The 56519-nt window shown below is 47.5% G+C and carries 46 protein-coding genes; 16 read left to right on the forward strand and 30 right to left on the reverse strand.

What is annotated here, in order from left to right; all coding sequences use genetic code 11:
- The coding region (locus QVP94_RS05575; RefSeq protein WP_288213181.1) for a Na+/H+ antiporter NhaC family protein at positions 1–1125 on the forward strand (1125 nt) is incomplete at its 5' end.
- 151 nt (positions 1126–1276) lie between these two features.
- Here the strand turns inward: QVP94_RS05575 and QVP94_RS05580 are convergent.
- From QVP94_RS05580 to QVP94_RS05630, 11 genes are all read right to left on the reverse strand, one after another.
- The gene (locus QVP94_RS05580; protein WP_009275018.1) at positions 1277–2245 is read right to left on the reverse strand and encodes a hypothetical protein; all 969 of its coding nucleotides are present in this window, start codon (positions 2243–2245) and stop codon (positions 1277–1279) included.
- Positions 2246–2251: 6 nt separating this feature from the next.
- Positions 2252–2794, reverse strand: coding sequence for a ferredoxin domain-containing protein (locus QVP94_RS05585; protein WP_005857789.1), 543 nt, complete (start codon positions 2792–2794; stop codon positions 2252–2254).
- 71 nt (positions 2795–2865) lie between these two features.
- Positions 2866–4980 (reverse strand): KamA family radical SAM protein, encoded by a 2115-nt coding sequence (locus QVP94_RS05590; protein WP_005857791.1) that lies wholly within the window; start codon positions 4978–4980, stop codon positions 2866–2868.
- Between the two features lie 123 nt (positions 4981–5103).
- Positions 5104–5499, reverse strand: coding sequence for a response regulator (locus QVP94_RS05595; protein ID WP_005857793.1), 396 nt, complete (start codon positions 5497–5499; stop codon positions 5104–5106).
- A gap of 131 nt (positions 5500–5630) precedes the next feature.
- Complete coding sequence (locus QVP94_RS05600; RefSeq protein WP_005857795.1) at positions 5631–7502, reverse strand: TonB-dependent receptor plug domain-containing protein; 1872 nt, start codon at positions 7500–7502, stop codon at positions 5631–5633.
- A 92-nt stretch (positions 7503–7594) separates the two neighbouring features.
- Positions 7595–7996 (reverse strand): nickel-responsive transcriptional regulator NikR, encoded by a 402-nt coding sequence (gene nikR / locus QVP94_RS05605; protein ID WP_005857797.1) that lies wholly within the window; start codon positions 7994–7996, stop codon positions 7595–7597.
- A gap of 91 nt (positions 7997–8087) precedes the next feature.
- Complete coding sequence (locus QVP94_RS05610; RefSeq protein WP_005857799.1) at positions 8088–9683, reverse strand: SusD/RagB family nutrient-binding outer membrane lipoprotein; 1596 nt, start codon at positions 9681–9683, stop codon at positions 8088–8090.
- 4 nt (positions 9684–9687) lie between these two features.
- Entirely contained in the window at positions 9688–12993 is a 3306-nt protein-coding gene (locus QVP94_RS05615) for a SusC/RagA family TonB-linked outer membrane protein (RefSeq protein ID WP_022192165.1), read from the reverse strand.
- 166 nt (positions 12994–13159) lie between these two features.
- Positions 13160–14824 (reverse strand): SusD/RagB family nutrient-binding outer membrane lipoprotein, encoded by a 1665-nt coding sequence (locus QVP94_RS05620; protein ID WP_005857803.1) that lies wholly within the window; start codon positions 14822–14824, stop codon positions 13160–13162.
- A gap of 29 nt (positions 14825–14853) precedes the next feature.
- Positions 14854–18036: a SusC/RagA family TonB-linked outer membrane protein gene (locus QVP94_RS05625; RefSeq protein ID WP_005857805.1), complete on the reverse strand. Its 3183-nt coding sequence runs from the start codon at positions 18034–18036 to the stop codon at positions 14854–14856.
- A gap of 165 nt (positions 18037–18201) precedes the next feature.
- On the reverse strand, positions 18202–19221 hold the full coding sequence (locus QVP94_RS05630) for a FecR family protein (RefSeq protein ID WP_005863089.1): 1020 nt from the start codon (positions 19219–19221) through the stop codon (positions 18202–18204).
- Between the two features lie 160 nt (positions 19222–19381).
- On the opposite strand from QVP94_RS05630, the gene QVP94_RS05635 reads away from it, so the two are divergent.
- The 3 genes from QVP94_RS05635 (at position 19382) to QVP94_RS05645 (ending at position 21150) form a co-directional block, all read left to right on the forward strand.
- Positions 19382–19750 carry a DUF488 domain-containing protein gene (locus tag QVP94_RS05635; protein ID WP_005857809.1) on the forward strand — a complete coding sequence of 123 codons (369 nt, stop codon included), beginning with the start codon at positions 19382–19384 and terminating at the stop codon, positions 19748–19750.
- A gap of 14 nt (positions 19751–19764) precedes the next feature.
- The gene (gene gpmA / locus QVP94_RS05640; RefSeq protein ID WP_005863091.1) at positions 19765–20511 is read left to right on the forward strand and encodes a 2,3-diphosphoglycerate-dependent phosphoglycerate mutase; all 747 of its coding nucleotides are present in this window, start codon (positions 19765–19767) and stop codon (positions 20509–20511) included.
- Between the two features lie 66 nt (positions 20512–20577).
- Entirely contained in the window at positions 20578–21150 is a 573-nt protein-coding gene (locus QVP94_RS05645) for an RNA polymerase sigma-70 factor (RefSeq protein WP_005863093.1), read from the forward strand.
- Between the two features lie 50 nt (positions 21151–21200).
- On the opposite strand, the gene QVP94_RS05650 is transcribed toward QVP94_RS05645, so the two are convergent.
- Both QVP94_RS05650 and QVP94_RS05655 read right to left on the reverse strand, forming a co-directional pair.
- Complete coding sequence (locus tag QVP94_RS05650) at positions 21201–22136, reverse strand: sugar phosphate isomerase/epimerase family protein (RefSeq protein ID WP_005857832.1); 936 nt, start codon at positions 22134–22136, stop codon at positions 21201–21203.
- Between the two features lie 118 nt (positions 22137–22254).
- Positions 22255–23688, reverse strand: coding sequence for an aspartate ammonia-lyase (locus tag QVP94_RS05655; protein ID WP_022192166.1), 1434 nt, complete (start codon positions 23686–23688; stop codon positions 22255–22257).
- A 451-nt stretch (positions 23689–24139) separates the two neighbouring features.
- Between QVP94_RS05655 and trpB the strand changes: the two genes are divergently transcribed.
- The 8 genes from trpB to QVP94_RS05695 all read left to right on the forward strand — a co-directional run bounded on the left by trpB (position 24140) and on the right by QVP94_RS05695 (position 31982).
- Complete coding sequence (gene trpB, locus QVP94_RS05660) at positions 24140–25324, forward strand: tryptophan synthase subunit beta (RefSeq protein WP_008772462.1); 1185 nt, start codon at positions 24140–24142, stop codon at positions 25322–25324.
- Positions 25321–26724 carry an anthranilate synthase component I family protein gene (locus tag QVP94_RS05665; RefSeq protein WP_022192167.1) on the forward strand — a complete coding sequence of 468 codons (1404 nt, stop codon included), beginning with the start codon at positions 25321–25323 and terminating at the stop codon, positions 26722–26724. Before trpB ends, QVP94_RS05665 begins: the two co-directional genes overlap by 4 nt.
- 59 nt (positions 26725–26783) lie before the next feature.
- A complete protein-coding gene (locus tag QVP94_RS05670; RefSeq protein ID WP_022192168.1) occupies positions 26784–27350 on the forward strand; it encodes an anthranilate synthase component II in 567 nt (188 codons plus the stop codon).
- 179 nt (positions 27351–27529) lie between these two features.
- Complete coding sequence (trpD, locus tag QVP94_RS05675) at positions 27530–28528, forward strand: anthranilate phosphoribosyltransferase (protein ID WP_022192169.1); 999 nt, start codon at positions 27530–27532, stop codon at positions 28526–28528.
- A gap of 13 nt (positions 28529–28541) precedes the next feature.
- Complete coding sequence (gene trpC, locus QVP94_RS05680; protein ID WP_022192170.1) at positions 28542–29336, forward strand: indole-3-glycerol phosphate synthase TrpC; 795 nt, start codon at positions 28542–28544, stop codon at positions 29334–29336.
- Positions 29333–29998, forward strand: coding sequence for a phosphoribosylanthranilate isomerase (locus QVP94_RS05685; protein ID WP_022192171.1), 666 nt, complete (start codon positions 29333–29335; stop codon positions 29996–29998). The genes trpC and QVP94_RS05685 overlap by 4 nt, the downstream gene beginning before the upstream one ends.
- A gap of 25 nt (positions 29999–30023) precedes the next feature.
- Positions 30024–30797: a tryptophan synthase subunit alpha gene (gene trpA, locus QVP94_RS05690; protein WP_022192172.1), complete on the forward strand. Its 774-nt coding sequence runs from the start codon at positions 30024–30026 to the stop codon at positions 30795–30797.
- Positions 30798–30839: 42 nt separating this feature from the next.
- Positions 30840–31982, forward strand: coding sequence for an iron-containing alcohol dehydrogenase (locus QVP94_RS05695; protein WP_022192173.1), 1143 nt, complete (start codon positions 30840–30842; stop codon positions 31980–31982).
- A gap of 58 nt (positions 31983–32040) precedes the next feature.
- Here the strand turns inward: QVP94_RS05695 and QVP94_RS05700 are convergent, their stop codons facing one another.
- From QVP94_RS05700 to QVP94_RS05780, 17 genes are all read right to left on the reverse strand, one after another.
- Positions 32041–32619, reverse strand: a complete 579-nt coding sequence (locus tag QVP94_RS05700; RefSeq protein WP_022192174.1) for a LutC/YkgG family protein — start codon at positions 32617–32619, stop codon at positions 32041–32043.
- The gene (locus QVP94_RS05705; RefSeq protein WP_022192175.1) at positions 32619–33986 is read right to left on the reverse strand and encodes a lactate utilization protein B; all 1368 of its coding nucleotides are present in this window, start codon (positions 33984–33986) and stop codon (positions 32619–32621) included. Before QVP94_RS05705 ends, QVP94_RS05700 begins: the two co-directional genes overlap by 1 nt.
- Complete coding sequence (locus tag QVP94_RS05710; protein WP_008772470.1) at positions 33983–34723, reverse strand: (Fe-S)-binding protein; 741 nt, start codon at positions 34721–34723, stop codon at positions 33983–33985. Before QVP94_RS05710 ends, QVP94_RS05705 begins: the two co-directional genes overlap by 4 nt.
- A 61-nt stretch (positions 34724–34784) precedes the next feature.
- On the reverse strand, positions 34785–35366 hold the full coding sequence (locus QVP94_RS05715; protein ID WP_008772471.1) for a Crp/Fnr family transcriptional regulator: 582 nt from the start codon (positions 35364–35366) through the stop codon (positions 34785–34787).
- Between the two features lie 72 nt (positions 35367–35438).
- Positions 35439–38666, reverse strand: a complete 3228-nt coding sequence (gene carB, locus QVP94_RS05720) for a carbamoyl-phosphate synthase (glutamine-hydrolyzing) large subunit (protein ID WP_022192176.1) — start codon at positions 38664–38666, stop codon at positions 35439–35441.
- Positions 38667–38784: 118 nt separating this feature from the next.
- A complete protein-coding gene (carA, locus tag QVP94_RS05725) occupies positions 38785–39966 on the reverse strand; it encodes a glutamine-hydrolyzing carbamoyl-phosphate synthase small subunit (RefSeq protein ID WP_022192177.1) in 1182 nt (393 codons plus the stop codon).
- Positions 39963–41849, reverse strand: a complete 1887-nt coding sequence (locus QVP94_RS05730; protein ID WP_022192178.1) for an amidophosphoribosyltransferase — start codon at positions 41847–41849, stop codon at positions 39963–39965. The genes carA and QVP94_RS05730 overlap by 4 nt, the downstream gene beginning before the upstream one ends.
- 203 nt (positions 41850–42052) lie before the next feature.
- Positions 42053–42682: an HNH endonuclease family protein gene (locus tag QVP94_RS05735; RefSeq protein WP_022192179.1), complete on the reverse strand. Its 630-nt coding sequence runs from the start codon at positions 42680–42682 to the stop codon at positions 42053–42055.
- A 17-nt stretch (positions 42683–42699) separates the two neighbouring features.
- Positions 42700–43998, reverse strand: a complete 1299-nt coding sequence (locus tag QVP94_RS05740) for an AAA family ATPase (RefSeq protein WP_022192180.1) — start codon at positions 43996–43998, stop codon at positions 42700–42702.
- A 366-nt stretch (positions 43999–44364) separates the two neighbouring features.
- Positions 44365–45477 carry a glycosyltransferase family 4 protein gene (locus QVP94_RS05745; protein WP_022192181.1) on the reverse strand — a complete coding sequence of 371 codons (1113 nt, stop codon included), beginning with the start codon at positions 45475–45477 and terminating at the stop codon, positions 44365–44367.
- 76 nt (positions 45478–45553) lie between these two features.
- Complete coding sequence (locus QVP94_RS05750; RefSeq protein ID WP_008772478.1) at positions 45554–46309, reverse strand: glycosyltransferase family 32 protein; 756 nt, start codon at positions 46307–46309, stop codon at positions 45554–45556.
- A gap of 94 nt (positions 46310–46403) precedes the next feature.
- Positions 46404–47456: an EpsG family protein gene (locus QVP94_RS05755; protein ID WP_022192183.1), complete on the reverse strand. Its 1053-nt coding sequence runs from the start codon at positions 47454–47456 to the stop codon at positions 46404–46406.
- Positions 47457–47464: 8 nt separating this feature from the next.
- Positions 47465–48421: a glycosyltransferase family 2 protein gene (locus QVP94_RS05760; protein WP_008772480.1), complete on the reverse strand. Its 957-nt coding sequence runs from the start codon at positions 48419–48421 to the stop codon at positions 47465–47467.
- 12 nt (positions 48422–48433) lie between these two features.
- On the reverse strand, positions 48434–49462 hold the full coding sequence (locus QVP94_RS05765) for a polysaccharide pyruvyl transferase family protein (RefSeq protein WP_022192184.1): 1029 nt from the start codon (positions 49460–49462) through the stop codon (positions 48434–48436).
- Entirely contained in the window at positions 49459–50706 is a 1248-nt protein-coding gene (locus QVP94_RS05770) for a Coenzyme F420 hydrogenase/dehydrogenase, beta subunit C-terminal domain (RefSeq protein ID WP_087346466.1), read from the reverse strand. The genes QVP94_RS05765 and QVP94_RS05770 overlap by 4 nt, the downstream gene beginning before the upstream one ends.
- Before the next feature lie 67 nt (positions 50707–50773).
- Positions 50774–52291 (reverse strand): flippase, encoded by a 1518-nt coding sequence (locus QVP94_RS05775; RefSeq protein WP_288213182.1) that lies wholly within the window; start codon positions 52289–52291, stop codon positions 50774–50776.
- A gap of 47 nt (positions 52292–52338) precedes the next feature.
- Positions 52339–52830 (reverse strand): hypothetical protein, encoded by a 492-nt coding sequence (locus tag QVP94_RS05780; RefSeq protein WP_005857907.1) that lies wholly within the window; start codon positions 52828–52830, stop codon positions 52339–52341.
- Between the two features lie 185 nt (positions 52831–53015).
- Here QVP94_RS05780 and QVP94_RS05785 point away from each other — a divergent pair, with 185 nt between their 5' ends.
- The 4 genes from QVP94_RS05785 to QVP94_RS05800 all read left to right on the forward strand — a co-directional run.
- Positions 53016–53585 (forward strand): BT4734/BF3469 family protein, encoded by a 570-nt coding sequence (locus tag QVP94_RS05785; protein WP_005863156.1) that lies wholly within the window; start codon positions 53016–53018, stop codon positions 53583–53585.
- A gap of 61 nt (positions 53586–53646) precedes the next feature.
- Positions 53647–55452 (forward strand): DUF3987 domain-containing protein, encoded by a 1806-nt coding sequence (locus QVP94_RS05790; protein ID WP_022192187.1) that lies wholly within the window; start codon positions 53647–53649, stop codon positions 55450–55452.
- A 118-nt stretch (positions 55453–55570) separates the two neighbouring features.
- Entirely contained in the window at positions 55571–55777 is a 207-nt protein-coding gene (locus QVP94_RS05795; RefSeq protein ID WP_005857913.1) for a DUF4248 domain-containing protein, read from the forward strand.
- A 305-nt stretch (positions 55778–56082) separates the two neighbouring features.
- Positions 56083–56519 (forward strand): HU family DNA-binding protein (locus QVP94_RS05800; protein WP_288213183.1); only part of this gene is annotated, 437 nt, incomplete at its 3' end.

Here is a 56519-nt window from a genome sequence, read left to right on the forward strand (position 1 = left end):
TTAAGCAACCGTATCGAGCAGTTCTGCCGGGGGGCGGCCAACAGCAATATCATGCTGATGGTATTGATCTTCATCCTCGCCGGGGCGTTCGCACAGACCGCCAAGGCGATGGGTGCCGTAGACGCTACAGTGAATCTGGCGATGTCCATCCTGCCCGGTAACCTGTTGGCGGCCGGAATCTTCCTAGCCGCTTGCTTCATATCCATCTCGGTAGGTACGTCGGTGGGCACGATCGTGGCCTTGGCCCCGGTAGCTGTCGGTATAGCGGACAAGACGGGGATGCCGGACGCCCTTATGCTGGGTGTCGTGGTGAGCGGCGCCATGTTCGGCGACAACCTGTCGTTCATATCCGATACGACTATCGTAGCTACCCGCACGCAGGGGTGCCAGATGTCCGATAAGTTCAAGGTGAATATCCGTATCGCCCTCCCGATAGCGATCCTGACCGGATTGATATACGTGCTGGTGGGAAGCGGCGTGGAGAACGCTTACGCCCCGGCCCCGATCGAATGGGTCAAGGTGATCCCTTATCTGGTGGTGTTGGTAACCGCCGTTTGCGGGATCAATGTCATGTTGGTGCTATTCATGGGGATCGCCCTGTCCGGTATAGTAGGTCTGTGGACCGGTAGCTTTGATATTTGGGGCTGGAACGCCTCCATGGGACTAGGTATCACCAATATGGGCGAGCTGATTATCGTGACGCTTCTGGCAGGAGGCATGTTGGAAATGATCCGTTATAACGGGGGTATCGACTGGATCATCCGCAAGCTTACCTCCCGCATCCATTCCTCCAAGGGAGCCGAGATGAGCATAGCGGCCTTGGTGAGCTTCGCCAATCTTTGCACGGCCAACAATACGATCGCCCTCATCATGGCCGGCCCGATCGCCAAGGATATAGCGGACCGGTTCAAGATAGATCCCCGCCGCAGCGCCAGCCTATTGGATATCTTCTCTTGCTTCGTACAGGGAATCATCCCCTACGGCGCCCAGATGTTGATGGCCGCCGGACTCGGGCATGTCTCCCCTATCGAGATCATGCAATATCTTTACTACCCGTATCTATTGGGAGCAGGCGCCTTATTGGCGATCTTATTCAATTATCCGAGGAAATATACACTCGTATAGACTGCCCGTCCTTACGAAAAAACACAATAGTATTCAAAGCAAAAAGACTATTATGTCCGGGATTGAATACTATTGTGTTCGCTGATGAATACTACAGTGTTCAGGTGGGAACACGGTAGTGTTTGGGAGCGATGGGAATACCGCTGTCGGATTAGCCGAACAAATCCAGCGTAAGCTGTTTCTTCGCGGCTTCCAGTTTACGAAGATGCCGCTTGCCTTGAGGGGTGACGATCTCCATCTTATCGAAACGGGTACGTATCACCGTAGTCACGGTATAGCTCACGTTGACCACCTCTCCTAGCTCCGACAGACGGCGAGCGATCTCCAAGACGCAATCGATGCACATACCGCTCGTGAACGAGATCTTGTCCTCGAACATCTGTTTCTTGAAATCCTCATCTTGCATATAGAAATCGATCGTCTCGCCTCCCTTGTTGTAGATACCTTTCCACCGATACTTACTGTCTTTCAGTACCGGCGAGATGATCTCTATCGTGGCCTTATTATCCTTGACCGTAGGCAGATCGTCGCTACGCAAGATAAAATAATCGAACTGGTCCCGCTTCACCTCCAGCGAACCGGAACGGCTACGATCCTTCTCGTTCAACTCACGTACCGAGATTTTCGTCACCTTCGGATACCCTTTCAAAGCCTCGTAGAAATTAGACTTGCACTTGCAGAAACGAGGCGAGGCGTTCAACAGGTCGATCAAGCGGTGTGAAGGCGTAGCCCCCGGAGTCTTCAGCCGTAGTTCACGGCGTAACTTAGACAGCTCACGCTGCATCTCCTCCTCGTCCGCCGGCGTACGATCCATCAGCGGTTGTCCACCCACCGACAAGGAGGGACGGGTCAATATCTGCATCACCAAGTTCAACACGATAGAGATAGAGCGGCTACTCTCCCCGGCCACGCCCAGCTTCTCACGGAAACCACCCTCCTTATCGTAAGGCTCGTTGTAAACCGTCAGCTTCACGTCCAGCATATCCGCCAAGGAACGTATCAGCGTAAGAATCTCCTTCTCACACCGGTGCTTGGTCATGGCATCCATATAATTGGATTTATTATTAAAGGAATAACGTATCTCCAGCTTATTCGCAAATTTTAGAATAGAGTCACTCATTTGTTTCTAGTTTTTCGGTTCTTCTTTCGGTTTACGATCAAAAAACGGGTTCTTCGACGAGGCGCTGACCGGTATCGCCATCACGCATTTACAGTCTTCCAACAGCCCCAATCGCTGGGCCGCCAAGCCGGCGCTGAACATGACACGGGTATCCACACGCAAGTCCGCCGCCGTAGCGCAAGCCGAGCCGATTGCGATACCCAGATCGACGGAATTAATAGCGCACGGAACCAAATCCGGCTTCTCCACGCAGGTATCGAAACCGCAATGGGCGCAGTTCAAGCCTTGTACTTTCTGGGAGGTACCGATAATCACCACGGCGTCGGCACTCTTTATATTCTCGGCGTCACGAAGCAGGAACTTGAATCCGGTCTCGGCCGCTATCCGGATCATCTCATCGGACAGGCGCAAGATATCCCCATCCGTCACCATCGCTATCTCTATGATATCAATACCCTTGCCTTTAGGAGCCGTGCGAGCGGCTGTCATCATGCGGCGTGCGGCCTGTAACACAAGCTCATGCCTGATTTCTCTTTCGTTCTGTATCATATCCTTCTAAATTCAATGAAACAAAATTAAGCAAAATATACGAAACCAAGGCAAACACATGAGGATAGAATTCATAATTCAAGATTAGTCATTCGGTCCGTGGCCTTAAAGGGATAAGCCGGGTATTCATAAATACTGAAACGAGGCTCGGTCTCTCCCTCGCAATAATTCCAGATCGTACGGTACTCATTGACATCCTCGCCTATCTCCTTCAATTGCCTAAGGTAAGCGGCCACGGATTTATTCTCCACGATATAGACCTCACCCATTTGATCGATAATCGGGCTATGCCGACGGCTCCCGTCGTGATCGAACTTAAGAATCCGCTTTCCCTCGGAAGTCAGTCCAATGGTATGGAAAGTCATGCTCTTACCAATAGCGGGCAAGTTCAACACGTTACGATCCGTCCCGGCGAACAGCAACCCGTTCTCCTTCAGGAAACGAACCAAGCACTTGCCTAAAGGACGCTGGTTACGGATCATATCATACAACTCCGCCTGTTTCTCCTCCGGCACCTGCCCGAAGATCTTCTCCTCACGAGCCTCTTGCAACGAGCGGCTATTCGGGGTATAAACCGCATAATTCTCCCGGAATCCCTTCACGGAGAACGTATAATAGCAAACCACCCCAAGGGCGTTTAAGGTCTGCCGTAATTTCGCCGTATGCCCCCTACGGGAAGCCGAGACCGTATAAACCAACTGATTCGTGATCGTCCAGCCCGCCGCCAAGATCGCCTCGATAGCGTGCCTCGCCTCCGGTGTCACCTCCAGTGGAGACTGGAAATGCGTTTGTATATAGAACTGGCTCACACCGATAGCGGAAGCCTTCTCCTTGAACTCCCTCAATATACCGACCAACTCGTCGGTCACACGCAGCGGAAGATAAGCCAGCAACCGGGAACCTAGCCGTACCCGTTGCAGCTCGGCGTACTTCTCGCCCTCCGAACGGCTCTCGTTCGCCTTCCGTTTCCGCACCGCCATCTTATATACCGCCTCCAATATCTTACGCAAGGTAGCGTTCTGGCTCATCAAGGCATCCCCGCCCGTTATCAGGATATCCCGTAGCTGGGCGTCTTCCTCGAAATAACGCATCAGACGACGTAACTTCCGGTCCCAACTCTCCTTAGGCTTCAGGGCCTCGAAATCGAAATTCAACCGCTCGCTCTGGAAATCATACATGCGCTGGCAAGAAGCGCACAATCCACCGCAAGCACGCCCCATCGAATCGGGGATCAAGATCGCCACCTCCGGATACCTCCGGTGTATATTATGTCCCTCCGGCAATAGCCAGCCCGCCGCATTCGGCTCATCGGCGACGACCATGTCTTCCTTTTCCCACGCCTTAATGCTTCCATACGTATCTACCAGCTCGTTCGAGTACATGATGTACGATCGCACCGTAGCGTCATCATACCCCTCATGTTCTATATTTAATAGGGAAAGATAATAAGGAGTCACAAAAAAGGGCATCCCCTTCTTTTTGGCACGGGCCAATAAGCTCATCGTCTCATCCGACAGGGAATATCCCAAAAAGAAGTTCAATTCCGTAGGACTCTTGATCGCCATCGACAAATGGAAACGAGCAGTATTCCACCACTCACGTACCCGAGCCTCTTTCTCCTCATAGGAGATGCCCTCGGCGAACTGAAAACGTGACGAAAGGCTATGGCGTCTTTCTATCTTCTTGATCAAGCAAGCGATGATACGCTCCTTGTTCCTCTCACGGATAGCGATCACCTCCGGGCCGAGTCCGGTCGGCCAACGGTTCATCTGCCTTTTCACCAATGCCCGGTCCGGCAGGATCTCAACCGGATGTTCCAATAAATCAAACTGATGGTATAGGTCGATAAATAAATCAGGAGAGACCTCATTTTCCAAATGGCCGGTCAGGAACTGCCAAAGATAAGTGACCGTCCGCACCGGAAGACGCTCGCCCGTAGACAGCTCGTCCACGAAAGTATCATCATGCTCAATCAAAAGAAGGATACGCATCGCCACCGCCATTCCTACGTTTTCTTGGGTACTTTCCTTTTCCGTGAGCCGGGATAAAATAAGAGAACGCAAAGCATCCTTAAAATACTTTGCGTTCTCGCTTTCTTCCGCTAAGGTCACCAACCAAGGGAAGCTCTGGTTATATACTTTTTTCAGTTTAGAAATGTCGGATACAAGATGTTCTTTTTTTATCATAAGCATGCCATTTTTGTAGATTAGAATACATTTGTAAAGCGTCCTCTTGACGATTTTCTACAAAAATAACAAAAAATACGGCAAAATGCCGTTTATACAAATCTAAAACATCTTAATAAATCCTTACCATACGATTGACGAACAATACTGCGATATCGTATTTTTCAATACCTTTAGATTGATCGGCTTCGTGATAAAACCGGAAGCCCCGGCTTCTTTAGCGGCTTCCATATCAGAGTCGAATACATAAGCTGACTGCATGATTACGGGGATATCTTTCGATAGCTTACGGATTTCTTTCAAGGACTCAATACCCGTCATCTCAGGCATTTTTATATCCATCAAGATCAAGTCCACCTCGTTTTCCTTAAAGAGAGCCAAAGCTTCCAAACCAGTTTTAGCACGGATCAAATTACAATATTTATGTAAAATGGTCTTCAGAAGTAAATAATTACTTTCCTCATCCTCCGCGATTAGCAACGTGGGCTTTCCTCCACCCAAATCATTTTTCACATCCATATATATAACGTTTTATTCTTTTAATCAAAATCAAATAAACTCTGATGAAGCAAAGATAAAACAAATATTAGAAAGTAGACATAAAATTCAAGGAGATATGAGTATTCGAGGAAGTTCTTTTTCTACCCACGCTAGAAAGTAACATCTATACCTCCCATGAATATCGCCTTCGGCATCGGGAATCCTTCGTTGATGGAATAACGGGTAGCCGTTAAATTCTCTCCTTTGACAAATAGATTCAAGCCTTTATCACGTGTACCGAAACGGTAGGCTGCCTTCGCATTCAGAACCGTGTAATCCTCTTTCACCTTGTCCGCCGTATTGATATAAAGGTCGAAAATGGATTGTACGTTCACGTTGAAAGTGAAACGTCCCGGGGCATACATCACGCCAGCGAAAAACTTATGCGCCGGAGCCGCCAGCAGGGCCTTGCTCGTATGCAAATAGCTATAGTTCATATCGAGGCTTAAATTCTTGAGAATCTGGTAGCGGGAATCGAACTCGATACCTTTATTGGTAAAAGTACCCGTATTGACATTCTTAGGGCGTCCGTCTATACGTGTCGTCTCGATCATATCTTGCCCGTCGATAAAAAAGGCGGTCAACTCCGTAAACAAGTTGCCATCCAAGAATGTCTGTCCGATGGATACCTCGTAGTTCATCATGCGCTCCGGTTTCAAATCTGGGTTCTGAGGCGGGAACATGTACATCTCCCGTATATTCGGACTCCGGAAGCCTTTCGACAAAGAAGCCTTTATCACGTTTCCCTCGAACGGACGTACCGTGAAGCCGGCCTGCGGAATCCACTCGCCGCCGAAGATACTGTTATGCTCATAACGAACTCCGGCGTTCAAACTTACCTTGTCAAATAGATCCTGCTGCATGATAACGTATCCGGCTACCTCGTTTACGGTCTTATTCACCAACTCATTCTGGTTGCCATTGATACTATCCTGCCATGCGTTACCACCCCAGTTCTTGTAATCGATACCGACCGTAAAACTATTCCCTTTCACCAAGCGGAAAGACTGATAAAGCAAGAAACCGGCGTTATGATCGTCCGAATAAAACAGATAAGGATTAGGCGTCCCGCCCGGATTATACCCATCATCAATCCTATGATGGCCCCAGTTGTAGAAAGCACGAAGGGCACCACTTGTCTTCCCGTAATTATTTTCTAAAGCGAAGGAGGTAGTACCTCGCAGGATATTCATTATATTATCGATAAGCGGATTTGTTATCTCTCCCGGGTTCTGGTTCTTGAACTTAGCTAAGCTTACGTCTCCCGTCACCTTATAATGATCATCAATCTTATATCCTAACTTAGCGAAACCATTCGTGATATGAAACTTCGAATCCGGACGATGTCCATCCGTGCGGTCATGATTCAATGAGATATAACTACTAAAGTTACCGATATTGTACCCATTATTAATCATATACTTCTGGGTGTTATACGAGCCGTACATGATACGGGCTTGTGTACGTCGTCCCGGCTGATTATGCTGGCGGGTAATGATATTCACGACACCTCCCATAGCGTTCGAACCGTATAATAAGGCACCCGGACCACGGATCACCTCCACCCTTTCCACGTCCGAAGCCACATAGGTATCCGGAAGCGAATGGCCGAATATACCGGCCCATTGAGGCTGTCCGTCGAACAACATCAAGACCTTATTACCCTGTCCGACACCCCGGATATTAACCGTCCCGGCCGCTCCCTCGGAAACGCCGAAACCTGTAATCCCTTTTTCCGTGACAAACAGCCCGGGTACTCGCTCCGACAATACGGGAAGCAACGCCGATTCACTGCTAGCCTCAATCTCCTCCCGTTCGATGACCGAGATAGATAATGGCACACTGTTCCGGTTCACATGGATCTTGTTGGCGGAAACCACCACCCCTTTCAAATTGATCAGACTGTCAATCTCTGCCGGATCTATCGCAAACGCCATGGAGCCTATCAACAGTCCGGAAACTAGTAAAAGTTCTTTTCTCATATACTACTTACATCTATAATATTTATCATTTTAAACATCCCGTAGTGGCACGTTTACCAAAAAACGTGTTACCAAGCCCGCAAAAAAAAGCATTAATCCGCCCGGCTCATCACCAACTTACCATGCTTAATGCCTTTGATTGTCGTCAACTTATCCGACAATTCTGTCAAGCGGTGAGCCGTTCCCATCACCGTCACTATATGCAAGCAAAAATTCTGATTGATATAATACTGGGAAGACGACAAAATCACATCCTTATAATTTTGTTGGATACCCGTGATTTTCAATGAGATCTCTTTCTTGACTTGGTCATACATGATCACGATCGTCCCGGCTACGATATGGTTGCATTGCCATTTACGTTCGGCTACATTCTTCTCTATCAGAAAACGAATCGCCTGCGAACGATTGGCGAAACCATTCTCATTCACATATTGATCCAATGATTCCAACAGATTGTCTTCCAAAGAGACACCAAAACGTTTTAAAGACATAAAACCCTTTTTTTATAATTTTCGATGTCAAAGGTAGTATTTTTTAGGGGAATCTCGGTATTATATTGGCAGGAAGAGGAAAAATTAGTCGTTAATCACGAAAATTCACTCCGGTATCCCACCATAAACGAGTACCTCCGGTATCCGGACCTCCCAGATACTCACACAAGGCGGAATACTGAGCCGGGTTACCGGAAATAATGCTAACCGGGAAATTCAAGCGACGAATCATCGTTCGCGTATCGATCTTTCCATTGCTTTTATTCACCAAAACCGGGAACAAACGAGGATAACCGGTACGCCTCTGCTCCGCCCAAGCCTCACAGCCCTCGGGGTAACAAGCGATCCATTTTTGGGTAATAATCTTCTCCAGCTTGGTCTCCCTAGAGGCTTCTTCATCCCATGCCGGAGACACCAAGCAAAGCGCCTTCGCCGAATACTCGGGAGTAAACGTATCCACGAAATCGGCGGCTACATGATCACTCCGCAAATAAGCATTGGCCTCTCCTACCCTCCATTGGCTGAACGATGATCGTACGCCTTGCTCATAGCAAGTCCCGGCGTCCTCCCCGGACCAGCCCCGCAAGGCTGCCTCCGCACGTAAGAACCAAACTTCCGCGGGCGTCATTAAGATAGCGTCCGTTTTCTGGGTAATCGTGCTTCTCGAATGCTCACTATAGCGGGAATGATTAAATCCTGTCCCTTGCCGGATTCCCCGGTACTCCCCGGAATATCCCTGTCCGGTAGCAGGCTCAAAATAACGAGATAACCGAGGGTCTTTATATCCCTTAAGGATCGATTCCATATTAGCGTTCATAAAAACCTCTCCCCACGCCTTATTGATCTCCCCTAGCGGATTCGAGTAGCCGGTTCCGGCGGTAGAAACTGCGACGACCTCATAAGCCTCCTCCAACAAACCGGCTGGATGTGTCAGCGACTTATGCGCCTCATCCCTCGCCTTATCAGGGTCGGCCATAGCGATACGAATCGCCAAGCGCAAACGTAATGAGTTGGCGAAACGCATCCATTCCCCAAACGTCCTGTAATTCGCCGGCATAATCATATCGAAACGAGAAAAGGTTTCCTCTCCATCATATTCAGACAGCAGGTGAATAGCCTCCCCCAAATCCCGGAAAAAAGCATAATAAGCGTCTTTCTGGGAATCCGGCATTACCCCGGCATCCGACTCCCCGAACTTCGTATACACGATCGGGCCATAATAATCCGAGATCCGATGCATGACCTCTACTTTCAGTATTTTAGCGATCGCATAGAAAGCCGGATATTTATCACGGGAATGATCTTCCGTCTGCTTTATCTCCGTCATGATATATCCATACGTATTATCCCACATCGTGCCATTCCAGCCATCCTGCAAATTATAGACCGTATTTCCCAATCCGGCGTTGAAGGGTTTAAAATCATGCATATAACCGGAAAACATATCCGCATTCAGATTTTGCATCGTCTGGAAATGCCAGTTCTTGCCACTCCCCCAATCATAATTAAAATAAATCCCCATCTGGACTACCTTTAGCCAGACACCGAACGTATTATAATCATACGTTTTCTGCTCATCGGTAAAACCCGTATTATCGGTATTATACTCCTCGAATTTACCCGTACAGGAAAAAAGGAGTAATACGGCCAACAGACCTGCCATCTTATTCAGAAATCTCGTCTTCATACGCTTAGAATGAAAGTTTCACATTAAAGCCGACACTTCTCGTAGTCGGTATCCCGAATATATCGATCCCTTGATTGCTATTGCTCGCCGAAAGGACGGCATCCGGATCAAATGGAGCCTTTTTATAAATAAAGAACAGATTCCGGGCGACAAAAGACAGTTCCGCCTTTTTAACAAATTGTTTCCTTCCCAACAATCTCTTCGGTAGCGTATATCCCAAAGATAACTCCCGCAAACGGATATTGGTAGCATCGTACATATAATATTCAGTCACACCGTTTCGTCCTCCCACCTGCTCATAAAATCCTTTTATGTTATAAATATGATGCCCTTCCAAATCCACATACCCCATCGTACGGGTCTCTCCGGAAACCTTACTCACTCCCGTTTGGTCAAGCACAGCCTGAGTCTGGGCCAGTACATCTCCCCCAAAATGCCCGTCAATCAAGAAATAGAACGAGAAATCCTTATACGTGAAACTATTTCCCCAACCCAATAAGAACGCCGGATTGCAATTCCCCACCTTAGCCGTATTCCCGCTGCCGATCTCTTGGGGCAAGCCGTCCCGACCATACACGATCGCGCCATATTTATCCCGCTCAAAAGCTTTCCCATAGATATCACCAAACGAGCCACCTTCCACCAAACGCATCGTATAGCTAGAGGAGAATCCTTCATCTCCTTGAATAAAGCTAGCCAAATCATCATGTAGTTTCTTTACTTCATTTTTATTCCGGGAAAAGTTGAGTGTCGTATTCCATTTAAACTGATTCGTTAAGATAGGAACCGCACCAAGCGTCAATTCCACTCCCATATTCTGTATATTTCCCGCATTCACAAAATAATACTTGTATGCGGCTCCAGCGGAAGAAGGCAAAGAGAAGAGTTGATTTTTCGTATTGGTCTTATAGAACGTAAGATCCACGTCCATACGATAATCAAAGAATTTCCATTCGGTACCTATCTCAAAAGAGCTGCTCATCTCCGGCTTCAAGGTACCGAACGGAGCCGTATCATTCGGCTGGGGAATCCCGCCCGCGGCGATATGGCCTACCGTATTGCTAACGAATAAGGGTATATCATTACCCACCTTACTCCAAGAAGCCCGTACTTTCCCAAAAGATATCAAGGATGGCATCGAGAAGGATTTAGGGATAATCCAAGAAAGACCGACTGAAGGATAGAAAAAACCTCTTGATTTACGTTCCGTAAACGCAAGGGTAGATGACCAGTCATTACGTGCGGTCACATCTAAGTAAAGGCTTTCCTTATATCCCAACTGCGCCATAGCAAAAAAGGATTGCATTTGCCGGCGCACGTCATCCGACTCCTCAATGTAGGCACTGGACGACATGTTAATATTAGCGATCGTAAAGACATTCGGATAATACAAGGAAGCCGTTTTCGAATCCAGCCTCAACGCACTGGTGCGTGTGTCCGTTATGCTCGTACCGATAGCGGCGTTCAAGGAGAAATCATCCCAGCTTTTATTCAATTTGGCCATCAAGTCCCCATAGAGCAACGTAGTCTGGTAGGTGTAATAAATGTAACGCCCGTTCTCACCGGCGATACCCGGAGAGGTAGAAGCGTATATTTCCTGCTGATACTTATCATTCACATAATCGATATTTCCACGGCCCTGTAACGTAAGCCAATCTGTTACCTTGAAACTAGCGGAAGCCAACGCCAACACACGGGCACGTTTGTCCTCGTTTTCCGTACGGTTGACCAACCAATAAGGATTTTGCTCAAAATCAGTAATCGTAGTATACCAGTTCTGGACGTTCATATTCCGTTTCTCGTTATATACCTCAAAGTTCTCCTTATAAGGCGCCATATCCATCCCTCTAGGAAACGTGTATAAACCTTGTAACGGGTTCATATAAAATCCCCCGGCCGTAGGTTTTCCTTTGATTGTTTGGAGTATCAAGTTTACCTGCCCCTCCAAGATCAAACGATCATCAAAGAAAGAAGAACTTTCACGGAGATTAAAATTATGCTTGCTTAAATTATTCTTAGGAACGATACCCCGTGCGGTCGTATTGGCATACGAGAAATAATTTTGCACATGGCTATTCCCTGCCGTAAATATCAATGAGTTAATAGCGGTAATACCCGTCTGGAAGAAATCGCCGACAGGGTCATAGACCGGAAGAGAAGCCCAGTCTCCCCAACAAGTTTCCGCCCCTTCCATCCGTCCAAACTCATTCTGAAACTTGGGGAGACTGATCGCTTGATCGACAGTCAGCGACGAGGAGAAATGAATATTCCGTACCCCGGCCTTACCTTTTTTCGTTTTGATCAAGATCACACCGTTCGCCGCTTGTCCCCCATACAACGCAGAGGCCGAAGCCCCTTTCAAGACACTCAAACTCTCTATATCATCGGGATTTAGATTAGAGATACCATCTCCCGCATCCCGGTTGCCGGCATCGGCCGTACCTCCGATCGTTGTCAAGGCTTGCTCACTGCTAATGCTCAAGATCGGGACACCGTCTATCACATACAAAGGCTGGTTATTTCCGGACGCGGAACGACTACCTCGAATAATCACCCGGGACGAGCTACCCAGACCGGCGGAAGTCCGGTTAATCTGGAGTCCGGCCATCTTTCCGGAAAGCGTACTCATAAAATTAAAATCCTTGGCCCTTACCAATTCCCCACCTGTGATTAACTGGGTGGCATAAGGCAAGGAAGATTCTTTCTTCTCGATACCAAGAGCCGTAACGACTACCTCGTCCAAAATCTGGGCGTCATCCTCCAACTGCACATTCAATGACAATTGCCCCTCATACTCAATTTCCCGTGAACGATAACCGATATAAGAAAAAACCAAAGTAGCCTCCTCGGGAAGCTCCAAGACAAAGCTGCCATCCATATCCGTAATCGTACCGTTTCTCGTTCCTTTCTCCACCACATTCACGCAAGCAATAGGCTCTCCTTTGTGGTCGGTCACGATACCTTTTACCTTACCATCCAGCTTTTGTTGCATTTGGATTATCGCCTCTTTCTTATTCAAGATGATCTGGTCATTCATGACCGTATAGACGATCTCCGTGTTCTTAAACAATAAATTTAAGATCTCGAAAACCGAACGCCCGGATAAAGGTTTACGCACTTTCTCCGATAAATTGATCACCTGAGCGTCATAAATAAAAGAATAATTGGTTTGGCTCTCGATCTCATCCAAAGCGCCTGCCAAGCTAACCGGAGCGGAGATACGAATATAGGATTCCGAACGTTCCTGTTGGGCGTCCAGCGGGAATATACATAATAATAGTAGAATGAAGATATAAATATATAATTTCATAATTTACACACACAATTTATCATGGGTAAATGTAAGAATTATTATCTAATACTATTCAATTATTACAAAAAATTCTCGTTTGGAGTACTGTTCTTCGCAGATAAGTATCTCCAAACGAGAATAACCATCAACTTCTGTTAAAGCCCAATATAATCAATCTGTCTGTTTATTTAGAAGATGTGCAATAGTTGGAATTCTTATCCCACCAAATCGGGGTCGAAACCACATCACCTTTCCCACCTAACATGGATTTGCCTTTCTCATATTCAGCAGCATTTACCAATTGCTCTTTCATCGGGTATTTCATACGTTTGATGAAATTTTGAGGATTCAAGATATTTGTATCACTATTATTGTATACAGCTTGATCTCGATAAACAGCCACATCCAAACGAGGCAAGTTCAAACGACGCTTGTCATTCCAAGCTTCCTGCGCCAAATCTGGAAGTCCGGCGATATATTTCTGCGTGATGATCTTTTCTAAAGCCGTATTGCCCGCGCCTTGTTGATCGTCATATTTCGCACTGGTACCAGCCTCATTCTTTTCCGTGGAAGCCAAATACTCCTCAACATCACCCGATACACCCCAAGTCTCGAAGGAAGCACGTACACCTGCCTCGTAAGCAGCTTTAGCATCACCGGCGACCAAATTACGGGCGAACAACTCAGCTTTCAAGAAATCAACTTCCTCAGAAAGGAACATGTCATAAGGACGAGATTTATACGGAGCACCATCCTTAATAATAAAGCCCATCTCTGCACATTGCTTAGACTGATAAATACCAGTATTCGCCTCCTCGGCTTTCGCACCGTATACCAAACCCTTCCAATCACCATTCTCAATACCCGGCTGGAACATCTTCGGGGCACGAGGGTCTACCTTAGCGGGATGTACATTCGATACCGCAACTCCGGATGTCTGGTTTACCACGCCGGCAGGCCAATCGATATTACCGATATTAGTCACTAATTTCTCAAATGACTTGGACATACAGATCGGACCGCTCCAAGTAATCTGGAACATCGTATAGTTATAGTCTTGTCCCCAAGAACCATCCGCTTTTGGAGGCATATAAGCGTTATCGGCCTTACTTGAGATCAAGCCACAAGGGGATGTCAAAGCGGCATTTGCCTCAGCGACACATTTCTCTCGATCCACCTCAGATAGACGAACAGCGAAACGAAGACGCAAGGAGTTTCCAAATTTTTTCCAAAGAGAAACGTCATTCTTATAGACCAAGTCGATACCTGCATCCGAGAATATAGGCTCAGCGCTATCGCTGAAGCTATTCAACGCCTCATCCAATTCCGTGAAATATTCATAATAGATATCCTTCACCGATTTATAAGGAGGATTATCTTCTACGGTAGCATAGGCCGGGAAAGGCATCGGACCAAACTTATCCGCAGCCTGGCTATGGATATACACACGCCAGATACGAGCGAAAGCGATCGTATTAGCATATAAGTCCTTATCTTTTTCCATCAAACTACGGATCACGATATTGATAGAGGAAATCTGTGTCAGATACGCTTGCCATGTTAAATTGTTCCACTCGTCATTTTGGATATAATTCTTAGTTGCCCAGCCACCGCCATCGATCAACATTTGAGAGTAGAAATCAATTTGCAAAGGCTTCAAGCGTTGTTCCACATCACCATCGATAATCATCCCACCACGTAGCGTAGAGGCCAATCGAGGTTCGTTCATATTGTAATTTACATCATCTGTCGGCTTATCCGGGTTCTCATTTATACCTGTCAGGTCGCAACTAGTCACACCCAGCATCATAAACGAACAAGCTGCTAATATCTTTATACTACTTTTCATAATAATTCCATTTTTAGATTTATGTTTCATTAAAATGCCAGATTAATATTGAAACCTAAGCTTCTCATAGTAGGCATAGAACCGTACTCGATACCTTGAGCGTTACCAGATGTATAAGCAGCCTCCGGGTCGAATCCCTTTGTCTTACTATAAATCATGAACAAGTTACGAGCCACGAAACTCAAGCGAGCGGAAGTAAATGGAGTTTTCGCCAACATCGTTCTCGGGAAATTATAACCCAAACTCAACTCACGTAAACGGATGTTTGTCGCATCGTACATATAAGCCTCTGTCACGTTATTGCTAGAAAGACCATTCCAATAAGCTTGAGCCGTAATGCTTTTCGTATTGGGAGTACCATCGGCCAATACCCCCGGAACAACCATACCATCACGACCATCCAACGTCATCTCTAAATTACCGGATGAAGCACCCGCACGGATAGATCCCATATACACATCACCGCCATAACGCATATCGAACATGAAGTTCAACACGAAATTCTTATATGACAAGGTATTGCTCCAACCCATCATCCATTTCGGCTGGTTGTTACCCAACAATACCATATCGTCCGTTCTCAAAGGAACACCATCAGCACCGATAATAATGTTGCCGTTATCATCCCGTTGATAAGCGTAACCGTAAATATCTCCATAGGCTCCACCCTCGTGAGCGACGATCTTCAAGAAACTTACTGATGCGTCACTAAGGATCTGCTCTTTCGTATCATCTGTCAATGAAATTACCTTGTTGATATTCTTTGACCAGTTCAACTGAGTATCCCATTGGAAACCACTCTCGGAGATATAAGGAGTAGCGTTAAACGCAACCTCTACACCCTTATTCTCAATATTACCGGCGTTGATCATCTTTTTCTTGAACCCTGTAGCGGAAGGAACATCGATCTTTAAGATCTGGTCTTTGGCGTTCTTTTTATAATACGCTACGTCGACACCAACCCTATTCTCAAACGCCTTCAACTCAAGGCCTAACTCCCAAGAGTTGATCGTCTCATTCTTTAAATTTGGATTTGCCATCCAATCCTCGTTGCTGGCATTAAAAATACCCCCTTTAATATCATAACTGATATTATAATAGTCACGCAGCATATAAGCGTCCGTATCATTACCTACCTGAGCCCAAGACGCACGGATCTTACCGAAAGAAAGAATACCCGTGTTATGCCCCATCTTATTCAACATTTGGGTGAAAATCCAGCTAACACCTACCGATGGGTAGAAATAAGAGTCATTGTCTTTCGGAAGTGTTGAAGACCAGTCATTACGAGCGGTTAAGTCCAAATACAAATAGTCGTCCCAAGACAATGATGCCGTAGCATATAGCGAGTTGATTTGTTTACGGTTGCGAGTATACTCACCACCATGTGTCTTACCGTTGGCGATCGCATGGAAATCGGGAATCACAAACTCACCGGATGATTCCTTGTACCATGTAGAATTACGGTACATCATATTACCACCTACCGTACCTACGATACCGAATCGATCCCAGTTGCCTTTAGCAGTCAATAAGAAATCGGAGTTGATCTCGGTGAATTTCTCCATATTGGCAGTCATGCTACCGTTGTTCTCCCAATACGGGTTACCTGTCGCACGAATCGTCTCATACTGGATGGTGTAATTATCCATACCAGAGCGAAGCTTCAAGCTCAACCAATCCGTAAACGTGAAATCCAAGGCCGCGAATCCGATAAAACGGTCTTTCTTATCCTTGTTCGTATTGCGGTAAGCGGACCAATACGGGTTATTGGCGTTGGCTCCTGTGTCGATCAGATAACCAGCGGGCTTTCCGTCCGCACGTTTCCAATCATTATCTTTATAGGCGTCATAGTCAGAGAAGCCCACACTTCGAGGCATACTTAAATAGTTAAGGAAGATATTATCCGGGTCGCCCGCTAATTTCACACGGTTGTTCGTATGCTGGCTTACATAATTGACCTTCACGTCAGCCGATAACCATTTAGACAGCTTAGCCGTAGAACGCAAATTAATAGACGTACGATCCATTCCGCTATTCGGGACAACCCCCTTATTATCCAAGCGTGTCACACCGGCACGGAAAGTGATATCCTCGGAGCTCTTACTCAAATCCACGCTATTCGTCCAAGTGGTACCAGTGCGCAAAAAGTCCTTGTACAGATTATTATCTCTAGCCGCATAGGGATGAGATCCCATCGCCATATCCTTAGGAGAACCATCCATAACGGCACCCCAACTCGTCGCTTTATTATTATCGAAAGCGCCGTCGATACCTTGTCCGTATACATCTTGGAACTTCGGGGTTTGCATCGGGTTCTCAGCCGTGAAATTCGAGTTGATACTTACGCCCCAACCTTTATTCTGGCTACCTTTCTTAGTCGTGATCATCACGACACCGTTACCTGCACGGCTACCATACAACGCCGCGGCTGCCGGGCCTTTCAATACGGACATACTCTCGATATCATCCGGGGAGATATCAGAGATACCGGAACCTTTATCCACGTTACCGTTACCCCAATAGTCATCCGTACCACCGCTAAAGTTATCGATAGGTACACCGTCCACAACGATCAACGGCTGGTTATTACCAGTAATAGAGTTATTACCACGAATCACGATACGAGAGGAACCACCGACACCGGTACCATTTTGCTTGATCTGCAAACCTGCTACCTTACCAGCCAAAGCGTTGGCCACGTTAGCATCACGGGTTTGCGTCAGGGACTCACCTTTCAATTCAGACATAGAATATCCCAAAGCCTTTTTCTCTCGCTTGATACCCAAAGCGGTTACCACGACTTCATCCAAGGCTTGCGTATCATCAACCAATTGAACCTCGATAGAAGGTTGTCCGGTAAAGACGATCTCTTGCGTATTAAAACCGATATAGGAAACTTGTAAAGTCGCATTGTTAGGAACATCCAACTCGAAACGGCCATCCATATCCGTGATGGTACCGTTGGTAGTTCCTTTGACAATTACGTTAGCACCGATAATAGCCTCGCCCGTTTTGTCCGTAACGACACCGACTGCTTTTCGTGTCTGTTGTTGAGCGTTTAAGACTGTGACTTCATGCGTGTTCTCTGCGAAAACCATGGCCGGTACCAAACAGAATGCGCATACCCCCATGTTAATCATTAACGGAATTTTTCGAAAAAGAGAATAACTATTCCCCCTTAAAGCATTTAAGGTTACAATTTTATTCATATTTTTGTAGTGTTACTATTTATAATAAAGTTATTTGTAGCTGCGCCAACAGCTCTTCTTGACTTTTCGTACGGGAGAATACGCCAATATTCTTCCGTATGTTTTTAATCCTTGTTTATTCTTTCTTCATGGGCAGACGTATTTTAGAAGGTTACACATTATTTCTCATTTTGATATTTCCACGACTGAGGTTCCCGATCCACTGTCCTTAACGGTAGGTTTATGTATCGCATACTGGATTCCCGACGCCAATTTCAGGTATTCCAATACTTGAGGCAATTGCTCGTCCTTGAAACGGGCTGTTATTATGGACTTGAGTATCTCGTTATCTTTTACCTCGAATACTACATGATAATGACGTTCCAGCGTTTTCAATACTTTATCCATCGGATGGTTCCTGAAGATAATCTCCCCGTTCTTCCAAGCCGTGTCATATTCGGTATTCACGCCGAACACCTTGATCTTGCCAGCGCCCTTTTGATACTCGGCTTTCTCGTTTGGCTTCAACATCTGTGTCATTCGCTTTCCTCCGGACACGACGTTCAGCTTTACCGATCCCTCTACCAAGGTGGTCTCTATCATACTCTCGTCTTTGTAAGCGGATACATTGAAAGAAGTTCCCAACACCTCTACCGAGTAATCTTTATCCGCTTTCACAATAAAAGGCTTATGGGCATTCTTCGTCACCTCGAAATATCCTTGTCCGGTTAATTCCACCGTACGGGTATCCGCATTGAAGTCCGAAGGATATCTCAATTCGCTATTGGCATTCAGCCAAACCTTAGAACCGTCAGGTAAATCGAACGCCGAAACCACCCCAGGATTCGTGCGTACGGCTAGCGTACGCACGTTCCCTTGACCCTGCTGTATGAACAAATAAGCGGATAAAAGAAAGACTGGAATGAATAACACGGCCGCAGCCCGTTGAATAACACCTAACACTTGTCTTAAAGCTAATCTTTTCTCTTTCTTATGGATTCTTGATTTAAAACGAGACAACGCCTCGTCCGGGTTCACGGTCCGCATGACTTTTAGGCGACTTGCCACTTGAGTCGTAAAATAGACCTGCTCCAACAGTTTCTCGTTTTCTAGAGAGGCGGCCCGCCAGTTTTTCACCTCCGCAGCTTCCTCCTCGGTCAACATCCCATCGATGTATCGGATCAATATGTCTTCGTTTATTTCCATTTTTTCTTGTTTCTATAATTAATACAGTTGAGACAAAAGATGTACTAAACAAAAAAACGATTTTTTTCAAGAAAATTGAATAATGGCAAAAATACCGTTCCTAAAGAAAGGCTCAACAATATCCCTCTTTCTACTGTTTTACCACAAAATGAGACTTCTTATGGTAAAGATTCTTTTAAAACGGATTTATGAGGAGCCAAGTGAGGCGGATGGTTATCGCATTCTTCTCGACAGGCTATGGCCCAGAGGACTGAAGAAAGAGGATGCGAAGTTTGACGAATGGAGAAAAGACATCACTCCATCTAAGGAGTTACGCCAATGGTTCCACGAGGATAAAGACAGGCATTGGGAAGTATTCCAAGGTCGCTACGGGATGGAGATCAAGCAGAACCCGGATTTCATTCCTTTCTTACGAGAGATCGAGAAGCATCCGGTTGTCACTTTCCTCACGGCAGCGAAGGATGTACAACATAGTCATCTACCTATATTAAAAGAAGTCATCGAGGATTTCGAGAAAAACAAATCATAAAAATAAAAAGACCTATGAAAAGTATCGTATTGCTTCGCCACGGCGAAAGTGTATGGAATAAAGAGAACCGGTTCACCGGTTGGACCGATGTGGATTTGACAGAAAAAGGCGTGGCCGAAGCTTATAGGGCCGGCAACCTATTGAAAGAAAAAGGATATGTGTTCAATAAAGCCTATACCTCTTATTTAAAACGGGCCGTCAAAACCTTGAATTGTGTATTGGATCGCATGGACCAAGACTGGATCCCGGTGGAGAAGAGCTGGAGGCTGAACGAGAAACATTACGGATCGCTACAAGGGTTGAACAAGAGCGAGACCGCCCAAAAGTATGGAGACGAGCAAGTCTTGATCTGGCGTCGCAGTTACGATATAGCCCCGCTTCCCCTATCGGAAGACGACCCTCGTAACCCTCGCTTCGATATCCGCTACAAAGACGTGCCGGATAAAGAGTTGCCCCGTACGGAATCCTTGAAAGATACGGTTGAGCGGATTCTCCCTTATTGGAAAGAGGTTATCTTCCCGACGCTCCGGACCGCCGACCAGATCCTTGTCGCCGCTCACGGAAACAGCTTGCGGGGAATCATCAAATATTTAAAAAACATCTCCGATGAAGAGATCGTTCATCTGAATCTCCCGACAGCCGTTCCATACGTGTTCGAGTTCGATGATGACTTGAAACTCGTGAATGATTATTTCCTTGGTGACCCGGAGGAAATCAAGAAACTCATGGAAGCCGTAGCCAACCAAGGAAAGAAAAAGTAGCGGGATTCATGCCTCTTATCCGGAATTATTCATTAAGTTTGCAACCAAACAAACTTAAACACTATTGTGGACGAGAACGCAGAACGAATTTCACTAGAACTTATCGCAGGAGACGAACAAGCGTTCGACACCGTGTACAAACAATATTACCGGGGATTGTGCGCCTTCGCCTCCCAATATGTAACAGTACCAGAATCAGAGGAGATCGTACAAGACGTGATGATGTGGCTGTGGGAAAACCGAAAATCCCTAGTAGCGGACATGTCCCTGAAATCACTCCTCTTCACGATTGTCCGCAATAAATGCCTCAATACGATCAGCCACATACAGGTTAAGCAACAAGTGCACGAGAGATTGTACGCCAAGTTCCAAGAGCAATTCGAGAATCCTGATTTTTATATAGGAGAACTGATGGCCTTGGCCTCCAAGGCCATCCGGGAGCTCCCGGATGAATACCGTAAGGCATTCGAGATGAACCGTTTCGAGGAAATGACTTACAACGAGATCGCCGAGCGGACAGGCGTATCCCCCAAAACAATCGCATACCGCATCTCTCAAGCGCTCAAGATATTACGGACGGAATTAAAGGACTATATCCCTTTATTGGTATGGCTGCTTTACGAACAAACACGCTCATAACGGAGGAAGCATCCTACCGCCATGAGCGTTTTTTTAATGAGTCAAAAGACTTATTTCACGAACGGTGCTTTCAATAAATAATCCACGCAGCCTTTCACGCCCTCAAACTGGGAACGTCCGTCAGGCATACCCTCCAACTCCACGAAATAATCCTTGATTCCATTTGCGTAAGCTTGCCGGAATATATTCTCGAAATTCATCATCCCGGACTCGCCTAGAATAGCACGATCCTTGATGTGCAATACCTTGATACGGTTCGGATATTTCTTCAACCATTCTATCGGATCTTGTTGTCCCATCACGGCCCAATAAACATCCATCTCGAAAAACACAAGCGAAGGATCAGTATTCTTCAAGAACAACTCATAGATGCAATCTCCTTTCACACGCCTTCCCAGCTTGGCCTCCGTACTGCCCGGATTTACCTTGGCGAACTCCATCTCATGGTTGTGATAGCCGAAAGGAATACCGGCCGCTTTCACGATCTTACCCGCCTCGTTAAAAATCTCGCAGACGAAAGCGGTTTCCTCGGTGCTACGGGTACTCGGTTGCCCGGGCTGGATCAAGTACTTCACGCCTAGTTTGGCATGGTCATCAGCCGTCTTCTTCCAATACTCGGAGATCTGGGAACGATTAGCCTTCGTGTACTCACGTACCGGAGGATTCACGTGGGAACTGGTGATCTTCAATCCGGCATCATCCACCATCTTCTTGAATTCCATCATGTCTACACCGCCGATCTTGCCTTCCTTGTAACCGGCCAATTCCAGATTCGTGTACCCCATTTGCTTGATCTTTTTCAATCCACCGGGTACATCCGCATAAAGTTCCTTGCCTAAAGAATAGATTTGTAAACCAACTGTCTTAGCGGCCATCGTTTCAGAAGTGACAGGTTTAGCCGCATCTGCGCTCCCGACCTTTCCGGCCATCAGGCCACCCAAGGTGAAAAGGGACGCGTTCTTTAAAAAATCTCGTCTATTTATCATGATTATTAGAATTAAGTCAGTCCAAAGATAGAGATTATAATCTAAAAAAAGACCGCATAGGATGGAAAAATCCACCTATACGGTCCACAAATGGTATACATTATATAATAGGACTCGATTAACGGCGAGGCTTGATATCCAATTTCACCGGCTTGATCATATTCTCCGGGCTTAAGATCGTATCCAATTCCTCCTTGGTCAAGATACCATGATCCAGTACCAATTGATAAACGCTAACGCCGGTCTCCAACGCCTCCTTCGCTATCTTGGTCGAGTTCTTATAGCCGATTACCGGGTTCAAGGCCGTCACCACGCCGATGCTATGATGTACCTCCTCACGACAACGATCCTCGTTAGCGATAATACCGTCCACGCAACGGGTACGCAAGGTATCGAAACCATTGATCAGCAAATCCACGGACTCGAAGCAGCATTGTGCCATCACCGGCTCCATAGCGTTCAGCTCCATCTGGGCGGCTTCCCCGGCCATGGTCACACATAATTCATTACCCATTACCTTATAAGCGATCTGGTTCATCACCTCCGGGATCACCGGATTCACCTTACCCGGCATGATAGACGAACCCGGCTGCATAGCAGGCAAGTTAAACTCACCCAAACCGCAACGAGGGCCGCTTGCCAACAAGCGAAGGTCATTACATATCTTATTCATCTTCACGCAAACCCGCTTCATGGCGGAAGCATAGCCTACCAAGCAAGAAGTATCCGAGGTAGCTCCTACCAAATCGGAGGAGAGACGGATATTCCATCCGGTTATCTCACGTAAAGCCGCGATACATTTCTCCGCGTATCCCGGCTCGGCACAAATACCCGTACCGATAGCGGTAGCTCCCATATTAACCACCAAGAAATCGGCGGCGGCCTCATTCAAGTGAGCGATCTCATCCTGCAAGATGCTGGCGAAGCCATTAAAGGTCTGCCCCAACGTCATAGGTACGGCATCCTCCAACTGCGTACGTCCCATCTTGATAATCCGCGAGAACTCCTCCCCTTTCTTACGGAAAGAGGCGATCAATTCCTCCAAATGGGGAAGCAATTGAAGATGCTTAAAATACATACCGATATGGATAGCGGTCGGATATGCGTCGTTCGTGGATTGCGAGCAGTTCACATGGTCGTTCGGTGAGCAGTATTGGTATTCACCTCGCTCATGCCCCATCAGCTCCAAGGCACGGTTGGCGATCACCTCATTCGCGTTCATATTCGTAGTGGTACCCGCTCCGCCTTGGATCATATCCACCGGGAACTGGTCGTGATGCTTGCCATCGATAATCTCCCCGCAAGCGGCGATGATAGCGTCCTTTTGCTCTACGGTAAGCAAGCCTAGTTCAAAGTTAGCCATGGCAGCCGCCATTTTTGTTATAGCTAATCCTTTAATGAATAAAGGATATTCACTCAAACGGAATTTACTGATTGAGAAATTCTCGATTCCTCTCAAGGTTTGAACTCCGTATAATGCTTCGGCGGGGATTTCACGAGCGCCGATCAAATCGCTCTCTATGCGAGTTTTTCCAGTTAATTTAGTATCCATATTAGAAATATTAATCGTTTTTTATTGTTTCCGCAAAGGTAGAAACTATTATTTTGAAAGCAAATTATTCTTCGAAATAATAAAAACAAATACCAAAAACGCCAATACACGTCTACATAAGGCTCAATGAATTACAATTTGTCAATAGAGCAGTTTAAATAGACCTTCTGATCTTTTTTATCTCATTCATAAAAAAAGTACGATTTTATTTGCTGTTTGTCAAAGATTCCATATATTTGCTGCCGTAATAACAAAACAGAGTCATGAGAACATTCGTAGTAAATACATATTGGTGGTGGCGCTCCGTACAACTCAAAAGGTCGTAAGGAACGAAGACTCGTATGTATATATAAACACTACATAAAGATATAAAGAGGTCTGTCGCACTTGCGGCAGGCCTCTTTTCTTTTTATAGCAAATTCAAAAGGAAAATAACTAAAATAGATAAAAGATGAAAACGTATCAAGTTGACAAGAATGGTTACTATGGTGAGTTCGGCGGGGCCTATGTTCCCGAGATCCTTCATCAATGCGTGGAAAATTTACAGAATACCTATCTGCAAGTGTTGGAGAGCGATAGCTTCAAGGAAGAGTTCGATCAGTTATTGCGTGATTATGTAGGCCGCCCCTCCCCTCTTTACTTGGCCAAACGGTTGAGTGAGAAATACGGATGCAAGATCTATTTGAAACGGGAAGACTTGAACCATACCGGAGCACATAAGATCAACAATACGATCGGCCAGATCCTCCTAGCCCGCCGCATGGGGAAGACCCGTATCATCGCCGAGACGGGTGCCGGACAGCATGGAGTGGCTACGGCTACGGTATGTGCCTTGATGAATATGGAATGTATCGTTTATATGGGGAAGACAGACGTGGAACGCCAACATGCCAACGTACAGAAGATGGAAATGCTGGGAGCTACCGTCGTGCCCGTGACCTCGGGAAACATGACCTTGAAAGACGCCACGAACGAGGCGATCCGTGACTGGTGCTGTCATCCTTCGGATACGTATTATATTATCGGTTCTACGGTAGGCCCCCATCCTTATCCGGATATGGTAGCCCGGCTGCAATCCGTTATCAGCGAGGAGATCAAGAAGCAACTGCTGGAGAAGGAAGGAAGGGATCACCCGGATTACCTGATCGCCTGCGTAGGCGGGGGAAGTAACGCCGCCGGTACGATCTATCATTTCGTGGATGACGAGCGGGTGAAGATCGTCTTGGCCGAGGCCGGCGGCAAGGGCATCCACTCCGGCATGAGCGCCGCCACGATCCAATTGGGTAAAGAGGGCATCATCCACGGGGCACGTACCTTGGTCATGCAGAACGAGGACGGACAGATCGAGGAACCTTATTCTGTTTCCGCCGGCTTGGATTACCCGGGCATCGGCCCGATCCACGCGAACCTCTCCGTAAAGCACCGTGCGCAAATCCTAGCGGTAGATGATGACGAGGCGTTGGAGGCCGCTTTCGAGTTGACCCGTCTGGAAGGAATCATCCCGGCCTTGGAAAGCGCCCATGCCTTGGGGGCCTTGGCCAAGGTAAACTTCAAGCCGGAAGAGGTGGTGGTACTGACTGTCTCGGGCCGTGGCGATAAAGATATGGACACTTACATTAATTATAAATTATCATGAATTATTCTTTCAAAACGATAAGCAAGAAGGTGATGGGCGACCTTCACACTCCCGTAAGCATCTATCTGAAAGTGCGGGATATCTACCCGGAATCGGCCCTGTTGGAAAGCTCGGACTTCCACGGAAACGAGAATAGCCTTTCCTTTATAGCGCTCCGTCCCTTGGCGAGCATCGGTATCAACAACGGGGAATGCACGGCGACCTTCCCGGACGAGACCCGTGAGGTTACCCCGCTCACCGAAGACTATAACGTACCCGAGGCGATGAACGCTTTTCTCGGCCGCTTCAAGGTGGAGGGAGCGGACAAGAAGGTCTGCGGATTATTCGGCTACACGGCTTTCGATGCCGTCCGTTATTTCGAGAACATCCCGGTCATGGAAGTTCATCACGAGGAGAACGATGCCCCCGATATGCTATACATATTATATAAGTATATCCTTGTCTTCAATCATTTCAAGAATGAGCTTACTCTGGTGGAGATGGTTCAAGACGGCGAGGATAGCGGGTTGGAAGAGATCCTTACGCTGATCGAGAACCGTAACTTCGCCTCCTACAACTTCCAGACAGCGGGTCCCGAGACCTCCCCGATCACCGGCGAGGAATACAAGGCGATGGTCCGCCAAGGCATCAAGCACTGCCTCAGGGGGGATGTCTTCCAGATCGTATTGAGCCGTCGCTTCGAGCAACCGTTCAAGGGAGACGACTTCAAGGTGTACCGGGCTCTTCGCAGCATCAACCCCTCTCCTTATTTGTTCTATTTCGATTTCGGAGGTTTCCGTATCTTCGGCTCTTCCCCCGAGACGCATTGCAAGGTAACGGGCAGACACGCCAGCATCGACCCGATCGCCGGGACCGCTTTCCGTACCGGTAATATCGAGGTAGACAAGCAGCGTACCGAGGCCCTGCTTGCCGATCCCAAGGAGAACGCCGAGCACGTGATGCTGGTAGACCTCGCCCGCAACGACCTCAGCCGGAACGCCCACGACGTGCAAGTGGATTTCTATAAGGAGGTACAATACTACAGCCACGTCATCCACCTCGTATCCCGTGTGAGCGGCGAGATCAACACCGATAGCGACCCGGTAAAGACCTACGTCGATACCTTCCCCGCCGGCACATTGAGCGGAGCCCCCAAAGTACGGGCCATGCAACTGATCACCGACATCGAGCATCATAACCGGGGTGCTTACGGCGGCTGTATCGGCTTTATCGGTCTGGATGGTGATTTGAACCAAGCGATCACGATCCGTACCTTCGTCAGCCGTGGCAACGTACTTTACTATCAGGCGGGAGCCGGGATCGTAGCTAAAAGCAACGATGAGCGTGAATTACAAGAGGTAAACAATAAGCTGGGAGCCTTGAAGAAGGCGATAGACCTAGCGGAGAAATTAATCAATTGATTATCCGGTTGTAGAGACGGGGCACGCCCCGTCTCTACAACAACAACAATACATATAAAATGAAGATATTATTATTTGATAATTACGATTCCTTCACCTACAATTTGCTACATATATTGAAGGAACTGGGCGCAGACGTAGAGGTACACCGCAACGACAAGATCTCCTTGGAAGAAATAGAGCGTTTCGATAAGATCTTACTATCCCCGGGACCGGGCATCCCCGAGGAAGCCGGCATCCTCCTCCCCTTGATCCGCCGGTACGCCCCGACAAAGAGCATCCTAGGTGTCTGCCTAGGCGAGCAGGCCATCGGCGAGGCATTCGGCGCCACATTGATAAACCTTACCGACGTGCATCACGGCGTTTGCTCCGATATACGGATTGTCGCTAAAGATCCTATCTTCGAGGGACTGGAACCTGGTATACGTGTTGGGCGTTATCATTCTTGGGCGGTCTCCAAGGAAAACTTCCCGGATTGTCTGGAAATTACGGCGGTCGATACGGAAGAAGGACAGATCATGGGCTTGCGCCATCGTGAGTACGATGTACGAGGTATCCAATTCCATCCGGAATCCGTGTTGACACCTAAAGGGAAGACGATTATAGAGAACTGGCTCCGAGGGTAAACGGGTGTAAGCCCGGTTTAAAATTTTAAACCTCACCGCACACCCGATGTAAGCCCGGTTTAAAATTTTAAACCCCACCGCGCATCGGTGCAAGCCCGGTTTAAAATTTTAAACCCCATCGCGCACCCGATGCAAGCCCAAATTTCAAATAAATTTCCTTCTTAAAACAATGATAAAAGATGAAACAGATTTTATACAGATTATTCGAGCACCAATATCTAGGCCGGGAAGAAGCCCGGAATATCCTCCAGAACATAGCGGAGGGACGCTACAACGATTCCCAGATCGCCAGCCTGATCACCGTATTCCTGATGCGCAGTATCTCCGTAGAGGAATTGACCGGATTCCGGGAAGCTTTGCTGGAGATGCGTGTACCGGTAGATCTAAGCGAATACAAGCCGATCGATATCGTAGGTACCGGAGGCGACGGGAAAAACACGTTCAACATCAGTACCTGTTCCTGCTTCGTAGTGGCCGGTGCCGGTTACCATGTCGTAAAGCACGGTAACTACGGGGCTACCTCGGTGAGCGGCGCCAGCAACGTGATGGAGCAACACGGCGTAAAATTCACGAACGATATCGATAAGCTACGTACCTCCATGGATACCTGCCATATCGCCTACCTCCACGCACCCTTGTTCAACCCGGCGCTGAAAGCGGTAGCTCCGGTACGGAAGAGCCTCGGCGTGCGCAGCTTCTTCAATATGCTCGGCCCGCTGGTCAACCCGGTCATGCCTACTTACCAATTGTTAGGCGTATATAACCTCCCGCTACTCCGCCTATATAATTATACGTATCAAGAGAGCGGTACCCGTTTCGCCGTGGTACATAGCTTGGACGGTTACGACGAGATCTCCCTCACGGCCGATTTCAAGGTAGCCATGCCGGAGAAAGAGAAGCTTTATACCCCGGAGATGCTCGGATTCAAACGTTGCACGGAAGCGGACCTCGACGGCGGCGAGACCCCGGAGGAAGCGGCCCGTATCTTCGACGCCGTATTAGGGAACAGGGCTACCGAGGCCCAAAAGAGCTGCGTGATCGCCAACTCCGCTTTCGCCATCCAAGTGATCTGTCCAGAGAAGAAGATCGAGACGTGTATCGCCGAGGCACGTGAATCATTGGAAAGCGGAAAAGCATTGGCTACATTCCGTAAATTTATATCTTTGAACCAAAGATAAAGAAACATATCCTATGAAAAAGGACATCTTACAAGATATTATCGCCAATAAGCGCATCGAGGTAGCCCGGCAAAAACAGGCCGTAAGCTTACAGACCTTATTGGCTCTAGGTAGCGACCGTATGGAGCGTGACACACGTTCCATGCGTGTGGCGTTGGAATCATCCCCCTCCGGTATTATCGCCGAGTTCAAGCGTAAAAGCCCCTCCAAGGGCTGGCTGCATCCGGGAGCGAATATCGCCGACGTGGTGCCCGCTTACGAGGCCGGAGGAGCCTCCGCCTGCTCGATCCTTACGGACGGGGATTTCTTCGGAGGTTCCTTGGGCGACTTGCAAAAGGCCCGCAAGCTGGTGGATCTCCCGTTACTTCGCAAGGACTTCATCATCGATACCTACCAACTCTTCCAAGCCCGGGTGATGGGCGCCGACGCTGTCTTGTTGATCGCCGCCGCCCTTACGGAAGAAGAATGCCGGATACTCGCCGAGACCGCCCATAGCCTGCAATTGGAAGTCTTGCTGGAAGTCCATAGCGAGGACGAGCTCAAATACCTGAACGCGGATATCGATATGCTCGGCGTGAACAACCGTAATCTCGGCACCTTCCATACGGACGTAAACAACTCATTCAAGTTGGTCGATAAGATGCGAGGCTTCTCCCCTCTTTTAGTGTCCGAGAGCGGAATATCCGAGACCGATACCGTACGCCAATTGCGTGAGGCCGGTTTCCGTGGATTCCTGATCGGAGAGACCTTCATGAAAACCGAGAGGCCGGGCGATACCCTAGCCGATTTGATAGGAGGACTGGCATGATCATCAAAGTTTGCGGAATGCGGGAACCTCAGAATATCCGGGAAGTAGCCGCCCTAGCCATCAACTGGATCGGCTTTATCTTCTACGAACGTTCCAAGCGCTTTGTCGAGCGATGCCCGACGGAGCAGCAGGTAACGGACAGTGAACAATTGTCCCCTAAGAAAGTGGGCGTTTTCGTCAACGCTACCATCGAGTCCATGATGGAGAAAGCCTCCGCCTACAAGCTAGACTATCTCCAACTTCATGGTAACGAATCGCCGGAAGATTGCCACACCTTGCAAAAAAGGGGCTATTCCTTGATCAAGGCTTTCCCCATCGCTACGAAAGAGGACTTCGAAAAAACAAGGGAGTATGAGGGCCGGGTGGATTATTTCCTTTTCGATACGAGATGCGAGGGCTATGGAGGCTCAGGCAAACGTTTCGATTGGTCCATCCTAACCGAATATAAAGGAGAGACTCCCTTCTTGCTCAGCGGAGGCATCCGTCCGGAAAACGCAGAGGCGATCCGGAACTTCCGGCATCCCCGTTTCGCAGGTATCGACCTCAACAGTGGCTTCGAGATCGAGCCGGGATTGAAAGACGTCGACAAACTAAAGAATTTCATCCAACAAATTTTACATCCAGCTGTAGAGACAGGGCGTGCCCCGTCTCCCACCGTCTGATAGTATTTTTAAAATAGAATTCAAAATGAATCGCATCACAAACTTATTCCAGACCCAGAAAGACGGAATACTCTCCGTCTATTTCACCGCCGGTTATCCGAACTTAAACGATACGGCAAGCATCTTAAAAGCCTTACAGGCTAAAGGTGTCCACATGGTAGAAGTAGGAATCCCCTTCTCCGACCCGATGGCAGACGGCCCTGTCATCCAAGAGGCCGCTACGCAAGCGTTGCGTAACGGGATGTCACTCCACCTCCTATTCGGGCAATTGAGAGAGATCCGGAGCGAAGTACAGATCCCGATCATCCTGATGGGCTACCTGAATCCTATCATGCAATACGGTTTCGAGAAATTCTGTGCCAGTTGCGTAGAGGCCGGCGTAGACGGAATGATCATCCCCGACCTGCCTTACGCCGATTATATCGCCGACTACAAGGAGATCGCCGATCGCCATGACCTGAAAATGATCATGCTGATCACCCCAGAGACCTCCGAGGAACGAATCCGGCTGATCGATGCCCATACCAGCGGATTTATCTATATGGTATCCAGCGCCGCCACGACCGGAGCCCAACAAGATTTCAACGAACAGAAACAAGCCTATTTCCGTCGTATCAACGCCATGAACCTACAGAATCCCCGCTTGGTAGGTTTCGGTATCAGCAATAAAGCTACTTTCGAGGCGGCAGCGGCCCACTCTTCCGGTGCCATCATCGGTAGCAAGTTCGTCCAGTTACTAAAGAGCGAAGCTACTCCCGCCAAGGCGGTCGATAAGTTACTGGAAGCCCTAAAACAATAGGAACCCTATTCATGTTTACATATAAAAACAGTAAATAGTCCTATGAATAACTTCACTTTTCACAACCCAACCCGTTTATTATTCGGTAAGGGCATGATTGAGAAACTGAGTACGGCCATCCCGATGGTGCATCGCATCATGATCACCTTCGGAGGAGGTAGCGTAAAGCAAAACGGTGTGTACGACCAAGTGATCAAGGCGCTAAAGGATCGTGACTATATCGAGTTCTGGGGCATCGAGCCTAATCCCACCATCGAGACCTTGCGAGAAGCTATCCAGATAGCGAAAGGCAAGCAGGTGGATTTCCTATTGGCGGTAGGCGGCGGCTCCGTCATAGACGGGACGAAGCTAATCTCCGCTGGCATCCAGTACGACGGCGATCCTTGGGAATTGGTACAGAAAGGGTATTACTATCATACCGTGCCCATGGGTACCGTACTGACCCTGCCCGCCACGGGTTCCGAGATGAATAGCGGGGCCGTGATCTCCCGGAAAGAGACGCAAGAGAAATTCCCGTTCTACAGCAATTTCCCCGTGTTCTCGATCTTGGACCCGGAGACGACCTTCAGCCTCCCCCCGTATCAAGTGTCTTGCGGTATCGCCGATACCTTCGTCCACGTGATGGAGCAATATATGACTACGACCGACCAATCCCGCTTGATGGATCATTGGGCGGAAAGTATTTTAAGTACCTTGGTTGAGATCGCCCCGAAGATCAAGGAAGATCCGAGGAATTACGACCTGATGGCAGATTTCATGCTATCCGCCACGATGGGCTTGAACGGCTTTATCGCTATGGGCGTAACGCAGGACTGGGCTACCCATATGATCGGACACGAGCTAACCGCCCTTCACGGATTGACGCATGGAGCGACTCTAGCGATCGTCTTCCCCGGAACCTTACGCACCCTACGCAAGCAGAAAGAGGGCAAGATCCTGCAATACGGCGAACGGGTATGGGGTATCCATAGTGGAACGACAGAGGAACGGGTAAGCCAAGCCATCGAGAAGACTGAGCAATTTTTCCAAAGCCTCGGTTTATCTACCCGCCTCAGCCAAGAGAAGATCGGCAATACGACAATCACCGAGATCGAGAATCGCTTCAATGAACGAAACGCCGCCTTCGGGGAGGCGAAGAATGTAACGGGTAGCGTGGCACGGGAAATATTGGAGAGCTGTAAATAACGTACAACTTGTAGAGACGGGGCGTGCCCCGTCTCATCCCCTCAAAAGGGTATAGATTTTATCTTAACAGGACTACTACTTGGATCGGGCCATGCGCCCCGAATACCAAGGCTTGTTCAATGTCAGCAGTCTTTGAGGGACCGGACATGAAGACTCCGTAATCATAATCCATAGTGGCAGTACGGCGGTAAGCCTCATTCATCGTATGAACCAATTGAGTCTTGTCCAACAAGATCACCAAAGCGTTCGAGATAAAGTACAGACCTTTATAACGTACCTGACGGGGTAACCAGACAGCGGCATTCTCCGCCACGCCGAAACTACCCTCCACCACAGATACGTCCGTCCCGTTCAACTCCCGGGGATCGGTCAGCTCATCCGGGTTAAAGGTAGCGCAAGTAATCTCCTTCAAATTCGAGGCGATACGTTTCGCCTCCGGAAACTCACGGCGGATCACCTCATTCACATCCTCGCCGGGCTTTAACTCGATGGCCTTGCCACCCGCCCCGGCTAGCACTTCCGAGAACGTAGCCAACTTATCCGCATAGGTAATCGCCTCCAACGTAAGCTCAGGCATCTCGTGGCGTGCACCCGTATGACGACGGATACTCGCCAATATAGAATCTTTACTACTCATTATCTCACCTTATTATTCTTCCACATATCATTAAACGACTCCTTGGCGAAAGTCGGAAGCTCACGTCCCTTGCCCCAAGCGTTCAAGCCATTGTAGACCATGAAACGGGGCAAATGATTCACTACCGGAGCAAACTTCAACGCCGTATTGAACAATCCCGGACGTTCCATCAAGAACTTCATGCCAAAAGACATCACTTTCTTCTCCTTGCTCGCCTTACCGATCTTATCCAAATCTTGCCGCCAACGGTAAATCTGCTCGCCCAAATCGATCTTTACCGGACAAACGTTCGAGCAAGAAAGACATAAGGAGCAAGCCGATACGTTATCCGAATATTCCTCCGGATTCCTCAGCATACCCAAGTTGATCCCGATCGGTCCCGGAATGAAATATGTATACGAATAGCCACCACTCCTGCGATATACCGGACAGGTATTCATGCACTCGCCACAACGGATGCAATTCAACGTACGAATATGATCCGGTTTCGCCAAGATATCACTGCGCCCGTTATCCACGATAATGATATGGAACTCTTGTCCCTCGGGCGGACGGCGGTAATGAGAAGTATAAGACGTGATGGGTTGCCCCGTACCCGAACGAGCCAGCAAACGAGTGAATACGCCCAATGCCTCCAGATTCGGTACGATCTTCTCCATCCCCATCGTAGCGATATGCACCTTCGGGAAGGAGGTTCCCATATCGGCGTTTCCCTCATTGGTACAAACCACGATCTCACCCGTAGAGGCGACGGCGAAGTTAACGCCCGTCATCGCCACGTCGGCATGGAGGAATTTCTCACGCAGATTCTTACGGGCGGCATGCGTCAGGTAGGTAGGGTCGATATTCCCTTTCTCCGTTCCCATCTCACGCTCCATCATCTCGCTGATCTGCTCCCGTTTGATATGGATCGCCGGCATCACGATATGGCTCGGGGCCAAATGCATCAATTGCAAGATACGCTCACCCAAATCGCTCTCCACCACATCGATTCCTTTCGACATCAAGAACTCGTTCATATGGCATTCCTCCGTCAGCATCGATTTGCTCTTGATCAGGTTCCGGGCATCATGCTGGCGCAAGATCCGCAAGACGATCTCGTTATGCTCCTCGGCATCTTTCGCCCAATGCACGATAGCCCCGTTGGCGATCGCGTTTTTCTCGAACTCCTCCAGAAGCGTGTCCAGATGGCTGTTGGAGTAAAGCTTGATCTCCGAGGCCAACTCCCTCAACCGCTCCCACTCGGGAAGCGAATGGCTCATCTTATCCCGTTTGGTACGTACCATCCAAAGCGTATGGTCGTGCCAAGCCTCATTCTCCTTATTCTCTAGGAAACGGGCCGCTGCTATAGCATGTTTCGTACTCATAATCCGGACGCTAATATTTGAACGATGTGAATAGTCTTGATCGGAAGTTTCTCCCGCTTAATAACCCCTTCCATATGCATCAGGCAAGAGCTATCCGCCCCGGTGATATACTCGGCGCCGGTACTCATATGATCCTTTACCTTGTCTTGTCCCATGCAAGTAGAGACCTCAGGCTCCTCGATGGCGAACATACCGCCGAAACCGCAACATTCGTCCACCCGCCTCGGCTCGAACACCTCGATACCTTTCACCAAGGAAAGAAGATCACGTAACTTGGAATAGTACGGGATATTACGCTCGCTGGGCGACGAGAGATGCAACTCACGCACCCCGTGGCAACTATTATGGATACTCACCTTATGCGGGAAAACGGCCGGCAGGGATTCCGGTCTCACCACGTCGTGCAAGAACTCGCAGATATCATAAATCTTCTTACTGTTCATACAAACGTGATCCCGCTTTCCCAATATATGGGGATGGTTCTCTTTTACGAAGGCTACGCAACTGGCCGAGGGGCCTACCACGTAGTCATAGTTCTTAAACTGTTCCTCCATCCGGAGGGCCAAGCGAGCCGCCTCATCCTCGAAGCCGGCGTTCGCCATGGGTTGTCCGCAGCAGGTCTGGTCCATCGGATAATCGACATCCACACCCACATGCTTCAACAATTTATACGAGGCGATACCCACTTCGGGATACACCGCGTTAATGTAACATGGGATAAATAATCCTACCTTCATACTAATTATATCTTTATATCCTTATATACGACACCGTATATAATTAACACCTAAAGGCCCATCACAACTGCATATTTGCCCTAACCCGGCTCAACGTCTCGGGAGTCATCAACAAATAAGAAGCGATATGGGACAAGGGGGCACGCTGCACGATCTCAGGGTGTTCTTTCAATAAGCGGGCATAACGTTCATTAGCGGTCTCGAAACGAAGGAAGTCCGCCTTCCGTTGAGACAGGATCAGCGAATTCTCCAACAGGCGGCGATACATGACCTCGATCTCGTAATCCTCGGCGCACAATGCCAATAAAGGATCATGAGGAATGCCATACAGTACCGTATTCTCCAAGGCCTCCACCAACAGATTAGCGGGACGTTGGCGCAAGAAGCTCTCGATGCAAATGAAGATGTTGTCCTCGCTGGCGAAATGCTCGGTCAGCTCTTTCTTATTCTTGAAGTAAAACTGGCGAACCATTCCCTTATAGACATAACCGAGTTGCGTACAAACCTCTCCTTCGCTCAAAAACAGGGCGCCTTTTTTCAATTCTGTCCGGATTAAGATAGAGGCCAGTTTCTCAACAGCTTCCTCACTGAGTAGAATCGATTGCGCCGCGATCCTGCGAGCTATAAATATCGCTGTATCCATATTCATGGTTGTTTTTGTTTGTTTCCGCAAACTTACGAAATAAATACCACTTGATTTACGTCAAGTCCCCTTTTATTTATATTCTTGCCAACTCTTGATGCAGATATCATCTACGCTCAAGGTACAGAAGGCTTGGATAAAAGCGCTGGCCAGACGGGCGTTGGTGATTAGCGGGATATTCAGGTCGATGGCGGCACGGCGGATCTTATAGCCGTTGTCAAGCTCGCCGGCGGAAAGGTCACGAGGGATATTCACGACCATATCGATCTGCTTCTCATGAAGCATCTTAAGCGCCTGCGGTTCTCCCTTCTCGCTCGGCCAGTACACCTTCGTACTCGTAATGCCATTCTCCGCCAAGAAACGGTGTGTACCTCCCGTAGCGAATAGATTGTAGCCTTTCGCCGCCAACATCTTAGCGGCATCCAGCATGGCTACCTTCTGCTTCGGCGTACCGGTGGACAGGAGGATATTCTTCTCCGGAACCCGTTGCCCGACAGCGAGCATACTCGTCAACACCGCCTCGGATACATCGTCGCCCAGACAACCCACCTCGCCCGTGGAAGCCATATCGACCCCTAATACCGGATCGGCTTTCTGCAAGCGGTTGAACGAGAATTGAGAGGCCTTGATACCCACGTAATCCAAATCGAACTCATTCTTATTCGGTTTCTCTACCGGCAAGCCCAGCATGACACGGGTAGCCAACTCGATGAAGTTTATCTTCAGCACCTTGCTCACGAACGGGAAGGAACGGCTGGCACGAAGGTTACACTCGATCACCTTGATCTCATTGCCCTTCGCCAGATATTGGATATTGAACGGGCCGGAGATATTCAGCTCCTTAGCGATCTGCTTACTGATACGCTTGATACGACGAACCGTCTCCACATATAATTTCTGGGCCGGGAACTGAATCGTAGCGTCGCCGGAATGAACCCCGGCAAACTCGATATGCTCGCTAATGGCATACATCACGATCTCGCCATGATCGGCCACGGCATCCATCTCCACCTCTTTCGCATGCTCGATGAACTGACTTACCACCACCGGATGCTTTTGGCTGACGTTGGCGGCCAATTTCAAGAAACGCTCCAACTCCTCTTGATTCGAGCAGACATTCATGGCGGCGCCACTCAGCACGTAACTCGGGCGAACCAATACGGGGAAGCCTACCTCCGCCACGAAGCCATTGATATCCTCCATGGAAGAAAGCTCTTTCCAGCGGGGTTGATCCACGCCAATACGATCCAACATGGCGGAGAACTTCTCACGGTCCTCGGCATTATCGATGCTCTTGGCGGAAGTCCCCAAGATATTCACATGCTGCTCGTCCAGACGCATCGCCAAGTTATTCGGGATCTGGCCGCCGGTGGAGACGATCACGCCGTGCGGGTTCTCCAGCTCGAGGATATCCATCACACGCTCGAAGGTAAGCTCGTCGAAATAAAGGCGGTCGCACATATCATAGTCGGTAGACACCGTCTCGGGATTGTAGTTGATCATCACGGAACGGTAGCCCTCCTTACGGATCGTATTCAAGGCCTGCACGCCACACCAGTCGAACTCCACCGAGCTACCGATGCGGTAAGCGCCGGAACCCAGCACGACAATCGAGCGATGATCGCCCAAGTACGTCACGTCGTTTTCCGTACCGCTATACGTCAGGTACAGGTAATTCGTCTGCGCCGGATACTCGGCGGCCAAGGTATCGATCTGTTTCACCACCGGAAGAATGCCATGCTCCTTACGGAACTGGCGAACCAACATCATACCCTTCTCCACATCCCCGTCGAGACCGATCGCCCGTGCGATCTGGAAATCAGAGAACCCTTGTATCTTCGCCCGGCGGATCAACTCCGGATTGATGCGCCAACGTTGGATCCCCTTCATATCGAAAGCGTGAAGCTCCTTGGAGGTCTGCATGATTCCATATAGTTTCTGTAGGAACCATCGGTCTATCTTGGTAAGCTCATGAATCTGGTCTACCGTATAACCGGCCCGGAATGCCTTCGAGATAACGAAGATACGGCGATCGGTAGGCTCATGCAAAGCCTTATCGATATCCTCGATCACCAACTCCTTATTCTCCACGAAACCGTGCATACCCTGCCCGATCATACGCAAGCCCTTCTGGATAGCCTCCTCGAAAGTACGTCCGATCGCCATCACCTCGCCAACCGACTTCATGCTGGAACCCAACTCACGAGCCACGCCATGGAACTTACCCAAGTCCCAGCGAGGGATCTTACATACCACGTAATCGAGAGCCGGCTCAAAGAAAGCGCTAGTCGTTTTCGTCACGGAGTTTTTCAAGTCGAACAAACCGTAGCCCAAGCCTAATTTAGCGGCCACGAAAGCCAACGGATAACCGGTCGCCTTAGAAGCCAAGGCCGAAGAACGGCTCAAGCGGGCGTTCACCTCGATCACCCGGTAATCCTCACTCTCCGGATCGTAAGCGTATTGCACGTTACACTCGCCCACGATACCGATATGGCGAATGATACGGATCGCCAACTCACGTAATTTATGATAATCCGTATTACTCAAAGTCTGCGAGGGGGCAATCACGATAGACTCTCCCGTATGGATTCCCAGCGGGTCGAAATTCTCCATGTTACATACCGTGATGCAGTTATCGAAGCGGTCGCGCACCACCTCGTACTCTACCTCTTTCCAGCCCTTCAAGCTTTTCTCCACCAATACTTGCGGAGAGAAAGAGAAAGCCTTCTCTACCAACACGTCCAATTCTTCCTCATTGTCGCAGAAACCGGAACCCAAGCCCCCCAGCGCATAAGCGGCACGGACGATGACCGGATACCCCAGCTCAGCGGCCGCACGACGAGCGTCAGCGGCGTTCTCCACGGCCTCGCTCTTGATCGTCTTCACGTCGATCTCATCCAGCTTGCGTACGAACAACTCCCGATCCTCGGTATCCATGATAGCCTGCACCGGGGTACCCAATACCTTCACGCCATACTTCTCCAGCACGCCGCTTTGGTAAAGAGCCACGCCACAATTCAACGCCGTCTGCCCGCCGAAAGCGAGCAAGATACCTTCCGGACGTTCCTTCTCGATCACCTTTTCCACAAAAAAAGGAGTAACGGGCAGGAAATAAACCGTGTCCGCGACTCCTTCCGAGGTCTGTACCGTAGCGATATTCGGATTGATCAATACCGTTTGAATCCCCTCTTCCTTAATCGCCTTCAGGGCTTGGCTGCCTGAATAATCGAACTCGCCCGCCTCACCAATCTTCAAGGCTCCGGAACCGAGTATCAGGACTTTCTTTATATCTTCTTTCATTGCTTTACTTTTTTTAATGTTCTCTTTTAGGGTAAGCCTAAACACCCGTTTAGGGTAGACCTAAACACTCATTTAGGGTTGCCCTAATCCCTCGTTTAGGGTGGGCGTAAATCCCCGGCTACAACAATTCCGTGAATTTATCAAACATGAACTCCGTATCCAGCGGCCCGCTGCAAGCCTCGGGATGGAACTGAGAGGAGAAGAAAGGCTTCGTCTTATGCTTGATACCCTCGTTCGTCCCGTCATTCATATTGATGAACAGCGGTTCCCACTCCTCACCCAGCGTATCGTTATCCACGGCGTAACCATGGTTCTGCGAGGTGATGAAGCATTTTTCCGTGCCTACCATACGTACCGGCTGGTTATGGCTACGATGACCGTACTTCAATTTATAGATAGAAGCACCGCCGGCTTTCGCCAACAACTGGTTACCCATGCAAATACCGCAAATCGGCTTATCCCCGGAAAGCGCCTTACGGATATTCCGCACGGCGGCATCGCAAGTATCCGGATCGCCCGGACCGTTGCTGATAAACAAGCCATCGTATTCCAGCTGATTGAAGTCGTAGTCCCAAGGCACACGGATCACCGCCACGTTACGCTTCAACAGGCAACGGATGATGTTATGTTTCACGCCGCAGTCTAAAAGCACGACGCGCTTTAGGAATTGAGAATCGAGAATCGAGAATCGGGAATCGGAGGCTTCCGATAAAGAACAGGTCTGGCTCGTACCATCGGGCTGGTAACAAATAATCTCCTTGCACGATACCCGATCCACATAGTTCACATGCTCATAATCCTCGATCTTCAATTCCCCATTTCCAATTTCGTTATCGGCATCGCCGATAACGATACGTCCCATCATCACGCCATGCTCACGCAATTTCTTAGTCAACGCACGCGTATCGATACCGTATATGCCCGGGATCTTCTCCTCCTTCAACCAGTCGCCCAAGCTGCGCTCGGCGTTCCAGTGGCTATACTCATGGCTGTAATCGCTAACGATAATCGCCTCGGCGTGGATCTTCTCGCTCTCCATAAACGTAGCGATCCCGTTCGGCTCGAACGTACGAGGCGGGACACCGTAGTTACCAACGAGCGGATAAGTCAACACCATCAACTGGCCTGCGTACGAAGGGTCCGTCAAGCTCTCCGGATATCCGGTCATAGCGGTATTGAACACGACCTCGCCAGCCACCGGTCTCTCATAGCCGAAAAAGTAGCCACGGAAGACGGTACCGTCGTCTAACATCAAAGTTGCTGTTCTGTTTGTCTGCATAGAATCTGTATGTTGTGTCATTTCACTAAATATTCTTCTTCCATATAGTGAATAAAAGCCTCGTTCACTAACCGAGTCCCGCCCGGTGTCGGGTAATCGCCGGAGAAATACCAGTCACCCGGATGCTCCGGACAAGAGGCATGCAAGCCCTCCAAAGTCTGGTAGACGATCTCTACTTTCGCCTGCGTCCCGGCCGGTGTAAGCAACTCCACCATCTTAACGGATATCTCCTCGTCCGTAAACGGGGCGTATATCTCCTTTACGTAATTCACCAACGGACCATCCGCCGCTGTTTGTTGTCGCTTCGCCTTTTGATAAGCGTCCAAGATCACGTATTCCATCCCCCGGTCACGTAACAGGGCCACCGCAGCCTTAAAAGCGATAAACTCGTTCATCCGGGACATATCGATACCGTAATAATCCGGGTAACGTACCTGCGGAGAAGAACTTACGATCACGATTTTCTTCGGATGCAGGCGATCCAAGATACCGATAATACTCTGGCGTAAGGTAGTACCCCGCACGATGCTATCATCTATCACAACCAGATTATCGATAAAAGGTTCAATACTTCCGTAAGTAATATCATACACGTGCGCTGCCAGATCATTGCGGCTATTGCCCTCAGCGATAAATGTACGTAATTTTATATCTTTTATAGCTACTTTCTCCGAGCGGATTCGCATGGAAAGGATTTGTTCCAGTTCCTCTTCCCTGAGCAAGTGACTACGATCGGCGATCCATTCTTTTTTCAGCTTATTCAAATAGTTGTTCAATCCCTCCTGCATCCCGAAATAAGCGACCTCGGCCGTATTCGGGATAAAAGAGAAGACGGTATGATTCAAATCATAATCCACCGCTTTCAAGATCGGATGCACGAGATTATCTCCCAAACGCTTCCTTTCCCTGTAAATATCCACGTCGCTACCCCGTGAGAAGTAGATACGCTCGAAGGAACAAGCCTTATTCTCTTTCGGCTCCACGATCTGGGAGATATGCCACTCGCCTTTCTTGTTGACGAGTATCGCCTCTCCCCGATTCAACTCCCGGATATTCTCTACCTGCACGTTCATCACGGTTTGTATAACCGGACGCTCGGAAGCCAACACGATAATCTCATCATCCGCATAATAGAAGGCCGGACGGATTCCCCACGGGTCCCGCACGCTGAACGACTCGCCACTACCGGTGATACCGCAAATCACGAAACCACCATCCCAGCCCGGGGTACAGCGTTTCAGCACGTTCGACAAATCAATTTGATCCTCGATGGCATGCGTGATATCCATCCCTCTCAATCCTTCCGCCTCACACTTTTGGTACAGGCGCTCCACTTCCCGGTCCAGCCGGTGTCCCAGCTGCTCCAGCATGATATACGTATCGGAATATTTCCGGGGATGCTGGCCGATCGCCGTGATCTCCTCGAATACTTCATGAACATTTGTCAGGTTGAAATTTCCGCAAACGGCAAGGTTCTTTGCACGCCAGTTATTGCGTCGTAAAAAAGGATGGATATAAGAGATTCCGGATTTTCCGGTGGTACTGTAACGGAGGTGGCCCATATAAAGCTCTCCGGCGAAAGGTAGGTTGGCTTTGGCGAATAGCGGATCGTTGAGTTGCTCGGGGGTTAAATCCTTGTAGTGTTCGTGAACTGCGGCAAATATCTCGGTAATAGCTCCGGTCCCGACGGCCCGTTCACGGAACATATATTCCTCTCCGGCATTTGCCTCTAACTTCACGCAGGCTAAGCCCGCTCCTTCCTGCCCCCTGTTATGCTGCTTTTCCATCAGCAAATAGAGCTTGTTCAGTCCATACATCCAACTACCGTACTTCTCGTGATAATACTCCAAGGGTTTCAGTAACCGGACCATGGCAACACCACACTCGTGCTTCAATACTTCCATTGTCGAATCAACTTTTTGATTTTGCCGCAAAGATACAGACAATCCCTAACATATTGTTTAAACAAACATAAAATAATTGACACTTTCACGGAAAAAATGTTTTTATCGGACGTTTGGTTAACAAAGCTTACATTTTATAAGCAAAAGGGAGGGTTTTATTTTCAATCCATAATGAGGCATGAAGGAGCATGAAAACTACGGCCTTATAAATCACATTGCCTCTGCTTTTTTTTCAAATACCAAACGACAATACTATTATACTCCTTATAACGTCCTTCCGCATCCATATTACTCCACTTACTTATTTGCTGGTTTAAATTAGAAGCTGTCCAGCCTTTACGATTCAAATAATCAATCACTCCCAGCAAAGCCTGCAAACGATTAGCCATCAACCAGCGGTTGTTCAAATTAAGCAACTGATTGATCTGCCTATCATAATCTTCATTCGCCGAGACAATCTTCCCAGATTTACTTTTATAAGAAAGGCTTGTAAAAAGCTCATCATCAAAAAGGTTAAATGTTAGATCCTCATTACCTTTCAACTTATCGCAATGAAAGTCAGAAGAGATTGCCCCAGGACAGCATATCACCATGTTATGATAATCCAATTCCCTATCCGGATGCTTTTCTCGGCTCAGCACATGTTCTATCCGGCTGGTTTCATTACTATTCCGGTCTTTCACAGGAATCCTACGCATACAATAAGCACAAACATATCCTTGCTCCTCAAGCAACGAACTTCGCAGTTCAGATATCGCTTCATACTTAGCACCGGGGGTCTGCCGATATTCCACCCACTCCTTTGGTTCCGGTCGTTTGTCTATCTTTCTCATCCCTATCTTAAATCATCTTAAATCAAGCAGTTCAACATCGCTTCCGCCCGGGCAAGTTCGGGTAAAGAATCTCCATATTTCCCTCTCAACTTCTGTAACAAATCTCCAGCCTCTTTCAAGCGATCCACATCTATCAACTCAAACAATTCGTTCAACTGCCTATCTACTTCAACCGCACGAGGCGTTTGACCAAGCACGACATAGGTCAACGTCGACATATCCATACCATAAGTGACAGTCGGCATTATACGATAGCCCTGTTCCTCCGAGTAACTCAACTTATAAACAATATTCTCCTCATTACTTTCCACCCCCGACATAACCATCGGAGCATGGGAACTGACGATAAACTGCAATCCAGGAAATGCCTCGCACAATCCTTTCAGCACCACCGATTGCAACGTTGGATGTAAATGCAAATCCACCTCATCAATCAAGACGGTACCCCGGGTTTTCGCACAAGTCTCCTCACCATAAATACCCCGGTTTAGCAATGCGCAACGAAAAGCTAGATCCGTTACTATATAAACCAGCCTTCGATATCCATCTGACAAGAAATCAGCTTCTACCTCTCGCCCATCCATCAAGATATAATATACTTTTTTCCGGATGGGCCGAACCTCCATGTCTTGAATAATCGCACAACCACCCGCTCCAAGAGCCTTCTGTATAGCCTTGCGAACTATATCTATCTCCAAATGGTTTTCCCTACCTTCCTGTAAGACCAGCAATCGCTTAATCCAATAAGGGAAAAAGCCATCCCCCTCCAAACATTCATAATAGCCAAAAGAAGGCTTATGGTTATACTCCTTGAACTTTCCAAAATCGATCTTTCGAATAGCATGAATATCTTCTGTCGAGAAATTCGCGAAAAGAGGTAAAGCGATTCTCTGTCCCTCCTTACTAATATAGTTATGCATCAACAAAGCTGCCCAATCCTTATACTCCTTAAGTCCCGAAGTCAAGGAACGGCTATTTTTCTTGCTTTTCTTTATCAAAGTATAAAACGAATCTCCACCCGTGGAATCCGCCTCCTTCCCCATCACATCAGCCACATCAAAAGAAATATGAATAGGACGCTCCTGCAATAAGATTCCACCGGTCTCCATTTGCATGAAATCCTCATTGCCGGGATTAACCCATTTGGTATTATCATCGCTAAACCCGCTGAAGAATGCGCTCAACACAAACTTACAAGCTCGCAACACGGATGTCTTCCCGGTAGCGTTATCACCTACAAGCAAATTGACTCTACTTTTCAAGGGGATGGATAGCTCTGTATAACACCGAAAATTCTCTAATCTAATCTCTTTCATAAGTCTTCCTCACCAGCTTAATGACAAACGTTAAAATCAAGCTATTATATGCAAAGGTAAGCTATTATTTTCACTCCGACAAACGGTTAAGCCGAGAATGTATTTTAAGGTGGTGAGAAGTATAACGTAATATTTCCGCAACAGAAAGAAAAACGTCAATATTCTTTCTGACACAGAAATATTCTTGCATAAATTCTTTCTATGACACAATATTACCTACACAACCTGATGCGGAACTGTTGAATCATTTAGTCTTCTGTAATACAAAGGCGGTAAGAAACATAATGTAATGTTTCCGGAAACAAAAAAAGCCTCCTTTTAGGGGAGGCCTTAACATGAGATCTTTCTTTTCTTCTTTTATCGGAATCAAGAATCATATTCCTGTAAAATTCGCTCATAGCAACTCTTTACATACTTAATATCAAATCGCTCTTCTGCCAGCCGTCGGCTATTGATACTCATAGACTCCTTTTCCTCATCGCTCAATGACAAATAGCGAAGCATCGCATCCGCCAAAGCGTTTACATCTTTCGGAGGGACCAAATAGCCATTCTCACCCTCACGCACAGTTTCCCGACATCCGGGAATATCGGATGCGATGATCGGTTTGCCCAAGGCACAGCCCTCCATCAAAGAGCGATTCAAGCCCTCATGATAACTGCTTAATAATAATGATATACCAGGTCTTCCCATCAACTTGGCAGGTTCGGTCGTATAGCCCAGATAAGTAATAGCTCCACTCTCTTCATCTTTTCGGATCTGCTCACGGCTTACAGCATTTGGGTACGCCTCGTCCACCGGACCGAGCAATTGTACTTCCACTTCCGGATGCGTGCGCTTCACGATCTTGGCGGCTTCCACTACCTCCTCATACCCCTTATCATAAAGAACTCGAGCCACCATCAAAAAAATGGTCTTGTCCGCACGATTATCCGAAAAAGAGTACTTATCCAAGTCTACCCCTTCTCCTCCTTCCAACAACACGAGTTGCTTTTTCCGGGCCATTCCCTGTTCCATCAATATACGCCTATTCTCCTCATTTAGCACCATGATCTTATCGGAGAAACTCAGTCCAAGACGAAATAATCGATGAGCCATCTTACTAGCCAAACCGGTATGCGAGAAAGTAAAGCCCAGTCCCGCTACCATAGCCGTACAATGAATACTCAATAAGTGCGCTGCCAACGTACCGTATATATTCGGTTTAATTGTAAAATGGAAAATATAATCCGGTCGTTCTTTCCAGTAAATGCTCATCAACCGGAAAAAATAGAGAATATCATGCAACGGGTTCGTACTCGTACGCCGCATTTCTATAGCAATATGCCGTATTCTGTCAGGAATAACTATCTCTTGGCTTTGGGCATCTATAGGCGATACCATCACCACCTCATGCCCTACGTCACGCAGATGCGTAATAATACTACCCCTAAAGTTCAATTGAGCCCAGAGGGAATTGTCGGCAAATAAAATTTTCATTTATGTATTGTATTATGTATGAAACTTGATTTATACAAGGTTCCAAACTCATCCTAAGAAAGAGAAATATGATAGCTCATTTCAGATAAAGCCAACGTTTCAATATATCTTTCAAGGATTTCCCCCCTAAAAGCAAGACAATCTTACGTCCATACTTTCGTATAGGACTTTGCCAAGACTGTGCATAGTGATGAATTGATACAGTATGGGAAGTGATACGTAATTTACCATCTTCCACAGATATTGGACAGAAATACGCACTGGGATAAATCCAAATCCCAGCACATTTTTGTATTTCATTAATATTTTTCAAACCATGCTTACACAATAAATCTGTAGTATATTCAACTACGGTTTTCAAATTGAGAGAGCCTTCCGGATAAGAGAAATGTAAGGTAGCATAAAGATCCAAAATCTCTTTATATAGCCCAAAATTAGGATTGGCTCCCAGACCAAGACCAGGATTGACACAGGCTCCCCCCCTATCTCCAGCATCACGTTCACACCCCATGAAAGCACCTCTGGCAATAATATCATCGAAAGGTTTTATCACCTCCACATCCGTGTCAAAATAAAGGCCACCCTCCTCATACAAAATCTTAAAACGGGCATAATCACTCACGAACGCATATTTTTTTGCAGCATAAGCTTCTCGAGTGTACGGAATAACGTTCACATCAAAATTATCCTCATTCCATTCTTTAATCTCATAATCGGGAAGATATTTTTTCCATGAGGCTATACATTTTATGGCCAATGATGGCAGAGGATTTCTACCAAACCAACAATAATGAATTGTCTTGGGAATTTTGATTTTCAAATTATCCATCATATATTATATTTATTATTTCGCTATTACTTAGATAAGGTGTTTTCTAGACAAAGAAAACAATAGTATTAATACAAAAAACAAGGCATATATCCTCTTACTCAAACAATCCAAATCTTGTTTGATATATAACATCAAAGTTATCTTTTAGCACAAAAATCAGAATCGGAATAAAAAGCAGCATAAACGCAATCCACTTTCCCATATTATCCTTTACATTCTTCACTACAATCGGATATAGGATAAGTCCATACATGAAAAAATACTGATATAATCTCAAATACTCCAGAAAACCACGAAAAACATTATATATCACGATGCTTAACACAAAGCAGTTTAGATAAAACAACTTCTGACCATCCCATTTCTTGGCAAATACCAGCATAATCAAGGCTAACACGTTATATACCAATTTTTTCAAACCAGAATTAAGCATCACGTCATGCTCCGTAGCATCTAGCACATAACTCTTTCTTGTATCCAAGGCCGAGGAAAAAAACGCCCCGAAACTTTCCGTTAAAGGAATCAGATAATTATTCAACAAATAATCCCCAAACAGTGCTGAAAAAAGTAATACACTCAGCATTAAAGTGAAATTATACTTCTTTTTCAACAAAAAGAAAACCAAAGCTATACCCGCTGAATAGTGAAAGCACATAGCCAAAGCAATCAACAACACATAATACCATTCTTTCCTCTGAAAAATCAAGGGTGTCCCCGCAAATACGATAGCCATCGCCACACACTGCCTCATCGCATTGAATGATTCTGTATACAGAAAACTACCCACATAAAATATCATTGACAAAAAAATGAAAGGAGATTGTCTTCTTATACCGTAGATCATTAGTATTACGGTTATTGCATTAATCACCAAGAACCACAAAATATAAGTTCCTTTGACAAAATGTATAATATTATAAATTACAGACCAACCGGGTTCTACATAATACAAATAATTTGACGAGTCATTATCTAATTCATACATTAATTTATATGCCTCATAATCTATCCCCACAAAGTAGCGAAATCCTCCTACCAAAATCAATAATATTACAGATATTATATATATTGATTTAGGAGGGTTATTCCCATATAAAACATGAAATACAGAAAAAACAAGAACAAAGGTAAGTAGAACAAAAAACATCTCAATAATTATTTACGTATCTCATGCAATTTATACAATTCATATATCTTATATGCCCACTTTTGCGTGCTCCAACAAGAAATAAAAAGTAATATTACCTTCTTAAAACACAATGGACTTAACAATATAGACCGAAAAAAATCAAGTTGATATTTCCAAAACAGCGATCGAAATTGGGTATCAGTATAAAGCCTCATCAAAAAGGCTTTATAAGCCCACGAATAAATCAAAATAGGTCGTATCATTTGGAAATCTGCCGTATCGAGCCCTTTCTCCAATATATTCATCAGTACGACATACTGCTCAGGAGAAGAATTTCTTGTAAGCGATCCCGCATTCACGTTTTGCTCATAGTGGTAAAAAGCCCGAGGTAAATATCCAATCTTGATCTCCTTCCTTAATATCAAGGCGTTGAAACATAAATCCTCGCAAAACGTAAGATCCGGCACGAAACGTACATCACCATTGTAACAAGCTCGCTTAACGAGCTTGTTACAACAGCTACCATGCAATTGTTGGAACAATTCCCGCAGCACGGTTTTATGATCCAAATCCGAGGGCTGTTGTCTAATATATTTCCGTTTATCACCAATATCCTCATAAAAATCACATATCACGACATCCGCATCCTCTTCCTTCGCTTTCTTATAAAGTTCTTCCAGCATGTCTGGCTCTACCCAATCATCAGGATCGGCATGGATCGTATATTCACCTTTAGCGTTATCAATTCCGCATTGGCGCGTACTTGAGACACCTTCGTTTTCTTTGTGGAATACACGTACACGGCTGTCCTTCCTCGCATATTCATCACAAATATCTCCGGAATGATCCGGACTACCGTCATCTATCAAAAGGATCTCGAAATCAGGAAATGTCTGCGCTAATAGACTATCCACGCAATGACATAGATAGTTCTCTGCCTTATATACAGGAACAATCACTGATACAGCAGGTTGCTTATCCATAATTTATTGATTTTATAAGGACTCTGTTTTTCCGTCCAAGGAGCTGAACGCTTCCCGTAAAAAATTAAAACTCTTCTGCCGCCACTCCGCTAAAGTTCCAGAATGATACTTCTCCAACAAGTCAGCGAAACGTGCGCCTCCTCTTGTCTCATTCACGACACTACGGAACGGTTTCCCAAAGATGACAGAAAACACGGTTCCATGAAACGAGTCAGTCACCACGAAACTAGCGTCTCGAAAAATCGCAACCCACTCCTCCACTGTCAGCCTCGCATGATTATCCGCCGAATAACGCCGGATTGATAGCCCTCGCTTTTCCGCCTCCTCGACAATAACCCGATCCGACTCTTCCGAGGCATCTAACACATAGCCCGCAAGATATCTCTCTCCGCAAAAAGGAACCTTCTCGCATAGTTCCGCATATGCCTCCTTCTCGACAAGTAACGTAGGATCGAGTACGGCAGCCGCATTTATCCCCAGATATCTCTCGCAAAGTTTCACCCCACTCGTTTCACGCACAGATATGGCGTCGAATCGTTGAGCTAAAGAAGCGCAAAACGAGGTTTGTCTCTCCGTATACTCCCAGTAATCTACACCAAAAGAGGCTGCGTAAGCGACTTTCTTTCCTGTGAAATCACAGGCGAAACCCAAAAACATATCCGACAACATCCCCACGTTATACATCGGTCGCCACGTCTGATCGCTACCAACCAAAAGGGCCTCCAAACCATACTCCTCTACGATGTCCATAGAATAACGTCTACAAACATGCGTCTTCACGATCTGCCTGTTGACAAAATCCTCGAACAACGGATTACGCTTATCGCTCCATTTCTGAAACGTTCGCCTACGTGAAGGAATGAACCAAAGCACAAAAGATTTGATCGTGGAGAGAATAAATCGCCCAATTGTCGGACGTGGAAGAATATCGATTGTCACAGGCTCGTGCCCCATGCTCCTAAGCGTCCGTTGCAATGCCCAATTTTGTAGTATGCCTCCGTAATTTCCCCTAAATGGTTGAGTCAATATACCTATTTTCATGATTCCAATTTGCTCAAACAATGTCTCTTTATAAAATTCTTCACCTTTTCTCCGAGAATAATGTCAAATATCATCCTTAACCTCTGTTTATATGTCAAACGACATAAATTCTCAATCCTCTCATCCAACGTTGCTTTCGTATCTGAATAAAAAAGCTTGCGTTTCCCTGTTAAGCTAACCGATTTTTCAATAGAAGGATTGTAGCGTAAAACTACCTCATATCCTACGATGCTACTATCCAAACCTATCTTCCGGAAATAGGTCTCACCCTTTATAGCGTTCAGCATTACCACACTTACCCCCTTGTCATCGTCTATCATCGGCATCACATGCTGTACGCCCCAGAAATCCCCTATCGTGATATCGCTTCCACTCTTAAAGGTTTTCGAAGGGCAAGCGTAGCAACTCGGACGCAAATACAAATCTGCCAAGAATCCTCGCATGAAAATATTTTTGTCCAGAGGCTCAGAGAGTAAAAACGATTTTTTGTCTCCGTGTCTATCAGCCACTGAAACGTGGAGAGTGAAACTATACTTTTTCCAACCTAAGCGTTTATCTCTAAACGAGATACCTTCTATACAAACTTCTTCTTTTTGATAAGGGTGAGACAAAAACCTATTTTTTCTATCATACAGACGTACGGTTTCCTCCTTCAGATATTCTCGCCATACACCCGGGCTAGGCACGCCATGACAGATAAAATCCACCGTCAAAAGATTATCATATTCTTTCCGCAAAAAACGCTTTAACCCCGCTATCTGGCAAGGAGTCCCAGAAAATAAAACCGTACGCCCTATCTTCAAGAATTGTTCCGCTTTTTTAAAACTATCCCCTATCCGGCTCTGCACATATTTGCTACCTCGAAAAGCAGACAATCCCTCTACCGTCTCTGTACAATCATGCTTTACTTCCCAATTCTCATCAAAACCAGCCCCAAACACGACTCCACCCTCTCTGATAATCTCATTGGCTAAAGCCGTAAAAACGCCACCAGAAGAACTTTGATAGCGTATTTCCTCACTCTTATTTTTAGCCGCACATACGACTATAGGCCTATTTTCTCTCGCTTGATGAATTACCGGACATACTTTTTCACATAATCCGCAATCAATGCAAACACTTTCATCTACCTCCGGATAAAGAAAACCTTCGTCATCCTCACGCATCCTAATGCATGATTTAGGACAACGTTGCACACAACTGTTGCAACCACAACAGTCCCGCTTATCTGTAATATGTATCATACGATTAAAATCCCAAATACCAATTCAAGCACCAAGCCCTGTCAATTAACCTCATAATCTCAGGTCTCTATATCGTTATTTTTTTAAGAGGAGAGATAAACAAATTTCGTTCATACGCATTCATGCTCATAAACCAGAATAGTAGAGCATAAAGAACCACAAATACGGCCACTGAATAAATAAATACGACAGGTATAGTCAAATTTATCTCCCAATGATTTACAGTCCACAAACAAAGAATCACAAATATTACTGGCATTATCGACATTCTACCTATCTCACACCAAAAGCGAGAGATATCTATGCCTTGCCGACCTTTATAATAAATATTCATCACCAAGCCTTGTCCTAGCAACAAAGCGCCCGCCGTAGCGTAAGCACATCCCATCATTCCCCATTTTCTGGTACCATAAATGGAGAAAGCCAAGCAGCAAAAAGCGATTATTACATAACACACAGAACGAAAACGCATCTGGTTCCGGGCTTGAAGGATCGTGATCCCCAAGTTCTGTATCAAAGGAATCAACAATGAGAAAAAGAACAATAGTGATACATAGTACGCCTCCTCATATCCTTCCCCGGCCCACAGCCGGATGAACGGACGACCGAACACAACAAAGGCAGAGAGAATAAACGACATCACGATATACTGTATCCGACCCGTACGAATAAACAAATCCGATATTTCTTTCTCATTGCCGCCATAAGTCACCATAGCCGTAACTTTTGGAAGAAATACACCGCTTATCGCCGTGGAAAACATCATAAACATCTGCGTAAGTTGAATCGCCACGGAATATACCGCCACTGCCACGGTTCCTCTATACATTCCCAAAACAAACTGCCCCGTGCTCCAATAAATCCGATCTATTATCGCATTAAGGAATATCCAGAAACTATAGATCGAAACTTCTTTAAGAAAAGCAGAATTGAAATGCCCAAAACGTATCTTGACATACAACTTATATCTGCAATAATAAAAATTGATAATCAAAGTTATGATATTGAACAAGGTTGTGACCACCACCATCGCAACCGCCTTATAACCGACAACCAACAATAAGATCATTACAACCGGATTAAGCACACTGCGCACGATACTCACCAATCGTTGAAACACGAAACGTTCATAGGCAGTCATGATACTACCCCAAATACTCATCGGAAAGGTAAAAGCAAGATTAAATGTCATCAACCAGAGCATGATACGAGTTCGATTCACCTCCAATGCTGTCATATTCACGGAGAACATTCGATCTACATTCAAACACAGTAAAGTACCGACAACTATGGCTATCAGCCCGATCCCTATATACAGTAGAAAAAACATACCGAACATTTCCTGCTGTTCCCGTTTCTTCCCTTCCGCCTCAAATTTCGCAGTATAACGCACGATAGCGTTACCGAACCCCAAATCCAATACGGTCAAATAAGCAATAATGGACGCAGCCAATGAATATAGGCCATATTCCGACTGCCCCAGCATGCGTAACATGTAAGGGGTATATACAAGCCCCACTACCATGTTCAGCATGATAGAGACATAATTCAAGGCTGCTCCAGCTTTTAATTGATTTATCATCATAAACTAATGAATGAGGAACATCTTCCTCCCGATAATATTCCTTACACTTATCCTTCCCCCAGCACATACTTCCTGATCCCATACCGAATGCTCGGTACATTCGCCCCATTCACGAACGTGAGGTGAGGCAAGAGGGCGCTGATGAAGGCACGGCTCTTGACCAGCTTGAGGGGAGACGAGTAGTCGGCTAGGATCTCGTTGTAAAGGTCCGTCAATACCGTCTGGCAAAGGGTGACCGTGTCCGGGCAGGCGCATAGGCGGGCCTCGTAGACAAGACGGGTCGCCTCGTCCGGGATGAACAAGGCCAACGAGGAGGGTTCAGCCGTCACTGGAGGGGCAGGAGAGTTTATCGGAGGAGACGGAGACTCATGAAGTCCCGATTCCGCGGGCGTAATCCAACGTTCCGTCCGTGTCACCGTCCCGTCACCCCAATGGATGTTCTGGATAGCGATGGTGGCATTGGGCAGGATCTGCACGTTACCTCCATTGACCGTAAAGGCAGAACGTGCCTGTTCCGCCCGCTCTTGATTTTCTGTCATATCCGTTTTTAATTTAAGTGTTAACAATAATCACCCCTTTCACGGGGGTATATTTTATTTCTATCCTCATTTCATCCACCGTACGTCCGTTTCCGTACCCGTCCCGTCCATCGCTATTCCGGGAACGGGCAGGAACGCGTTCCTTTACCGGCAGTAACCGAATAATCAATTTATTTTATCCGATCATGAAAGAGTCTATCTTTTCCTTTTTCAACGCCCCCATCACCAATCAAGTACCGAACGGGGTCGTCTGTGTCAGTCAATTGTACGCCTATATCACCACCAGCGAGTGGCTGCGTGAGCGTACCGATCAGGTACGTGCCGCATCGAGCGACGAGAAACGGTTCAGGCGGCTGAAACAGAGTTTGCTACCCTATGTCACGCCCGCCGGTATCTTCTCCTACCGCAAGGAAGATCACTTGCTCGTGCCCTCGGGCGAGTTCGTCATCGACATCGATCACCTCTCCTCACCCGAAGAGGCGATCTGTTGGAGGGACACGCTGTTCGCCGATGAGCGGCTACGCCCCGATCTCTCCTTCGTGAGTCCCAGTACCACGGGAATCAAGCTCCTCGTACCCTATCGCCTGTCGATCAAGAAAACCGTAGAGGAGTCTTTCGACGAGGCGGTACGATTCGCTTGGGAATATCTTGAGTGGAAATACGGGCTGAAAGCTGATGCCACGAACGCAGACCTCTCACGGGCTTGCTTCCTTTGCCACGATCCCTCAGCGAGGCTAGGAGACCGGAATTGTTGACAGAGGACAAGTGACAGTTGGTAGTTATAAATCATTATTCACCATTCATTATTCATTCATCATGAACCCATTATCAGATCTGGAGCGGCTCGTTGCCGCCATCGAGAAACAGGGGGCGAACATCGCTCCCACCTATCAAGAGTATATGCCGATCGCCTTCGCCATCGCCAACGATTGCGGAGAGGCCGGCCGGACATTCTTTCATCGTATCTGCCGGATGTCGGAGAAATATGTCTCTACCGAGGCGGATAAGCTATACGACCATGCCCTCAAAGGAGGCAATGGACGGAATGGCTTGGGATCCGTATTCCACTTGGCGGACCTAGCCGGCGTGAAACTGGACAAATCCATGGCCGAGGCCGGGAAACTTTCAAACTTTCAAACATTCACGCCTCCTTCACACACGCACACGTGTACGCACGAGGAACAGTCCGTGAAAAATGTCCCGCCCGCCTTTCCGGAGTATCCTTGGCCCGCTTTCCTCAAACGGATGATCGACCGGGGCGATACCCCCGCCCAAAAGGATATCCTCCTGCTGGGAGGTATCACCGTGTTGGGAGCGACACTCAACAAATCGATCCGGATATCGTACGGGCGAAAATTCTACTACCCTTGCCTGCAAACGTTCATCGTCGCCCCTCCCGCCTCGGGAAAGGGAGCCCTCGCTTGGACACGCCGGCTTGCCGAGCCGATACATGAGGCGATGATGGCGAACTACCGGCAGAGGCATAAAGCTTACCGGGAGGAGAAGAGCCGTTGGGACTCGCTGGGCAAGAAAAAATCCGATACGCCGGAGCCCGAGATGCCTCCCCTCAAGATGTTCCTTATCGCCGGTAACAATTCCGGCACCGGCGTGCTGGAGAACCTCATCGAGGCCGACGGCATAGGGCTGATCTGCGAGACCGAGGCCGATACCGTGAGCACGGCCATCGGCACCGAGCACGGGCACTGGAGCGATACCTTGCGTAAATGCCACGACCACGAGCGACTGGCTTTCAACCGACGCACGAACCGGGAATACCGGGAGTGCCCGGCCTCTTACCTCAGTGTCTTGTTAAGCGGGACCCCGGCGCAGGTACGGCCACTCATTCCCTCGGCCGAGAACGGGTTGTTCTCACGCCAATTGTTCTACCGGATGCCACCCATCGACGAGTGGGCGGATCAGTTCGAGCAGGGCGACGAGGACATGGATAGCCTCTTCTCCGATTGGGGGAAGCAGTGGAAAATGCTCGTGGACTACCTGCGTGAGAGGGTCAATATCATACAATTCCATCTCTCCGACACGCAAAAGGAGCGATTCAACAGCTGCTTCGCACGCATATTCGGGCACGCCGGTCTTTCCTACGGTTATCCGATGCGAAGCTCCGTGGCCCGTATCGCTATCAATATCTGCCGGATCGCTTCCGTGGTGGCCTTCCTACGATCGGTGGAGAGTCTCCTCATCCCACAAGCCATTCTCGATTCTCAATTTTCAATTCTCAATTGTCCCGGTCTCTCGCCTGCCCCCGAGATCCCGGAGGAGAACGTACGGGACGGTATCGTTCCTTCCCTAGAGTTACGCATCAACGATGACGATTTTCAAGCCGTCCTCTCGCTCGTGGAGCCGCTCTACCGTCATTCGGCGGGCATACTCTCCCTGCTTCCGTCCGATGAGGTGCCACGCTCTCGTATGCCAACGCCCCAAGAGGCCCTCTTCGCGGCCCTTCCACTCTCTTTCAACCGACAACAGGCCTTGGAGGAAGCAGAGAGGAACAACATCCCCACCGCCACCCTAGATACCTGTCTCAAGCGAATGCAGGAACGAGGCACGCTGGAGAAGAACGGCCGGGGCGAGTACAGCTTCGGCGGCCGTGTCACCCATAAGTAATCCCGGCCTCCCTCACACCCCTATATAACGTACCCCACGGGCGTGTGTGTGTGAGGGGGGGACGAATGTTTGAAAGTTTGAAAGTTTCATTCTCCCAAATCTATAAATCATAAATCAAATGTTCTTGCCATTAAGAAAGTCCGCACTAGCGGCATCCTATTTCCCGGAGCTGGCCTCCCATCAAGCTTGCAACCGCTTACGTCGTTGGATCATTCGATGCACGGAATTGCACGACAAGCTGCTGGAGACGGGCTACCGCCCCGAGCAACGTATATTCACGCCCCGACAGATCAGATTAATCATCCACTACCTAGGAGAACCGTAAATTAGTTGACAGTTGCGCACAGAGGTAAATAAAAACAGCCTACTGTCACTAGTCAACTGTCAACTTGGATGGGTATTCTAAGATCTTTACAATGCCCATCCAAGGCTTCTTATAATGCCTATTCAAAGGGGCTTACGATAGGCAGCGTAAGAAACCGGCGGTTATCACTGCGTCCCATGTTAATTAATCGTTATTCCCTACCCCGGGCATCAATCGGCATCACCGCCCCTTACGGCGGAACCTATCTTTGTAACATTGATCAGCAAGCAATTAATTTTCTATTATTAATCTTTAATTATCAAACTATGCCACAAGCATTTCAAGCACGAAAGTTTTTTATCCCCAAGACGGATCCTAAGCAGGAGGTGTACAAGCCGGTTCCCTATTATTTCGGTACCCTGTCCACACAAGATGCGGCCGACCAGATCGCCGAGGAGTCTTCGCTCACGAAGGGTGACGTATTGAACGTATTGGATCGTTATCAGCGGTATGTCATCAAGAACCTACAGAAAGGTTACAAGGTGGAGCTGCTAGGGTTCGGAACCGTCTATAACCGCTTCGTCACGGAGAAGGGGGTAGCGACCGCCCCCGAGGTCAAGGCTACGCATATACGGACTATCGTGCCGGGATTCTCGCCTTCCTATACCATACTGAACGGGGCACGACGCTACTCGCTGCTGGGCGAGAAGACTTCGTTGCTCAAGGTGACGATACTCGGGACGCCGGTAGAGGAAGGGGGCGG

Origin of the sequence: Parabacteroides sp. CAG:2, from assembly GCF_000436315.1 — a bacterium.
Lineage (GTDB): Bacteria > Bacteroidota > Bacteroidia > Bacteroidales > Tannerellaceae > Parabacteroides > Parabacteroides distasonis.

Coding starts and splice junctions, on each gene's coding strand:
- QVP94_RS05580 (WP_009275018.1), bottom strand. CDS start 2,245: ATGAGTGACTCTATTCTAAAATTTGCGAATAAGCTGGAGATACGTTAT.
- QVP94_RS05585 (WP_005857789.1), bottom strand. CDS start 2,794: ATGATACAGAACGAAAGAGAAATCAGGCATGAGCTTGTGTTACAGGCC.
- QVP94_RS05590 (WP_005857791.1), bottom strand. CDS start 4,980: ATGATAAAAAAAGAACATCTTGTATCCGACATTTCTAAACTGAAAAAA.
- QVP94_RS05595 (WP_005857793.1), bottom strand. CDS start 5,499: ATGGATGTGAAAAATGATTTGGGTGGAGGAAAGCCCACGTTGCTAATC.
- QVP94_RS05600 (WP_005857795.1), bottom strand. CDS start 7,502: ATGAGAAAAGAACTTTTACTAGTTTCCGGACTGTTGATAGGCTCCATG.
- nikR (WP_005857797.1), bottom strand. CDS start 7,996: ATGTCTTTAAAACGTTTTGGTGTCTCTTTGGAAGACAATCTGTTGGAA.
- QVP94_RS05610 (WP_005857799.1), bottom strand. CDS start 9,683: ATGAAGACGAGATTTCTGAATAAGATGGCAGGTCTGTTGGCCGTATTA.
- QVP94_RS05615 (WP_022192165.1), bottom strand. CDS start 12,993: ATGAAATTATATATTTATATCTTCATTCTACTATTATTATGTATATTC.
- QVP94_RS05620 (WP_005857803.1), bottom strand. CDS start 14,824: ATGAAAAGTAGTATAAAGATATTAGCAGCTTGTTCGTTTATGATGCTG.
- QVP94_RS05625 (WP_005857805.1), bottom strand. CDS start 18,036: ATGAATAAAATTGTAACCTTAAATGCTTTAAGGGGGAATAGTTATTCT.
- QVP94_RS05630 (WP_005863089.1), bottom strand. CDS start 19,221: ATGGAAATAAACGAAGACATATTGATCCGATACATCGATGGGATGTTG.
- QVP94_RS05635 (WP_005857809.1), top strand. CDS start 19,382: ATGGTAAAGATTCTTTTAAAACGGATTTATGAGGAGCCAAGTGAGGCG.
- gpmA (WP_005863091.1), top strand. CDS start 19,765: ATGAAAAGTATCGTATTGCTTCGCCACGGCGAAAGTGTATGGAATAAA.
- QVP94_RS05650 (WP_005857832.1), bottom strand. CDS start 22,136: ATGATAAATAGACGAGATTTTTTAAAGAACGCGTCCCTTTTCACCTTG.
- QVP94_RS05655 (WP_022192166.1), bottom strand. CDS start 23,688: ATGGATACTAAATTAACTGGAAAAACTCGCATAGAGAGCGATTTGATC.
- trpB (WP_008772462.1), top strand. CDS start 24,140: ATGAAAACGTATCAAGTTGACAAGAATGGTTACTATGGTGAGTTCGGC.
- QVP94_RS05665 (WP_022192167.1), top strand. CDS start 25,321: ATGAATTATTCTTTCAAAACGATAAGCAAGAAGGTGATGGGCGACCTT.
- QVP94_RS05670 (WP_022192168.1), top strand. CDS start 26,784: ATGAAGATATTATTATTTGATAATTACGATTCCTTCACCTACAATTTG.
- trpD (WP_022192169.1), top strand. CDS start 27,530: ATGAAACAGATTTTATACAGATTATTCGAGCACCAATATCTAGGCCGG.
- trpC (WP_022192170.1), top strand. CDS start 28,542: ATGAAAAAGGACATCTTACAAGATATTATCGCCAATAAGCGCATCGAG.
- QVP94_RS05685 (WP_022192171.1), top strand. CDS start 29,333: ATGATCATCAAAGTTTGCGGAATGCGGGAACCTCAGAATATCCGGGAA.
- trpA (WP_022192172.1), top strand. CDS start 30,024: ATGAATCGCATCACAAACTTATTCCAGACCCAGAAAGACGGAATACTC.
- QVP94_RS05695 (WP_022192173.1), top strand. CDS start 30,840: ATGAATAACTTCACTTTTCACAACCCAACCCGTTTATTATTCGGTAAG.
- QVP94_RS05700 (WP_022192174.1), bottom strand. CDS start 32,619: ATGAGTAGTAAAGATTCTATATTGGCGAGTATCCGTCGTCATACGGGT.
- QVP94_RS05705 (WP_022192175.1), bottom strand. CDS start 33,986: ATGAGTACGAAACATGCTATAGCAGCGGCCCGTTTCCTAGAGAATAAG.
- QVP94_RS05710 (WP_008772470.1), bottom strand. CDS start 34,723: ATGAAGGTAGGATTATTTATCCCATGTTACATTAACGCGGTGTATCCC.
- QVP94_RS05715 (WP_008772471.1), bottom strand. CDS start 35,366: ATGGATACAGCGATATTTATAGCTCGCAGGATCGCGGCGCAATCGATT.
- carB (WP_022192176.1), bottom strand. CDS start 38,666: ATGAAAGAAGATATAAAGAAAGTCCTGATACTCGGTTCCGGAGCCTTG.
- carA (WP_022192177.1), bottom strand. CDS start 39,966: ATGACACAACATACAGATTCTATGCAGACAAACAGAACAGCAACTTTG.
- QVP94_RS05730 (WP_022192178.1), bottom strand. CDS start 41,849: ATGGAAGTATTGAAGCACGAGTGTGGTGTTGCCATGGTCCGGTTACTG.
- QVP94_RS05735 (WP_022192179.1), bottom strand. CDS start 42,682: ATGAGAAAGATAGACAAACGACCGGAACCAAAGGAGTGGGTGGAATAT.
- QVP94_RS05740 (WP_022192180.1), bottom strand. CDS start 43,998: ATGAAAGAGATTAGATTAGAGAATTTTCGGTGTTATACAGAGCTATCC.
- QVP94_RS05745 (WP_022192181.1), bottom strand. CDS start 45,477: ATGAAAATTTTATTTGCCGACAATTCCCTCTGGGCTCAATTGAACTTT.
- QVP94_RS05750 (WP_008772478.1), bottom strand. CDS start 46,309: ATGATGGATAATTTGAAAATCAAAATTCCCAAGACAATTCATTATTGT.
- QVP94_RS05755 (WP_022192183.1), bottom strand. CDS start 47,456: ATGTTTTTTGTTCTACTTACCTTTGTTCTTGTTTTTTCTGTATTTCAT.
- QVP94_RS05760 (WP_008772480.1), bottom strand. CDS start 48,421: ATGGATAAGCAACCTGCTGTATCAGTGATTGTTCCTGTATATAAGGCA.
- QVP94_RS05765 (WP_022192184.1), bottom strand. CDS start 49,462: ATGAAAATAGGTATATTGACTCAACCATTTAGGGGAAATTACGGAGGC.
- QVP94_RS05770 (WP_087346466.1), bottom strand. CDS start 50,706: ATGATACATATTACAGATAAGCGGGACTGTTGTGGTTGCAACAGTTGT.
- QVP94_RS05775 (WP_288213182.1), bottom strand. CDS start 52,291: ATGATGATAAATCAATTAAAAGCTGGAGCAGCCTTGAATTATGTCTCT.
- QVP94_RS05780 (WP_005857907.1), bottom strand. CDS start 52,830: ATGACAGAAAATCAAGAGCGGGCGGAACAGGCACGTTCTGCCTTTACG.
- QVP94_RS05785 (WP_005863156.1), top strand. CDS start 53,016: ATGAAAGAGTCTATCTTTTCCTTTTTCAACGCCCCCATCACCAATCAA.
- QVP94_RS05790 (WP_022192187.1), top strand. CDS start 53,647: ATGAACCCATTATCAGATCTGGAGCGGCTCGTTGCCGCCATCGAGAAA.
- QVP94_RS05795 (WP_005857913.1), top strand. CDS start 55,571: ATGTTCTTGCCATTAAGAAAGTCCGCACTAGCGGCATCCTATTTCCCG.